The organism is Hydrogenophaga taeniospiralis CCUG 15921 (genome assembly GCF_001592305.1).
Taxonomy (GTDB): Bacteria; Pseudomonadota; Gammaproteobacteria; order Burkholderiales; family Burkholderiaceae_C; genus Hydrogenophaga; species Hydrogenophaga taeniospiralis.
Genome location: NZ_BCWR01000005.1, coordinates 57,535 through 113,548, shown reverse-complemented (window position 1 = coordinate 113,548; position 56,014 = coordinate 57,535). Strand labels below are relative to the sequence as shown.

The window sequence follows — 56,014 nt, the reverse complement described above, 5'->3', positions numbered from 1 at the left end:
CATCATCGACCTGCTCAAGACCCGCGCCATTGCGCTGGGCACGTCGGTGAAGAAGAGTGAGCTGCTGCGCGCCGGCCTCACGATGCTCAAGGGCCTGAACGACGGCGCCTTCAAGTCCGCCCTGGCCGCCGTTCCCACGCTCAAGACCGGCCGCCCCAGTGCCCAGGGCAAGAGCGCCACCAAGGCATCCACCAAAGCCGCGCCGCCCACCCCGACCGCTGCGATCCCTGCGGCGCCCACCGCGGCCAAACCCGTGCCCCCCAAGGCATCACCGACCGCGACAAAGACCACCGCGAAAGCCGCAGCCCCCAAGGCCGCCGTGAAGACCGCGGCAAAACCTGCCGCCAAAGCCGCTCCCCGCAAGCCAGCCCTGCCCGCGGTGAAGACTCCGGCGAAAAAGGCGGCCAGTAAGAGTAAGGTCGCTGCCTAACCTGCGCTTCCCCTCGTTCGGCGAGGCTGGTCGGCTCCAACACCGATGCCGTGGAATTTCGCCTGACGAGCGCCTGGCCCTACGGCAAGGTCCATGTACTGCGGATGGCCCTCCGCCAACGAGGCTTACTTCCAGCAGCCTGAGGTGGCTGCTGCTCCCTTGGTTCCCACTTGGTTCAACGTGAGCTTTCCACACTTGGTGTCACTCGCCTGGGGGCCACCCTCTACGGGCGCGGCGCTCAACAGATAGGTTGAGCCACTGATGGCAGGCGTGCCTTCAATCGCAAAACTGTAGATCCCGGTCAAGTCGGTCTTGCATGAAAACGACGGGAGGGCCGCCGTATTCACTGTGGTCGTACACCCCGCCCCCGTCTTGTCGTAGGCCAGACAGGTGGTGTAGTTGCGCTCCATCCATTGCGCATGTTCAATCAAACATCCTGCGGCCAAGCTGCGACGCGTCTTGATGACGTGGCTGAGGTAGGAGGGATAGGCGATGGCGCTAAGGATGGCAACGATGACCACGGTGACCATCAACTCGATCAAGGTGAAGCCACGGTTGCGCCGCATGGGTGTCAAGCGACTGTTTGGAGGGGAGTACATATCTTCTACTGCTGCTTCAGTTGTCGACGATCTCACGCCATGCGATTCGCCCCTTGAATGAGGATGCGCCCAAATTGACCCGTACGTCTTTTGGCTCTGGTGTCGAGCCACCCACGACGAGGCGGTCTCCAATCAGGATGGCCTCTCCTGGCTTGCCGACGCCCACATCGATCGAGCTGACATAGTCGCCATTCAATGCGTCGCCCTTGTCGAACTTGCCGTCGTTGTTGACATCGAACAGTGGCTTGGTCAGCCGTGCGCCCGTGAACGGGTTGATGGCGTTGAGATAGCCCCTGCCACCAGGAAGGCACACATCGTCGAGCGGGATCACTGAGCTGGCGAGGAGAACAGGCTCCGCAAGCTTGTAGTAGTTGGAAGCGGTAACGATTCTTTCTCCCGCAGCTGGCAGGTCAAGGTAGAAGCCCTTCTTCCCGACCATGTCCCCATTGGTTGCCACCTCAATGGTCCTGACCGGCTTGCCAGAAACAGTCCCGGTCTTCTGTTTAAAAGAGCGCTCCTTGAGATCGGCACGACCGCTGATGGGGCTGCCTTCGTCAATCAGGCCGTACCACGTTTGCTGGCTGGTGTCGGAAGGGTCAGACAACTGGAAATCACTGCCCGTACCAAAATGGACGAACCATTTGTCGAAGTGGGTATCACCGGACACGGTGTTCTTGGTCGCGGTAATGCGCGCTGTAATGGGCTGGGCTTTTCCGCTACCGTCCTTGGCGGTGAACAATGGGCTGCCCGACAAGGCAATCTTCCAGTTTTTTGGGTCGGCGTCGGACAGATCAAACTTCCAGACATTGCCTTTCAGGTCACCCGCATACGCGGTGGTCACCTTGCCCGCCGTGTCAAAGACCAGCCCAGGTGTTGCCAGGCCGTTGTCACCAGCAACCGCGGTATCGAGTTTGCTCAGCAATTTGCCTGTTTTCAGATTGAAAACATAGAGCACGGCTCGCTGGCGGGTACTGTTGTAGCCGTTTCCAACGATGACCGCCCAGTCGCCGTTTTGCATTTTTGCAACCATGGGGCGGCCGAGCATATAGCCCAGATCCGTGTCCGCGTCCGTATCGGACAGATGCTCCCATAGGACATCCTCGCCTTTGAAGCTGCCTGGCGTAGTGACATTGAGGGCAAACAATCCCTTGCCACCGCGTCCCAGCGCCGCCACCAACAAATTTTCGCCAGGTGTCTGAGATTGGGACGTGACAGAGATGTCGCCATCCACGAAATACTGATGATTCGTGTCGTAGCTTGGCGATGTCAGGGCTTTCAGCCGCGGCAATCCTGTGCTGGGAATGTAGGCGAACAGCTCCGTGCCCGTTTTTGCGTCAAAGGCGTGCAGCATGCCATCGTTGGCGCCAATGAACACCGTTCCAGAGTCCTTGCTATAAGCCGGCGACGAATGCGCAATGTCGCCCAAGACGGTGGTTGCGGACCGATTCCTCAGCGTGCCGCCTTTTTGCAATTCTCGGGTGCGAACGCCACGAATGTAGTCCAGCAGGTGTTCGTCGTTGTCGAACATGGCTTCTTCGCTGTCGGACAAGTTCGCCCACGTGAACTGCTTGCCCTTCAGGCTCTCGCCCTTTGTCGAACCGAAATATATCTTCCTGCCGTTGCTGCCATTGGGCTCCGGAATTTCCGCCGCAGCGTTCCAGGCGGGTGTGGATGAAACGCCCTTGGTAGTGACGGGGTAAGCAACCAGATCGCCCGACCACTTGGCGCTGTTGTAAATACCTTGATAGACCAAGGCGCTCGTGCTCAGGGATGTGCTGTTGGCAATCACGTTGCCGCCACTGGCATTGCGTTCGATGATGTTGCTGAACGCCTTTTTCAGGGACTCTTTCAGTTTCATCGGGTTCTGCACCAGGAAATAGGTGTCGGGAACGCCGTCGCCATCGGCATCCCACTCTTGTTCAAGATTGGGGGTGTTGCTGCCGTTTCGGTCCACAAAGCCGCCGTGCTTCGCGGCGTACCACAGGGGGCTTTTCAACAAGGTGGCCGCATTTGCCGTGCCTGGCGAGAATGCGTACGTTGTCACAGGCTGCCCAACGCTGGGTATGCTCTTGCACTTGGTGGTTTCCTCTGCTGTCAGCGTGGTCTTGTCGCAGTAGCCGGCCGACTCCCCGGCCGGCACGTTCAGGAAATACGCAGGGCTCTCCGGTTCATCGCGGGCCACCAGATAAACGCCATCGCGGTTCGTGCCCGAAATGATGTAGCCCATGTTCTGCTTGCTGTTCCCTTGCTGGTAGGTGGGCGTCACGGTGACTTCCAGCTTGTTGTCCGCCGTGGCCCTGATCACATAGCGAGCGATGGCGTCCATGTCGTGGTCGGCCCCTTGCTCCACGTCCTCGAAGTTGATCTGAAACTCCGCGTAGTAGCGCCCCCCATTGACCTTTTCGTTGCGGTCTTTGGGGCCTGAGTTGGCGATCTTTTCGACATAAAAGTCAACAATCTGGTTGGTTGGCTGGAACTTGCCTTTGACCGCAGAAGCGTCGCTGTCCACCGTCTTGGAAAACGGGATCAGGGCGATGACTTTGCCGCTGGGCAATGTGGCCTCGATGCTGGGCAAGGGAGAGCTCAGCGCCACCACAAAGTTGTCCACCGTCTGCTCTCCGGCGATGGAAGGACGCAGGTCGGTGGTTTTGGCGTACCGGGACACCGAAGCGCTGTAGTAACTGCCTTCTTTGGTGGGTTCCTCGGGGGCCAGACCCCGGATGTTCCCCAGCGACTCGACCTCCTTGGCCGTGGGCGCGCTGTCATAGGTGGAACCGGACTGGCCAATGAAGCGTTGCCCGGTGATGTTGGATTCAACGCCTGTGATCACGCGACCTTCAGCTGTGACGTCTAGCCCCGCCAGGTCGCCGAGGAAGAAGCCCATGTCCCCAGCGTAATAACCCCACTGGTTCTTGACCGGAATCTTGAAGGAAGAACCGGGGACCGAGTCGGAGTCGTACGAGGGATTCACATCCGATATCGTCAGGAAGTTCGCACGGGCACAGACCGCCGCCTTGGCCTCGCTGGCGCTGTCATAGGGGTCGTCCCATTTGACCGAGTTCAGGCCCATTTCAGCGTCCACGGTGGATGTGCCGTTGAAAGCCGCTGTGGGAGTCTTCTTGCCTGCGTAGTAGCGCGTGGCTTCGTACAGCATCTCGCCAATGGGGTTGCCCCAGTCCACGAACTCGCCCTCGGACATGGGGCGGTCCAGAAGCCACGTATTGCGATAGAGATTGTCGCTTCTGCCGTTGTTGAAATCGCGGATGCGCAATGCGTCAAATGTCTTCACGATGCGGGCATCGCCGGTAAAGATGCCCGTGTCCGGATCGACCTCGGTCGAGAAAGATGACATGACCTTGCGCAGTCGGCCACCGCTCATTGCCTGGTCGTAGCTGCCGGTGAGCAGGCCGAACAGCATGCTGTCTTTTTCGCCAAACTCGTGAAGCAGACCGACCGGTTTGTAGATGGGCTTGTCGCTGTCGCCGTACTGCTTGCAGTCAGTGTTGTAGGTCGCGGTGCAGACTTGAACCCGCACCTGAAAGTCCTGGTTGCCCGTTCCGCTGGGAAAGTCGGCCTCCCAATAGTAGGTATCCAGGACGCCAAGTTTGTCCGACAGCACCGGGCGCTCTTTGCTGGCCCACTGCCAGATGCGAACTTCTTTATCCGGGTTTTTGACTCCGTTGCTCCACCCACCGTCGAGGCCCCCGACGTTGGTCTTGATACGCAACAGGGGATGCAGCTTGTCGCTGCAGTCGCTGAGTGTCTTGCAGTCCGTCCCCGCATTGGGCGTCATGCTGCCAAAGAAGTGCCGTGTGCCCTTTTTGGGTTGATCAAGCGCGGTGTAGTCGCTAATCCGGTAGCCATCCGTTGCGCTGCTGTGATATTCCTTGCCCCAGCTGTGAGCGTCTTGAGGAATGTAGGCGCGCCGAATCACGGTCTCGGACTTGGTGTCCACTTCACGGTAGCCGCCATAGAGCACCTTGCGCAATGCATCGATGCGGCTTGTGGTCATGTAGTTGAGCCAGCGCCCGGACCAGGCGCCATGGCTTTCATTCTTGCAGGCACCCTCTTCATTGCTTTCACCCTTGGGCTCGAAGCGGTTGTTAGCCGAGCTGTAGTCGTAGCAAAGGTCCGTGTCAAACAGTCCGAAATACTTGATCGAGGGCTTGAAGCGCAGATCCAGCGTGCCGTCGCCATCGATGTCGCTCGCATCGTTGTAGGCCTCATAGAAGAGCTTGTGGTCTTTGCCTGCAACCAGCATCGTCATGGGGATGGCACCCGTTGTCGAGCCCAGCGGGACGTTGGGCCACGTGACGGCATTCACAGCCAGGTTGCAGCCAATCAGGGCGGCGCACAGCCCCCATTGGGCCCAGCTTCTCAGGTTCTTGTGGATGTTCATGATGGTTTCTCTGCGAGCCTCTTCTTATTCAGTGGCGTAGATCGATTGCAGCGTGACGGCTGCCCGATCCGCACCAGCGTTGCTTCGCGCCGTGACCCGGTACCGTTTGCAAGTGACGCCCGAGCTCGGGTCTGTCGGTTGACAAGGGAAGGTGTCCCCCAGGTATTCCACAAAGTACTGCGGCGTGATCGAGATGCCGCCACTGGTGACCTTGGTGCCGCTCTTCCACCCGGCGAATTCGCTGTCCTTCCAACGAGGCTTTTGCGTGGGTGACGGCGCCCCACAATAGCCCTCGCTGCATCCGGTTCCTGCTGCGGGTGTGGGGCGGGACTCTTCGACCAGTGCCTCCGCTTCACGCAAGGCCGCTTCGGTTGCCTGAAACGACAGGCTTCGATCAAAGCTGTGGGCGGCCATGCGCTCTTCCAGGGCGCTGGATTTCAAGGCAGTGAGCCCAAGGATCGTCATGACAAGAAGCATGATCAGCGCCACGATCAGGACCACGCCCTTTTCCTTGGCCGGTTGTCGCAGGCGCGGCTGTCGTTGCTGGCGAATGTGGTGGTTCATGGGGTGCGACTCCTGAGGTTCGCAACGAATGTCAGCTGACGCTGAATGGGGTTGTTGTTGGTTCCGATGTTGCCGCTGCTCACCAGCGTGAGCGTGACCTGGACCGCCACCACTTGCTTGGCTGCGGCCGTGGTCCAATCCGTGATCGCGGAGGCGTCGACCCAGTTTGAGTCCAGCTCCCTTGATGCAACGTCCTGGAGCAGGTACTGAATCTGCAGGTCACTCACGCCCTCGGCGATTTCTTCACTGGCAGTGGCACCGGCTCTGAAAAGAGACTTCCCGCCTCGGCTGTTGTTGCCCACGTACCAAGTGGCTGCGGTCAATTCGGCCAGCACGGCATTGGTGTCAAACGCCTTGGTGGTTCCCGCATCGCAATTGGTGGGGTAGCCCAGTGCGGTCGAGCAGTTTCCGGGTGCCACCGTTGGTGCCGCCTCATCATCCGTTGCTGCCGCCTTATAAGAGGCTTGGGTGCCATCGACGCCCGTGAGCTGTAGCAACGTGGCCGAATGACCATCGCAGACCACCACGAGCTTGCCGCCCTTGAAGGCATGGCCGGTCGGCAGCTCAAATTCGGCGGCGGCGGTGTCGTGGGAAACGATGAACGAGCTGTTGCCCAGGTCTCCGCTGAGCATGCTGATCGCGTCGGTTCCGGCAAGACGCTGCCCAGCTTCAGAGCCAAATGCAACGGCAGGGGCTTCGGCGCCGTCGTACCCGACAAGGGTACCGCCCGCCCAGTTCGATGACCATTGGCTGGCACTGCCGTTGAGCACATTGGCGATCTGTGTGGAGCCACACATCGTTCCTCCGGCCTGCCGAAGCTCCTTGGCCATGACCTCAAAAGAGGTGCGCAAGTTCTCCTGGATGCGACTCAATCCCTCGTTGGTCCGAAAAGCCTGCACGTTGGCGAGATAAATGCCGATGGTTCCGCCAATGATGAACAGTCCCAGAGTGACTGCGATCATCAATTCGATGAGGTTAAAGCCCCGTTGTCGCGCAGGGCTGCAGACACCGGCGTGCCGGCATGGTCGAAGCCGATGAGGAGCCTTCACAGTCGACTCCTTGTCGTAACCGTTTGTGCGCCAAGGCCACCAGCCAGCGTGTCGTCCCATTTGATTTGAATCGTGCATTCGCCGTCCGCATGGCAAAAGACAGCACCACAGGTCGAATCGCGGTCTCCCATGGTGCTTCTGAGGCGCCCAACCCAGCTTTTTTTGGTGTTGTCGGCCAAGGTGGTAGCGGTGATACCAGCGGCACTGCACACAGCCTTCAATGGCAAAGTATTCGATGTGGCGGTGTTGTAAGCGCCGCCCAGTGCGCCAGCCCTGTCCGCTCGCATGGCGTCCAGGATGGCGTAGCTGAGCATCACGGCCTGGCTGCGGAATTCGCTGCTGCGCGTGGTCTTGATGGTGTTCAGCTGCAAGCCTGCCATGCCCAGCAGACCGACGGCGAGCACGAGCACGGCGACCAGTGTTTCGAGCATCGCAAAACCTCGCTGACTGGAGCGGGGTGGCCCATTCTTTGGGGGCGGCACATGCCGGCCTCGGCAGAGGTCTTTTACAGAATCGCTCATGTTGCGGCGGGGCATGTGACGGTCGAGGAGATGACGGATGACTCGATACGGCCGACTGGATTGACCGTGACGTTGCGGGCGCGCCGGGCGTCTCCAAGGGCAGAGGATTTGCTGCATACCCGCAGCGTCCCCGACTGCGTGCTTCCGTTTATCAATTTGGCGCGACCATCCGGCGTGAAGGACACATAGGAGGAGACGTTGGTCGTGCCTTTCACCATGGTGAGGTTCTCGCCAGTCTGATGAACCAGGAGCACGGTTTCTTTTTCGTCGACGACAGCGTCCGAGTCTTTGTCCTCAAACGCAATCCATCCCGTGGACCAGTCCCCTTCGGTCGCACAACTGGACCCGTCACCGCTCTTGCATACGGTCACCCGGCGTCCGCGACGGATGGATTCAGATCGGGCTGCGTTCAGCGAAGTGATGAGATCGCTCGTCTGGGCGCTCAGTCGGTTGGACGCGATGGTGGCGCTGAAGCTGGGTGCGGCAAGGGCCATCAGAATCGCTGCCAACGCGATGGTCACCATCAACTCGATCAAGGTGAAACCTGAAGATGTGCTCATGCTGAAAATGCCTTCAAGAAAGGTAAACCGAATAAAGAAGAGTTGAAGGACCTGGACCTGGCCCCGGAAGCCGCGAAAAATTGGCGGACTCCATCTGCTGACGGATCTGGTCGATTTGCCCAGTCCGCAACCGACGGGAATGGTCGGAAAGTCCTGTCACCAGCCGGATCAGAACGGTGGCGACAAGCCGCTGTGCTTTTTGCGTGAGCGAGCCCAAGAGGGACAACTTGCCTGTACCCGCAACGCCGAGTTCGACCCTGTCAACATCCACGGCCATGGCGATACACGCTTTGAGTTGGGCGATCCGAGCCGTTTCGGCCACTTCCGTGTCGACAGTAGCGATGTCGAACACAGACGAGACGGCCTGTGGTTTTCCGGCGCCCTCAGGCCCAGTGAACAGCACGGTCCACTCCATGTCAGCGCCAGATGTTGTCGTTTGGGCGTTTCCACAGCCGGTCAATCAGATGGAGACTGCACGTTGGCGAACGGCGCTCAGCGTCAGACCCGGTCAGCGATTTGGAATGTCCGCTTATCTGGATGAGGTTTCCCCCCATCGGGCGCACGGCCGGTGGCGCGCGTACGCAGTCCACATCTGACACAAGATCGGGTTGTGGCTGGGTCAACGGGAGCCATGACTGCAGGCGCAAGACCCTGCATCTCGCTCCGGCCTGATCGACCAACACATTCATGCGCACAGCCGTTGCACTTTCGCGGCTCGCGCATGCTGACACCAGGATCCGATCGAGCTACCCGCTCGGGAGAGGGCTCCCCTGGACCACGGCTGCAATTGGGCAGGAAGAGTTGCCCCAACAGGGGAATCAGCGGCGTCCACCCTCGACCTGTGACGACAAGGCGTATGCGGAATGCGCGTGTTGAAAGTCATGAGTGATCGCTATGAGGGCGGTGGATGAGGAGCGCGATTCTGGAAGATCACATTTCGTACGAGTGTCAAACTTTTTACAGTGTGTTGATTTGTAACAACTATGCTTTCATTAATTATTGCAATCGTTTGTTTTTTATGAATTTTTTATGAAAAACGTCACACTTCGTCGCGCGCTCAGTTCAGACCGGTGGTATCGCTCCTGTCACAGCGAGCTGCAAACGGCCCTGGTGACCTTGGCCCGCCCCGTGCGCTTGGCCCACGGGGAGGAGCTGTTCCTCCTGGGTGAACACAGCCAGGGTCTGTTCTGCGTGCTGGAAGGTGCGCTGCTGCTCAGCAATGTGAACAAGGATGGCCAAGTGGCCGTGTTGTCGCAGGTGGAACCCGTTCAATGGTTTGGGGAAATATCCACCATTGACCGCGGGCCGCGGCACTTCTCCGCCTACGCCAACGGGGACACCCAGGTTCTGTGTGTCGATGGAGCCCGCCTGGAACCCTGGCTCAATGCGCACCCGCTGTACTGGCGGGACGTCAGCGTGCTGGCCTGCTGCAAGCTCCGTGTGGCCTTGGACGTGATTCAGGAGCCGGCCTTTTTCACGCTGGAGCAACGCATCCTCAAGCGGCTCGAACGCATCGCGTCCGGCTACGGCAGTCGGGTCACGCCCGGGAAGCATGTTCAAGTCCCTCAAGAGGTGATCGCCCAGATGATGGGCGTGAGCCGCCAGAGCGCCAACCGCGCACTGAAAAACCTGGAAGAGGAAGGTCTGATCTCGCGAAGCTACGGCATCGTCGAACTGCACACCGACGCTGACACCTATGACAGATCGTGTGGCGGGCCGACCGCGTCAAGTCCCCCGCAAGACACGGAGCACAGCGCCTGAAAGGTGCCCCCTCAGAGCAGCTCGGGCGTCTGCACCGTCAGCAGCAGGGTCTGCAGGGTTCCGTTGCGTTCGCGCTGGCGCAACCACCAGAGCGCGCCCTTTTTCATCGGGCAGTCTTCTTCGGCCAGACCGAGCAGGCGCGCGATCACGCGGCCGAGCGTGGGTTGGTGGCCGACCACCACCACGGTGGACTTGCCGTGGGGCCACTGCACCAGCTCCAGCAGGGTCAGCGGGTCGCCCTCGGGCCCGAGCTCGTCGCGCAGCTTGAACTTGCGCCCCAGCGCCAGCGCCGTCTGTTCGCAGCGGTGCGCCGGGCTGGCGTAGATGCGCGCGCCGTTGGGCAACTGCCGGTCGAGCCAGGCGGCCATGCGGGCGGCCTGCTTTTCGCCGCGCGGCGTGAGCCGGCGGGCCATGTCCTGCGCATCGCCCTGCGCCCCCCCAAGCGGATCGGGGTGGTCCTGGGCTTCGGCGTGGCGCCACAGAATCAGGTCCATGCCTCGGCTCCTAGCCTTTGCTGCCGTAGCGCGCCATCAGGCTCGCCTGGGCCGAATGCAGCACCGTGCGCGTCTTGCCGGTGCCGGTGATGGCCGCGGGCACGTACCGGCCATCGGGCTGGAGCAGCCAGGCATCCTTGGTGTCGTGCAGATAGGCAGATAAACACTCGTCCATGATGCGGCTGCGCAAGGCTGCATCGGTCACGGGCCAGGCCAGCTCCACCCGGCGCAGCATGTTGCGGTTCATCCAGTCGGCGCTGGCGAGCCAGAGCTCTTCGGCGCCATCGACGCGGAAATAGAACACCCGGGAGTGCTCCAGCAGGCGCCCGATCACCGAGCGCACACTCACGTTGTCTGTCACCCCGGGCACCTGGGCCGGCAGGATGCAGGCGCCGCGCACGATGAGGTCGATCTTCACGCCCTGCTGCGAGGCCAGCGCCAGCGCGCGCGCCAGCGGCTCGTCGGTCAGTGCGTTCATCTTGAGGATGATGCGCGCCTCTTTGCCGGCCTTGGCGGCAGCGCCTGCGGCCTCGACCTTCTCCAGCATCGCCTTGTGCAGATGAAACGGTGCGATCAGCGCCTTGTTCAGCCGGGGCAGGCGGTTCTGGCTCGCCAGGTGCAGAAAGATCTGCTCCAGGTCGGCGGTGAGCGCGTCATCGGCCGTGAGGTAACTCAGGTCGGTGTAGAGGCGCGCGGTGCCGGGGTTGTAGTTGCCGGTGGACAGGTGACCGTAGCGGCGCAACTGACCGTTTTCACGGCGGGTGATCAGCATCATCTTGGCGTGGGTCTTGAGGCCCACCACGCCATAGACCACCTGGGCGCCCACCGACTCCAGCCGCTCGGCGTAGTTGATGTTGGCCTCTTCGTCGAAACGCGCCTTGAGCTCCACCACGGCGGTGACTTCCTTGCCCCGGCGCACGCCCTCGCGCAACAGGTCCATCAGCTCGGACTTGGCACCGGTGCGGTAGATCGTCTGCTTGATGGCCAGCACGTTCGGGTCTTCCACCGCCTCGCGCAAGAAGGCCAGCACGGCGTCGAAACTCTCGTAGGGCTGGTGGATCAGCACGTCGCCCTGCTGCAGTCGCTCGAAATACGACTGTCCCGGGGTGAGCTGCAGCGGCCAGCCGGCGTTGTAGCGCTCGAAGCGCAGCGCGGGTGCGTCCACCTGATCGATCAGCTGGTTCAGCCGCACCAGGTTGACCGGGCCGGGCACGCGGTAGAGCGACTGCACGGGCAGCGCGAACTGCGCCAGCAGAAACGAAGACAGGTACTCCGAGCAGCCGGCCGACACTTCCAGCCGCAGGGCCTCGCCATAGTTGCGCTGCTGCAGCCCCTTGCGCAGCGCGGTGCGCAGGTTCTTCACCTCTTCCTCGTCCACCGCCAGATCGGAGTGGCGGGTGACGCGGAACTGGGAAAACTCGGTCACCTGGCGGCCCGGAAACAGGTCGGACAGGTGCGAGCGGATCAGGCTGGAGATGGAGACGAAGTGGGTCTGTTTGGAGCCCTTGACCGGGGGCATGCGGAAAAAGCGCGGCAGGATGCGCGGCACCTTGACGATGGCGATTTCGTTTTCGCGGCCAAAGGCGTCCTTGCCGGTGAGCCGCACGATGAAGTTGAGCGACTTGTTGGCCACCTGGGGAAAGGGGTGCGCCGGGTCCAGCCCCACAGGCAGCAACAGCGGCTGCACCTCGCGCGCGAAGAAGTCTTTCACCCAGCGGCGCTGGCGCGGGTTGCGCTCGCCGTGGGCCACCAGCTTGATGCCCTTTTTCTCCAGCAGGGGCAACAGCTCGTCGTTGTAGATCGCGTACTGCTGGGCCACCAGCTCGTGCACCTTGGCCGACACCTGATCGTGCGTGGCGGCGGTGTACAGACCGCGCTGCTCGTTGGCCTTGAACGCGCTCAGGTGCGGCGCCATGCGCACTTCGAAGAACTCGTCGAGGTTGCTCGACACGATGCTCAGGTAGCGCAGCCGCTCCAGCAGCGGCACGTCGGGGCGGCGGGCCCAGTCCATGACCCGCTCATTGAAGGCCAGGATGCTATGGTCCCGGTCGAGGAATTGCAGGCGGTTGTTGTTGATGTTGGCGCTCATGGGTTCCGTCAATGGGTACGGCCATGCCCGCCTCGCTTCCCCCAACGATCGGCAAGGGCACGCCTGTTTGACGATTATTCAACGGCGGGATGACGTTTGTGTGACAGTTTGACACGCTTGAGCATCGACCCCTGCGGCGCCGGCGCGCCCGGGCGGGTGCTGCGCGGCGTCGTGGTCCGCTCGGGCGCCACCGCCAGAAACGACACGAACAGCTCGGCCGCCCGGCCCCAGCCGAACAGCAGCGCCCGGTCGCGGGCCTCGTGGCGCTTGACCTTGAGCGCATCCACCCAGGCCTCGTGCAGGTCTTCACGCAGCGCGCCGGCGGCGCTGTCGGCCACCACCTGCAGCGGTCCGTCCACCGGGTAGGCCGCCACCGGCAGGCCGCAGGCCATGGCTTCGAGCATCACCAGGCCAAAGGTCTCGCTGCGGCTGGGAAACACGAACACGTCGGCGGCCGCGTACACCTGCGCCAGCTCGTGGCGCGGCAACACGCCGAGCCAGTGCACGTTGGGGTAGCGCTCGCGCAGGGCCGCCTCCAGCGGGCCGACCCCACACACCACCTTGCTGCCGGGCACGTCCAGATCGAGAAAGTCCCCGATGTTCTTTTCATAGGACAAGCGCCCCACGAACAGGCTCACCGGCCGGGCCAGTTGACCCAGCGGCGGATACACCTGCGCCTCGTCGGCCAGGGCAAACAAGCGCGTGTCCACCCCGTGCGTCCATTCGCGCAGCTGGCCGAACCCACGCTGGCGCAGCATCTGCAGCACGCCCGCGGTGGGCACCATCACACCGCTGCTGGGGCGGTGGAAGTGGCGAAACAGCGCGTAGCCCCAGGACAGCGGAACCCCCAAGGCGGCGTGCAGGATCTCCGGGAACTTGGTGTGGAACGCGGTGGTGAACGCGAGGCGGCGGCGCAGGCAATGGCGCCGGGCGGCCCAGCCCAGCGGGCCTTCGGTGGCGATGTGGATGGCGTCGGCCTGGGCCGCGTCGATCAGCCGCGACAGCCGGCGTCCGGGAAACAGGGCCAGGTCAATGCCCGCGTACCCCGGGCAGGGCCGGGTGCGGAACTGGCCGGGCTGGATCACCACCACCTCGTGGCCGCGGGCCTGCAGCTCGCGCACCAGCTCCACCAGCGTGGTCACCACGCCATTGACCTGGGGTTGCCAGGCGTCCGTTACCAGCACGATCTTCATTCATGTCTCCCCTGTTCCCAATATCCGGTGGCGCGCCCAGCCTGTGCGCCTTTCAGGCGTTGCTGGGTTCGCGCCATGGTTCGTCCGTGGCCTGGACCAGCGCAGGCACCGGCTGCGCCGTGGACGCGCCCCCCGCCGCATGGACGCTCGGGCGCCAATGCACCAGCTCCAGCCGGCCATTCATGTGCTCCACCAGGGCCGAAAGGCTCTCGACCCAGTCGCCGTCGTTGCAGTAGAGCGTGCCGTCGATGCTGCGCATTTCGGGCCGGTGGATGTGGCCACAGACCACGCCCTGGTAGCCCCGCTGCCGCGCCTCGGCCGCCACGGCGCGCTCGAAATCGGTCACGTAGTTCAGCGCGCTCTTGACCTTGTGTTTCAGGTACTGAGAGAGCGACCAGTACGGCAGGCCCAGGCGCGCGCGCAGCGAGTTCAGGTGGCGGTTCAGGCGCAGCGTGAACTCGTAGAGGTTGTCGCCCACGTAGGCCAGCCACTTGGCGCACTGGATCACGCCATCGAAATGGTCACCGTGCACCACCCACAGGCGCTGCCCGTCGGCCGTGGTGTGGACGGCCTCGTTGCTGACCTCGATGCCACCGAAGCTGTGGCCGTGGAACTGGCGCGCGAACTCATCGTGGTTGCCCGGCACAAACACCACGCGGCAGCCCTTGCGGGCGCGGCGCAGCAGTTTCTGCACCACGTCGTTGTGCGCCTGCGGCCAGAACCATTTGCGTCGCAACTGCCAGCCATCGATGATGTCGCCCACCAGATACAGCGTCTGGCTCGGGTGGTGCTTCAGGAACTCCAGCAAGGCGCTGGCCTGGCAGCCCGCCGTGCCCAGGTGCAGATCGGAAATGAAAACGGCCCGGTAGCGGGACCGTTCTCCGCCATCGGCCGGATGCTCGTCGTCGGCATCGGCGCCGATGGGCAGAACCCCAGCCAGCCCCCAACCGCCCAATGCTTCAAAGGTCGTTCTCATCGTGGTTCCTTTGGGATCAGCAAGCCCAGCAGAGCAGAAGTGACTCATCCCAGGGCACCGCCGGGCCGGCTTTGCCGGACGGCCAGTGCCGCCCCCTGGGGGGGTCGCGCGCAGCGCGGCGGGGGGGGTCAACTCCCCAAGAAGTGTTTGCGATAGCGCGCCGGCAGGTCGGCGATGCGCATCAGCATCGGCAGGTCGGCGGCGTTGAAATCCGGGTCCCAGGCGGGTGGGCCCAGCACCTTGGCGCCCAGACGCAAGTAGCCCTTGATCAGCGCGGGCGGCTCCACGTCCAGCGTGTCGTCCAGTTGCTCGATGGGCAGCGGCAGACGCGGGCGCACATGGCAGTCGATCGGGGCCAGGTGTTTCTCTTTCACCTGGCGCCAAATGCTGGCCGCCGCATGACCGCCGCCCACCACACCGTGCGGGCCTTCGTATTGCATGGGGATGCTGGCGCAGCCGATCATGGTGTCGAGCTGGTTGCGCACCATGAACTCGGCCAGCGCGCCCCACAGGGCCATGATCACGCCGCCGTGGCGGTGGTCCTTGTGCACGCAGCTGCGGCCCAGCTCCACCATGCGCTCGCGCACGCTGCGCAGGCGGGTCAGGTCGAACTCGGTGTCGCTGTAGGTGCTGCCCACGCGGCGGGCCTGGGCCGGCGTGAGGACGCGGTAGGTGCCGATCACCTGGCCGCTGGTGGCATCGCGCACCAGCAGGTGTTCGCAGAAGTCGTCGAACAGGTCCACATCGTGGCCGGGCACGGCGTTGGACAGGATGGCCCCCATCTCGCCGGCGAACACGGCGTGCCTCAGCCGTTGGGCTTCACGAACCTCGTCCAGATGCCGGGCCCACGAGACATCGATGCCGCTCCCTGCGGCAGGCGCCCCCAACGCAGGCGCCACCAGGGCTTGTGGCTGGAAATCGGTGCGGGGATGAAGTGACCTCCGTGGCCGGGTGACCGGCGAGAAGTCCAGCGTCGGGGTGGGCAGTTCTTTCATGTTCGGCTCCAGGTTCGGTGCGCCTGCCAGAGGCGCGGTGTTGATTGGGCTGTTGTTCATGAACCTGCATTCTGGGAACCGGGCGTGACCTGTTTGTGGCACTTGCGTGAAGCTTTCATGACATGGCCGACGCACCACAAAAACCCGGAACCAACAGCCCCAGGTCATGGCACGATTCGATATTTCAAGTATTATTGAAACATGGAAATCACCACCCCCCAGGAATCCCAGGCCCTGAGCGCCCTGGCCGCGCTGGCCCAGGTGCAGCGCCTGCGCGCCTTCCGTGCGCTGGTCGTGGCCGGCCCCGACGGCCTCACACCCGGCGTGTTGGCCGAACAGCTGGGCGTGTCGCCCAGCGCGCTCTCGTTCCACCTCAAGGAACTGGCCCACGCCGATCTGGTGAGCGCCGAGCCGCAGGGCCGCCACCTGATCTACCGCGCCAGCTTCGACCGCATGAACGCCCTGCTCGGCTACCTCACCGAACACTGCTGCGCCGGCCAGGCCTGCGAGGTACTGTCGGATGCCGGCTGCACCGACTGCGGGACGACGCCATGAACCTGGCCGACGCCATCAACTTGGGCTGCGCCTGCCAGACCCTGCAGCCCTCACGCCTGCGCGAGCAGCTGGAAACCAGCCCGGCGCTCGGTGGCCTCACCGCGCGCCTGGCCGAGAGCCACCCGCACCTGTTCTCCGCCAGCGCCGTGTTCCTGGACCCCAGGGTGCAGCAGCAGATCGTGCAGGCCGTGCAAACGCTGGAGCGCGTGATTGCCCTGCCCGCCTGGCGCGAACAGGCATTGGCGCGCGCCAACCCCATCGCGGCGCTGGACTGGGGCCCGGCCGGCGTTTTCATGGGCTACGACTTCCACCTCGCGGCCGACGGCCCCAAGCTGATCGAGATCAACAGCAACGCCGGCGGCGCTTTCCTCAACGCCGCGCTGGCCCGGGCGCACCGCGCCTGCTGCACCGGCTTCGAGCCATTGTTCGACCCGACCGATGCGCTGATGCGGCTCGACGAAGTGTTCGTCGCCATGTTCCGCGCCGAGTGGCAAGCGCAGCGTGGCGACGCGCCGCTGCGCAACGTGCTGATCGTGGACGACGTGCCCGGCGAGCAGTACCTGGCCCCCGAGTTCGAGATGGCGCGCGCCCTGTTCGCCGCGCAGGGCCTGATCGCCGTGGTGGCCGATGCGCGCGAACTGCAATGGCGCGATGGCGCGCTCTGGCACCCAGCCCTGCCAGGCGACATGCCGGTGGACCTGGTCTACAACCGCCTGACCGACTTCTACCTGCAAGACAGCGGCCACGATCCGCTGCAGCAGGCCTACCGCGCGGGCGCGGCCGTGGTCACGCCACACCCGCGCACCCACGCGCTGTACGCCGACAAACGGAACCTGATCGCGCTGTCCGACGCCGCGCTGCTCGAAGCCTGGGGCATGGGTAAAACCGACCGCGCCGTGCTGCGCCAGGTGGTGCCCGCCACGCAGCGCGTCACAGCCGACAACGCCGACGCGCTCTGGGCCCAGCGGCGCACCCTGTTCTTCAAGCCCGCCGCCAGCTTCGGCGCCCGCGCCGCCTACCGCGGCGACAAGCTCACGCGGCGCGTGTGGGGCGACATCCTCGCGGGGGACTACGTCGCCCAGACCACGGTGCCGCCCAGCGAACGGCTGGTGTCCGTGGACGGCCAGACCATGCTGCTCAAGCTGGACCTGCGCGCCTACACCTACCGCGGCCAGGTGCAACTGCTGGCCGCGCGCACCTGGTCGGGCCAGACCACCAATTTCCGCACCGAAGGCGGCGGCTTCTCACCGGTGGTGGTGCTGCCGGCCGCCGCCACGCTCCCCGACCCCTTTCCTTTTCAAGCCTGACCGGAGATTCCGATGAAACGTTTTCACGTCCACCTGCACGTCAACGACCTCGACCAGAACATCGCCTTCTACTCGGCCCTGTTCAACCAGCCGCCCACCCGCACCGAAGGCGATTACGCCAAGTGGATGCTGGAAGACCCGCCGGTGAACTTCGCCATCTCCACGCGCGGCGCCAGCACCGGGCTGGACCACCTGGGTTTCCAGGTCTCGTCCGCCGACGAACTCGCCGGCCTGAAGGCCCAGGCGCAGAGCGCCGACATGGCCCTGCTCGACGAAGGAGAAACCACCTGCTGCTACGCACGCAGCGACAAATACTGGATCACCGACCCGCAAGGTGTGGCCTGGGAACAGTTCCACACGCTGGACAACATCCCCGTGTTCAGCGAGGCCCGCGCACCCGAGGCGACCGCCTCGGCCTGCTGCGCCCCCCAGGCCCCGGCGGCGGCCCGGCCCGTGTCCATCCCGGTCGCGGCCGCGCCGTGCTGCGGCCCTTCGTCGTCCGCCCAAGCGTCCGGCTGCTGCTGAGCGCCCCCATCAACGAACCCACCTTCGCCATGTCCACACCGAACCCGACCCTGAACGTCCTCTTTCTCTGCACCCACAACTCGGCCCGCAGCATCCTGGCCGAGGCCGCCCTGAACCACCTGGGCAAGGTCAAGGGCGTGCAACGATTCCGCGGCTTTTCCGCCGGCAGCAGCCCGCGCGAGAACCAGCAACCCAACCCGCTCGCGCTGCGCGCCCTGCAGGACGCGGGCATCTCCACCGAGGGCCTGAGCAGCAAGAGCTGGGACGTGTTCGCGCTGCCCGATGCGCCACACATGGACCTGGTGATCACGGTCTGCGACAACGCCGCCGGCGAGGTCTGCCCGTACTGGCCCGGCCAGCCGGCCACGGCGCACTGGGGCTATGCCGACCCATCGAACGCGCCCGGCAGTGAAGCCGACAAGCTCGCCGCCTTCAAACAGACGCTGCTCGCCATCCACCGCCGGCTGGAGCTGCTGATCAACCTGCCCCTGGCGAGCGTGGACCGTCTGCTGCTGCAACAACAGGCCCGCGATCTGGCACAGAAAGACTGAACACCATGGGACTCTTCGAACGCTACCTCACCGTCTGGGTCGGCCTGGGCATCCTGGCGGGTGTCGGCCTGGGCCTGCTCACGCCCGCCAGCTTCGCGGCGATCGCGGCGATTGAAGTCGCGCACGTCAACCTGATCGTTGCCGTGCTGATCTGGATCATGATCTACCCGATGATGATCCAGATCGACTTCGCGGCCGTGCGCGACGTCGGCAAGAAGCCGCAGGGCCTGATGCTCACGGTGGTGATCAACTGGCTCATCAAGCCCTTCACCATGGCCGCGCTGGGCGTGCTGTTCTTCAAGTACCTGTTCGCCCCCTTCGTGGACCCGCAGTCGGCCAACGAGTACATCGCCGGCATGATCCTGCTCGGCGTGGCGCCCTGCACCGCCATGGTCTTCGTCTGGAGCCAGCTCACCAAGGGCGACCCCAACTACACGCTGGTGCAGGTCTCGGTGAACGACCTGATCATGGTCTTCGCCTTCGCACCCATCGCTGCTTTCCTGCTCGGCGTGACCGACCTGGCCGTGCCTTGGCAGACGCTGCTGCTGTCCACCGTGCTCTACGTGGTGCTGCCGCTGGTGGCTGGCGTGCTCACGCGACAAGGGCTGCGTTCGCGCGGCGGCGAGGCGGCGGTGAGCGCGTTCGTGAAGGTGCTCAAGCCCTGGTCGGTGGTGGGCCTGATCGCCACCGTGGTGCTGCTGTTCGGCTTCCAGGCCGAGACCATCGTGGCCCAGCCGCTGGTGATCGGGCTGATCGCGGTGCCGCTGCTGATCCAGACCTACGGCATCTTTGCCATCGGCTACGTGGGTGCGCGCTGGCTCAAGCTGCCGCACGACATTGCGGCACCGGCCTGCCTGATCGGCACCTCGAACTTCTTCGAGCTGGCCGTGGCGGTGGCCATTTCGTTGTTCGGCCTGCACTCGGGCGCGGCGCTGGCCACGGTGGTGGGCGTGCTGGTGGAGGTGCCGGTAATGCTGTCGCTGGTGGCGCTGATCAACCGCACGCGGCACTGGTTCGTGCCCCAGCCGGCTTGAGCCCCCGCCCCTGCCAGAATACGGGCTGTGACGCCCGACGCCCCCACCCCCGCGCCCTCCCGCCTGCAACTGCCCGCCGCGGCGCAGCCCCTGTTGTGCCATCCGGCTACCCCTTGCGCTCTGAATCTGCGGGTGAGCGTGGCGCTGGCGGTGGCCGGCTCCGAACAAGGCCCCGGCTGGCTGCTGAGCTACCACCTGCGCGGTGAGGTGGGCGGCCTGCGCCTCCCGGAGCCAACGTTGCCAGGCCCGGCCGACGGCCTGTGGCAACACACCTGCTTCGAGGCCTTCGTGGCCCGCGCCGGTGAGTCGGCCTACCGCGAATTCAATTTCTCCCCCTCGGGCCAGTGGGCGGCCTACCGCTTCAGCGCCGAGCGCGTGCGGGACCTGCCGGCCGAAGCCGGACAGGCGCCCGTCGTGCCTGATCTGCAACTGGAAACCACCGAGCACGCCCTGACCCTGCTGGCCTGGCTGCCCCACCACGCCCTGCCCGCGCCAGCGGCGGGGCAGCCGCTGCAGCTCGGACTGACCGCCGTGCTGGAAGACCGCCTGGGCCGGCTCAGCTACTGGGCCCTGCGGCACCCGGGCGCGCGCCCCGACTTTCACCACCGCGACAGTTTCGCCCTGGACCTGTTGCCGCCCCTCTTCGACCCACCCACCGCCTCCCGAGACACCGCATGAAATTCGGCATCGAACGCTTCATCGAAGACCCCGCCCTGCGCGCGCCCCTGGCCGGCCGGCGGATCGCCCTGCTGGCCCACCCGGCCTCGGTCACGCGCGGGCTCACGCATTCGCTCGACGCCCTCGCCGCCCTGCCCGACCTGAAACTCACGGCCGCCTTCGGCCCGCAGCACGGTCTGCGCGGCGACAAGCAGGACAACATGGTCGAGTCACCCGACTACCTCGACCCTCGTCTGGGCATCCCCGTGTTCAGCCTCTACGGCGAGGTGCGCCGCCCCACCGACGCGATGATGGCCAGTTTCGATGTGTTGCTGGTCGATCTGCAGGACCTGGGCTGCCGCATCTACACCTTCATCACCACGCTGCGCTACGTGCTCGAAGCCGCGGCACAACACGGCAAGGCGGTCTGGGTGCTGGACCGCCCCAACCCCGCCGGCCGCCCGGTCGAGGGCCTGACGCTGCGAGAAGGCTGGGAAAGTTTCGTCGGCGCCGGCCCCATGCCCATGCGCCACGGCATGACCATGGGCGAGCTCGGCCACTGGTTCATCGCCACGCTGGGCCTGACGGTCGACTACCGCGTGATCACCATGGAGGGCTGGGCGCCCGACGCGGCTCCCGGTTTTGGCTGGCCCGCCGAGCGCACCTGGGTCAACCCCAGCCCGAACGCTGCCAACCTCTGGATGGCGCGTGCCTACGCCGGCACCGTGATGCTCGAAGGCACGACGCTCAGCGAAGGCCGCGGCACCACGCGCCCCCTGGAGCTATTCGGTGCTCCCGACCTCGACGCCCGCCGACTGATCGCCGACATGCGCCGCATCGCCCCGCCATGGCTGCGCGGCTGCGTGCTGCGCGAATGCTTCTTCGAGCCCACCTTCCACAAACACGCGGGCCAGCTCTGCGCCGGCGTGCAGATCCACGTGGAAGACCCGACCCACTATGACCACACCGCCTTTCAGCCCTGGCGCCTGCAGGCACTGGCGTTCAAGGCCCTGCGGCTGCAGGCGCCCGACTACCCGCTGTGGCGCGATTTCGCCTACGAATACGAACACGACCGCCTGGCGATCGACCTCATCAACGGCGGGCCGGCACTGCGTGAGTGGGTGGACGATCCGGAGTCAAAGCCCGAAGACCTCGAAGCGATCACCAAGCCGGACGAGGCGGCCTGGGAAAAGGAGCGCGAGCCCCACTTGCTCTACTGAGCAACGAGGATCAAAGTTGCAGGATGCGGCGGAACCGGCTTCGCCGGGCCGCTTGCATCGCCCCCTGGGGGGTGACGGGCTCATTCAGAGCCCGGCGCGGGGGGTAACAGTTTCTGAAAAAACTGCGCCGTGCCCATCGCAGGATCGAGCTGGTAACCGGCGTAGCCGATGCGCTGGTAGAGCTTGATCGCGGGCGCGTTGCCCGAGAGCACCTCCAGCGTCATCTTCACCGCGCCGCGCTCGCGGGCGATGATTTCGGCCAACGCCAGCATCTGCTCGGCAATGGCATGCCCACGGTGGCTGGCCAGCACGGCCACGTCGTGCACGTTCACCAACGGACGGCAGGCGAAGGTGGAAAACCCCTCGATGCAGTTGACCAGCCCCACCGGCGCCTCGCCGTCGAACGCCAGCACGCTGTAGGCCTGCGGACGGGCGGCGAGCTCGGGCACCAGGTGCGCCCGGGCAAAGGCGGACAGCGGCTCACCACCGCCGGCCGGGTCGCTGGCATAGGCGTCGAGCAGCATCACCAGCGCGGCCTGGTGCAGCGGGTCGGTGTAGTCTGCCCGCCGCACCGTGATGGCCGACGCGGGTTGCCGGTTCAAGGAGGTTCCTTCGCCCAGCGGGCTTGCAGGGAAGAGGCCCGGCGCGGCGCTCATTGGACGCCCCTCCGTGCTGCGCACTGCGGGGCTGAGCGCCTTCGGAGCGGCCGGGCGGCGCTCACGCCGGCACCTGCGACTTCACGGCCTCGACCAGCCGCTCGGCACACGACTGCGCCTGCTGCGCATCGCGCGCCTCGACCATGACGCGCAGCAGCGGCTCGGTTCCGCTGGGCCGAATCAGCACCCGGCCGGTCTCGCCCAGCTCGGCTTGCACCGCGCGAATCTCCTCGTCCAGGCGGGTGTTGGTCTTCCAATCCTGGCCGGGTTGCAGGCGCACGTTGATGAGCGTCTGCGGAAACAGCGTCACGTCGGACAACAGCTGCGCCATGGTCTGGCCGCTGTCCATGCAGGCGGCCAGCACCTGCAGGGCCGACACCAGGCCGTCGCCGGTGGTGTGGCGGTCGAGCACCAGCAAGTGCCCCGAACCCTCGCCGCCCAGGCTCCAGCCGTGCCGCTCCAGCTCTTCGAGCACGTAGCGGTCGCCCACACGAGCGCGCACGAACTTCACGCCCTTGCGCTTGAAGGCCAGCTCCACCGCCATGTTGGTCATGAGCGTGCCCACCACGCCGGGCACGTCGATGTCGCGGGCGATGCGGTCGGCCGCGATCAGGTACAGCAGCTCGTCGCCATTGAACAGGCGCCCGGTGGTGTCCACCATCTGCAGCCGATCAGCGTCACCATCGAGCGCGATCCCGTAGTCGGCGCCGTGCGCCTTCACCGCGTCCACCAGCGCCTGGGGGTGTGTGGCGCCCACGCCCTGGTTGATGTTCAGCCCGTCGGGCGCGCAGCCGATCCGGACCACCTCGGCGCCGAGTTCGTGGAACACATCGGGAGCGATGTGGTACGCCGCACCGTTCGCGCCGTCCACCACGATCTTCAGGCCCTTGAGCGTGAACAGATGGGAGCAAGTGCTCTTGCAGAACTCGATGTAGCGACCCGCCGCGTCGTCGAGCCGGCGGGACTTGCCCAGGCTGGCCGAATCGGCCCAGGCCGGCGGCTGCGCCAGCATGGCCTCGACCGCCAGTTCCCAGTCGTCGGGCAGCTTGGTGCCCTGGGCGCTGAAGAACTTGATGCCGTTGTCGTCGAACGGGTTGTGGCTGGCGGAGATCACCACGCCCAGGCTGGCGCGCTGGGCGCGCGTGAGGTAGGCCACGGCGGGCGTTGGCACCGGGCCGAGCAGCACCACGTCGACACCCGCCGAGTTGAAGCCCGATTCCAGCGCGCTTTCCAGCATGTAGCCGGAGATGCGCGTGTCCTTGCCGATCAGCACCGTGGGTCGGCTTTCGTGCTGCTTGAGCACCCGCCCCACAGCATGGGCCAGGCGCAGCACGAAGTCGGGCGTGATGGGCGGCTGGCCAACCGTGCCACGTATGCCGTCGGTGCCAAAGTATTGTCGTGTCATAGGGGGAAGAAAGATGGGCGGGCTCGACCGCAAGGGGCAAGGGCCACCCCAGGTGGCCTGGTAGGCATTTTAGGACTTGCCTGCATCGCCCTCCAAGAACCCGGGACGGTTCGGCCCGCCCTACCGCTCCAGCTGGTGCAGCAAGCCATCCACCTCGTGTTGAATCCCCGCCAGCCCGGTGTATTCGCTGGGGGTCGCGGGCATGCGCTGGCGATGCGCCTCGTACTGCTGCGCCAATGAGGACTCCACGCTCTCCTGCACCACTGGCGGTGGGGTCTGCGGCATCGGATCGCGGGTCAACACGGGGTCGGCCCGGGTGTGGGGAACCGGGGGCTCGCTGCCCGGCAGGGTCAGCAGCGGCACCGGCACCTTGGGCAACAGCCGCTCCTTGAAGGCCGGGTCCTGGTAATACCGGATCTTGTCCGCCATCACCGGGTGGGCCATGCCCTCGACGAGCAGAATCTCCTTGTCGTCACCCATGGCCTTGAGCTCCTGCGGCAGCATCAGCGCGCGGCGCTCGTCGCTCTCGCTGCGCGTGTAGCTGCTTTCGCGCGACCTGCTGCGGCTCACGCTGTCCTTGCGCATGCTGGTGTAGCCCAGCATGTCGCTGTATTCGTTGGCATCGTGCTGTTCGCGCGGCGCAAAGATGATCTGCAGCGCGTGGTTGGTCATGATGGTGCGCGCATGCTCCTTGCCGTAGGTCGACTCCAGCTGCGACAGGCTCTGGACGATGGGCATCAGGCGCAGGTTGTAGCCAGCCATGAAACTGACCGCACTGGCGATGATGTCCACCCGGCCAATGCTGGTGAACTCGTCCATCAGCAGCAGGCACTGGTGCCGCAACGCCGGGTTGGCCTGGGGCAGCTCCTTGGTGTTCTGGTTGATCAGTTGGCTGAAGAAGAGGTTAAGCATCAAGCGGCTTTCGGCGAGCTTGTTGGGCTGGATCGCCACGTAGATGCTCATCTTCTTCTTGCGCACGTCGCGGATGTCGAAGTCGTTGGCGCTGGTGGCGGCGTCCACCACGGGGTTGAGCCAGGGGTTCAGCGGCTCCTTTAACGTCCCCATGATGCTGGCGAAGGTCTCGTTGGCCTGCCCCAGCAAGGTGGCGAACGCCGCTTTGGCGCTCGGACTCAGGTGGGGCCAACTGGCGAGATCGGCCAAATAGGCCTTGATGTCCTGGCCCGCGCGGCCGGACGCCAGGCGGTAGAGCGCCCCCATGGTGGGCGCTGGAGGGCGCTCCCCCTCCGAGCCGAAGAAGCGGGCCAGGTAAGCGGCCTGCTCGAACGCGTAAAGGGCGAACGCGACAAAAGCGTTCTGCGCCTGGTTGGCCCAGAACGGGTCCTTGTGCAGGTCCGTGGCGGGGTACAGCATGGCCGCGATGCTCTGCACATCGCTGACCCGGAAGTTCGGGTCATCGGACACATAGCCCAGCGGGTTCCAGCGGTGGGTGCGCAGGTCTTCCGCGAAGGGGTTGAACAGGTAGACCTCCTGTCCGTAGCGGGCGCGAAAACCACTGGTCAGATCGAAGTTTTCCTGCTTGATGTCCAGCACCACCACCGAGCCCTGGTAGCTCAGCAGGTTCGGAATGACCAGGCCCACGCCCTTGCCCGAGCGGGTCGGTGCGGCCAGTATGGCGAACTGCTGCCCGTTGAAATACAGGTACTTGCCGTCCTTCTTGCCCACCACCAGCGCGGTGTCCGAGGGCGCCAGCATCTTGCGCTGGCGCAGGTCGGCCATCTGGGCAAAACGGGCCTCACCGTACAGGTTCGGGCGCTGTTTCCTCAACACCAGCACCAGTGCTCCCAGGAGCGCCAGCAACGGCAGGGCAAAGCCCATCAGGCCGCTGGACTGCACGGTTTTCCCGAACTGGGGGTGCGCCGAATGGGCCCACCAGTACGCCGGGTAGCTGGTCAGGCCCAGCTCCTCCAATGGCAAACCGAGGCGCCAGAACAGAATCAGGCCACTGAGGTAAGCGCCACCAAGGCAGAGCGCCAACAGCACGGCCGCCAGGAACATCAGCCGGGTCTGGCGCATGATCCGCTCACTCCTTCTGGCTGGACAGCCGCGCCAATTGCACCTTGTACTGCTGGATCTGCGAGCGCGACAGGTCGTAACGACAGGCCTCGATCGCCGAGTTGAACAAGGGCGCAGGCAGGGCCTGCTCGCGCACGAACAAGGCGCAGCGTGCGTTGCGGTAGCGCAGCCAGGTCGCGTGCGAGATGGCCAGGTTGCGCGAGAAGGCCTGCACGTAGTCGCGGCTCTGGTTCTGCTGCAGCAGCTGGCGCTGGGCGCTGCGGTATTCGCGCACCACGTCCTGCATCTCCTTGTCCGCTTCCAGCCTCGACTTGCGGCAGCCCAGCAACTCGGGGGTGGGCCCCTGGCAAGCCTGATCGGCCGGGGCCTGTGCCCACCCGGTGCCCTGCCCCAGCTGGCGAACCCATCGGGCCGCCTGGGCGGAATAACAATGGGTTTCCTGGGCGGTGTGCCCGGCCTCGACGGCGAAGCGTAACCGCAGGCAACCCCGGCCGGCCGGCATCAGTTCGCCCAGATGCGACAGTGGTTCGACCGCCACGAAGGTGCGGGTCTGCGGTTCGTACTGGTACAGCACCGACACGGGCATCTGGCTCTCGGGGGCCAGCAAGCGCACCACCGCGAAGTCCTGCCAGCCATCGCCGTTGGCGTCCCAGAACTTCAACCACTGCCGACCATCGAGGTGGTCGCGCGGCAGCTCGAACGCATGCGGTATGGCCTGCAGCTCCTTGTCGCCCTGACTCACCACCACAAAGCCCGCGCCATAAAACTGATCGTCACCGTCGGCGCTGTCGTCAAACACGAAGTCGAACCGGTGGGCCTCGCTGTCTGGCGCCAGCTGAACCAGCATGGGCTCCAGACCCCGATCCACCATCTTTTCCAGCCCGGCGCAGGCGGTCAGCCAACCGCCCACCAGGCCCACGCCGACCCAGCGGCACACCATCCACCAGCCATTCTTTTTCATCACTCCAACTCCCTCATTTCACGTTCACACGAAACAGTCCCGCCCCGACGGCCACCATCCCTAGACGCAGCGGACGTACACCGAGGTTTCAACCCGCTCCGTCACCACGTCAACGACTCTTCTGGACCAGCGCAGCTCGTCCTTGCGGAGCTCGAAAACATAGGTTTCCAACACCTTGGGCGCCTCGTACGGATACACGTCCAGAAGCCCCTGCAGGCGCCAGGTCCAACGCCGCTTCGGCCGGACTTTAACCACAAAGACCACTTTGTGCCGACCCTCAGGTCCCCATTCCATGAGGTTCTGGTCGCCGATCTGCAATGCGCCGGGGTCCAGCTCCACCGGGCGCCGCCGAACATACCGTGCGCACTGCTGTGCACCGGCTTCGGTCTTCGGGTACCAGATGCCACGCATTCCGACCGGCGTCAAATCGTGGCGCGCCCGGGGCGACGCGGCCTGGGCACCACCCGACAGCGCCATGGCCATGCACGGCACCAGCACGCACGAAACAAAAAACTTGTTCAACAACATGAGGTCAGTCCATGGCCAATCGGCGTTGCGGGTCGAAGTCAATGCCCGTGATGTAGCGCCGCCCCGCGTGGGCCTTGATGTGCACCACCACATCGATGGTCAACATCAGGAGTCGCTTGATCTCGGCGAACGCCAGGCCCGAACCTTCGGGCGAGGCCTTGATCATCAAGGCCATCTGGTCCCAGGTCTGGCTGGTGCTGCCGGCGTGGCAACTGGTGATGGAACCCGGATGGCCCGAGGCGCAGTTGCGGATGTAGTAGAACGACTCGTCCCCGCGGATTTCCGCCAGGATGATGCGGTCAGGCTTCATGCGCAGGCAGGCCTCCATGCAACCCTTGGCCGACACGTTGGCCGTGCCCTGCCCACCCCGCGAATAGATCAGGTGCACCGCGTTGGGCTGTTCGATGAACAGCTCGCGGGCGTCTTCGATCGTGATCAGGCGTTCGTCGTCGGGGATGTGTGTCACCAGCGATTTCATGAACGTGGTCTTGCCACTGCCGGTGGCGCCCGACACCACGATGTTCTTCTTGTAGTGCACGGCCTGGCTGAAGAAGCCGTGGTAGTCGCGGGCTCTCTTGAGCTCCAGCAACTCCTGATCCATCGCGCTGATGCTTCCATCCTCTTCAAGGATCTGATCGAAGAAGCCATCGTTCTGGTACTGGTTCAGCGTCTTGGTGTAGCGCGAAGGCAGGCGGATGGTGATGGAGACCTGGTCGGCCGGCACCGCGGGCGGCAGCACGAACTGGGCACGCTGCCCGGTCGGAAACGTCAGCGAGACCACGGGGTCCACGTTGGTGATGCGCTGCCCCGTCTTGCTCTCGTTGACCACCGTGGTGCAGAACTGGCGCGCCCGGTCAAACGTGAGGCCGGGCACATCCATCCGTTGCCAGCCCGCCGCCGTTTCCAGGAACACCTCGCCTGGCCGGTTGATGCAGATCTCGGTGACGTTGGGGTCGCTCAGGTAGCCGGAGATCCCCAACACGTGGTATTGGTACTCCAGAAACTCCGTGGAAATGTTCGCGATCGGTTCGTCGTTCGGCTGTTCCGTCATGTTGTGCAAACGCCCGCGATCACCGCATCACGCTGGAGAAGTCGACGTCGCGGGCGGCGAAGATGTTGATCACCGTGCCGTTGAGCACGGTCACCGTGGCCTTGCGGTTGGCCGATCGGGCCAGCATGTCTGAAGCCGCTTTCTTCACCGTGGTGGCGGTCTGAGATTCCCAGGGGTCCACCCGCGTGCTGGCCAGACGGCCATCGCTGTCGTACTGCGAGGTTTCACGCCCGCGAATGTCGTTGCGATCCGCGAACTTCTGCGCACCGGCGTCGATGCCGTCCGCGAGCAGACTCACCAGCAAGGCCGAGCCAATGCGCTCCCCCCAGTGACCGTCGTAGTGGCCCGGCACCCCGGTTCCGCCCAATGCGTCCGTGCCAGCGCTGTCGATCCGAACATCCAGACCGGTCGTGGTCAACACGCGGGTCCAGACGATACCGACACGGTCGTAGTGCTCATCGGCGTATTTGTATTCACCCGTGACCTTGGAACCCTTGTCGATCAGCAGGCGCCGACCGTTCACCGAATAGATCGGCTCGGTGACGATGCATGAAGTCATGCCGGGCAAAGTGGACACCACCTTCGTTTCCAGCGAGCAGCGAATGAACGTGCCGCGCGTCAGGGTGAAGTCGGCGTTGGCCAGAACCTCCACGGCGCCCCGCTTCACGGCGGAGAACTCGTCTTCGAAGAAGGGGTTCTTCTTACCCTTGTCGGTCGCCGCGATCAGGTTGTCCCGGCTGGCCATGCGCCGCTCCAGAAGGTCGTCCCGGGTTGCGGGCGCGTCGGCCATCGCAGCTGGCTCCGGCAACGGGGGTGCCTCGGTCGACGCAGCCAGCACCACAGGCGGGGGCGGCAGCTTCAACACCGGTTTTTCGGGCACCGTCACTTCTTCAAAGGTGACCCGCTTCTTGTCGTCGCCATCGGCCGAGAACGCATTGCTGGCCACCCACAGCGTCATGCCGATGGTGGCCATCGACACCAGGACGATGTAGGCCACCGCCGTCTTGTTCACGCCGCGCGTGAGACCCGCCGACAGCTTGGGCATGTTGTCCGACAAAGCCGGACCTGGATTGCCCCCATTGGGAAATTGCATGCTCATTTGTTCCTCCTCAATCCAACCACATCGTTGCCCAGGCGCATCACCAGATACGGGTAAACGCCCAGGACCACCATCACGTTCTTTTCGCTTTTGGTGTTCACCAGAAACTCTTCGCCGGCACGTTCGTGGCGACCAAACACCGCCGGGAAGTTCGCCATGGGCGGCAGATGGATGTAGGTGAACTGCTGGTTGTCGTAGACCCGCGTCGGCACGATGGTGGAGTCCTCGCGAACCGTCGAATAGTCGTAGTTCAGGTGGTAGTTGTTCTGCGAGTTCAGTCCGCTCGGCGACGGCGACAGCACCGCATTCACCGCCGCCATGCTGCTCGCCTTGTCAGGCTCATCGCTGCCGTAGACAAAACGCACCTTGTAAAAGACCCCCGCGCTCTTCGCCTCTTCCAGCGTGCGCCACTTGGTGGCCGACACCCGCAAATCCAACAGGTACGAACGCATGTTCGTGCGGATGTACATGTTGGTGTCGACGTCCACATTCTTCGGCCGGATGTAGAAGATGTTGTCGCGCCGCACCAGCTCCCAGCCGTCGCTGAAACCTGTGCCAAAGTCCTTGATCTGCTCCTGGGCGCTGATCTCGATCTGCGTGGCAATGCCCAGACCCGTGTTGACACGGACCACCTGGTCGGGTCGATAGACCACATCGCGCACCTCTTGCGCCAAGGCGGCACCTGACCCGGTCACGCTGAAAGCGGCCAGTGCGGCCAAAAGCCATCGAAAGCGAGTGTTTTTGATCATCTTCTGGCGGTCCCTGTCTGTTCGAGATTGCTTGCTGGGTTTGGTCAACATCATTGCCCCTGGGTTGGCGTGGCAGGCGCGCCTGGCAGGCTGGTTGCTGCATCCACTGGTGACGTCGGTTGCGAGGTCTGCGCGGCCTCAGCACCGCGGTGCAACACGCCCTCCTCCTCCGTGAGCAAGGGCATGCCCACATCCTGTTCTCCCGCCTTGAAAACCGGCGCATTGAACTCGTCGTCCACCTTGAAGGCCGTGACCTGGAAGCCCAACGGGTTGCGCAAGCGCAGGTTGTCCTCCATGCGCAGATTGGCCTTGTACTCATAGCGCAACGTGCCTACGTGGCTGCTGAGGTATTCGCTCTTGCCCGTGCTCTTGTCGAATTTCCACTTCTCGAACCGCACAGTCGCACCCGTCGGGCGCGCACCGCGTTCCTCGTCCAGACCATTGAACACAATGCTGTTGACCTTGATACGGATCGCAAAATTGCGACCCCACTTCTTCTCCGGGCTGTTGTCGGTGCCGTCAAACTGCTTCACGAACAAGCCCTTGACCTGATCGTTCGACATCGCCGCCACGTACTCCCAGTCGTGTTCGTTGATCGTGTCGTAGTCGTAGCCCTCGCGCGCCTGCACAAAGCGCGCCACGTGGCTTCGGTTCAGCGCTTCGCTGGCGTAGATGCCGGTCGCCGCCACGTTGTCCCGCAGGTGCGACACCGTGCTCGTGCTTCGCTTCAAATCCACCGTCACCAGATAAGGCACCTTCTCCTTGAGTGGCAGCATGTACGCGATGCTGACCACCAGACACACCGTGACGGCCATCGAGCAAAACGCCACGATCCAGGCCCGGCGTTCGCTGCGCTTGACCATGGTGATCACGTTCGATTCGAAATCCATCGACTTCTTGAGGATCTCCTGCGAAGCCTGCGACAACTCGCGTTTAAAAAATGCCATATCCGCCCTGAAAACCTTGTTGATTCGTCACCGTCATGTGGATAGATGCCGTGCTCAAGGCATCTTGGTCACCAGCATTGACTTGTTGGCCGTCACCTGAACCCGCAGCTTCTGCGCGGCATAACTGCGGCGAACCGTATTGAGCGCTCGCTGCAGGTTGTTGTCCTTGACAGATTCCAGACCGCTCACCAGCGTCAGATCGCTGGGGTACTGCCAATCCAGCGAACCGCCGTACTCCTTTGCCCAGCGCTCCAGCATGTGACGCAGGGTCGGATCCGTTGGCAGCATCTGGAACTTGGGTAACTCAGCCTCCTCCTTGAGCGGGATCTCCTGAGGAACCTCGCTGAGCGAGTTCACCGGCGTCCAGTTGTCCGCAATGTCCACAGCCTGAGGCGTGGTACAGGCCTGGAGCACAACCAGAAAGGCCAGCAAAGACAAGCGGGGTGTGACAGACAGGGTTTTTTTTGAAATCATCATTTTTGGGGATAGCTCGTTAGAAAAATGGGGCTTCCTGAACGCAGATGAGCATGCTCAGAAGTCATCTCCATGTTCGCAAGTGCTCATGCCATCCTGGCTTTTGGGGTCGCCCTTGGTGTTCAACGGTTGATGGCTGCTGGTCGCCTTCCAGGCACCCATGGTCTTTCCATGAACGCACACTTCCTCGAACTTTGGAATCCATTTTTTGTTGAGGTAATAGCAGGTCTGGGTCCAGGTTCCAGGTCCGGTGGGCGCCCAACAATGCGCCGGAACACCGATAGCGCAAAACGAAAAAACGTCTTCCTCGTAAGGGACGCCTTGACTGAAATAGGCACCACCGGTGCTGCCGCCCTGCGCCACACCTCCGCATTTGGACGCCCATGCTGCTTGACTCCCAAAGGCGAAAAGAATCGTCAGAAACGCAATCAAAGAATCCCGAGATGCAATATTCACGTTATGTTCTCCCCGTGCAGAGTGGTTATATCAATTAATCTCTTCCAACGAAGTTGGCGCATGACGCAAGAACTCGTTGCTGTTGGCCATCACGGCTTTGCGTTGGGTGCGAAGACCTTTGCGTCGCGCGTGGAATTCCGACAACCATGTATCAGGTTGCTCAGGTGCCGGATGCTCCCGAAGCAGTTCGCTGAGGATTTCGACGTTGTCGCTGGAGCCTGACAGCACCGCCAGTTCGTCGTCCATGCCGTTGAGATTGAGTTGGCACAACACGGCGTTGTGCCCCTGCTTGACCAGAAAACAGCGGCTGCGCTCGTCCAGCCCGACCACCAGTTCAAACTCGGCCTGGGTAAGCTTGAGGCCATCGAGATAGTCCTTGGCATCCGCGTTCGGATTGGGCAGCAGGATCAGCGTCGCGGTCTGCTCGATGAGCGCAGCCGAGATATCGCTGTTGAGCGCATCCTGCGGGCTCTGGGTAGCAAAGATTCCAAGACCATTTTGTTTCCGGATGGTTTTTTGCTTGTTCTTGGCGAAATCCTTGAGACCACCTTTGCCTTCAAGGACTTTCCAAAATTCGTCCATGACGTAGATGAATGGCCTGCCGTCGATCAGGCTCTCCATGCGGTGCAGCAGGTACTGGATGATGGGCTCTCGGGTTTTGCCATCTTCGATGACTTCCGTGTAGTCAAAACCAATGATATTGGAACCAGAAAAGTCGATCCTGTCTTTGGCGTTATCAAATACCCAGGCTGCAGGCCCTCCCTTGCACCAAACCGAGATGCATTCGAAAAGACTGTCTTCACCCATATTGGGCAGGCTCTTCTGAAGATTGGTCATTGTCCGCAAATGCATCGGTGTGTCGAGAATGGCCCGCACTGCACGAATGAGGTCTTCCTGCTCGGACGCGCTGTATTTGTCCTTTCCACAAAGAGTCTGCATCAACTCCACCAGAAACTGCTCGTTCTCTGGCGTGTTATCACATTGCAGAGGATTAAACCCGGTTGGACGCCCCTTTTCCAGCGTGAAGTACCTTCCACCACAGGCTCGGATGAAGATTTCGGCACCTCGATCCTTGTCGAAAAAGAAAATCGTGGGATTGGGCTGGATTTTCTGCACCTGAGCCAGAAGGAAGTTGATCAGCGCAGTTTTACCGGTGCCCGACTTGCCAATCACCATGGTATTGGCAATGGCCTTTTCACCCAGAGAATACTCGTGCGACTTGGTCGCATGGAAATTAAAATGGTACGCTTGATTGTTCAAGGTCTGCAGAATGCTCACCGACGGACCCCATGGATTGAAGTTGGGTTTTCCAGTGGCAAAATTATGCAAAGGACTCAAACCAAGAAAATTGAGCGAACTCAGATTCGCGATACGAGGACGAAAGCGCCAGTTGCAGGGCAGCTGCGCATAAAAAGCCGCAGGGATGGCCACATCTTCCTTGACTGTGACAAAGCTGGCACCCGACAACTGCGCACGAGCTTGAGACACGTTGTTGTATAACTCCTCCTGATCGGAGGCAAAGACGGCCATGTTGAAATGGTATTGACCCAAGACAAAGTTGCCCGAGGCCAACTGATCCATTGCAAAATCCAGCTCCACGATTTGACTGACCGCCTTATCCTCGGAGGAAAGCATGGCCCCTTTGGTTCGCTCCAGCGCCTTCATGGAGTCATAGCGGCTCATGGGCGTAAACGAATGCGTGACAACATACTCGAATTCCAGATATTTCAGGCCATTCAGAATACCTGGCCAAGAACTGTCTGAGTATTCCTTGATGTTAAGAATCGCGCCATAGAAATTGTCACCATTGGCCGTTCGAATCGCGAAATCACCGCTCCCCGTTGAAAACATGTGTTTGCTGGTCGGCAGGTAATCGTAAATCGGTGCAGGCAACACCGGAACGGGCTCGTCCACATGATTCACCAAGTAGCCAAAAAATTCCAGGTTTTCAGAGAACACCTGTTTGTGGATGCTCTCGTAAAGACCGAGACGGTACGGGGCGTAGTCTTGAAGCAGGGCCTCAACGTTTCCGACCAGTTCGTAGATTTTTTCGAGATACGCCTTCTCCTCACGCCGCAAGACATCGGTATCCCGCGAAACAGCGGCGAACTTCTTCCCACTGACCATGGGTCGATAAATCATGGTGAGATACAGCTCGTTCTGCATCAAGTGCTTGCCGGAAAGCCGCTCGATGTAGGTGTCATGCAGCGCTTGGCAAAAACGGTGTTGAAATCGGGCCTCGGCCTTGATCGGACGGCGCCGGCGCACATCGTGCGCCCAAAAGGCCACGTTTTCAAAATCTGGTGCTCGAAGGCTTTGAAGCAGGCTATTGAATGTCCTGTGCCGATGCTCGAGCTCCCAGTCCTCCCGCCCCACGAATGGAAATCCGCTGAGCAACCACGTAATCGTGTAGTCACCTTCCCGAGACTTCACCACGTGGGTATCCACATGGGTACTGAAAGGAATGAAATTGCTACAATTCGCATCAGGCGATAACATAAGAGCACCAAAATTTCAAAATTAGCTGACGCAAAGCACGCACAACTCAGACTTCATATCCAGTCGGCTTGATTGCTTTTTTTCTATACCTGGATGGACCAAACACCCAAGCGCCTCCATATTGCTGTCGATTTCTGGGCAAAAAGCGAAACACCAGATTTAACCCAATCAGACGAAAAATCATCTCATCCTTTTTGGCCATTGTCCTCATAACGAAGATAGAGATCGGGATCAAAAGCAGAAAGTACAATGAAAAATACATGGCCATCATGAGTGGGATACCGGTCCCGATCACAAAGGGCAGGTAAGGCACACCCAAAATCATCGGCGGACGGGTACAACCACGAAACAGCACATCTTTTTTCACGAGCGAACTTTCAAAAATACCACACCAGCTCCAAGGCCGAAGCCGGTGCGAGATTCTATTTCAATCGATACGACCCAGCATCAAAGCAGTCTGCTTAACACCCTGCAGCCGCCGTATTTCCAACAAACCATTTCGCGATTTCGGCCGCACCGCCAATCAATAGCCCACCGATCAGCACTGGAGCAATATCCGTGAATCTTTTATGCGCAAATGCAATCTGATACCCAGCAAAAATGATAGCTATGGTCACCACGCCAACAGATATGACGCGCAACAAGGTGAGCAAGGTGGTGACAAAGGTATTGACGTTTTCGCAGGCTTCTGTGAAAGTTGACTCAGCAAGCAAATCGGGAGACGCTGAAAGAAGAGCAAACGCAACAAACCCAATTGCTAAAACTTTCAAATCGATCATCGAAAAATTAAAACCAGATTTACGCACGATGAAGTCCCTTTTCTATAGGTAGTTAAAAAACAAATGATTTATCCGCGGCTCCAGACCCACCACGCTCAAGCACGGATTCACCTTGAGCCTGTCCACCTTCGGCGGTGTTTTCAGATTTCGCAGGCGATTCGTTGGTGTGCAGCAGGCTCCCGCCCTTTCGCGCTGTGATGGCGCGGTCCGCGCTGCTCTTCGGTGGTTTGCGTGGATTTATCTCGGCTGATGCATTCGGCGCGTTCGGGTCCGGCAACGGCAAGCGATCACCCGGCAGCCCCACCGTCTGGGGGGGCAAGACACGCGTCTGGTAAGGATCACCGTTGACACCCACGACTTGGGTCGGGATGTGGCTCAGGTCGTTCGAAGCGGGTGTTTTTGAAACAGGCGTCACGGCGCCTGGCCCGGGAACAGGCATCGCGGGTCGGCCTTCAGCCGTTTCCGCTGCGACTTCAGCCTCCCCGAGCTGCCTCGCCGGAGCATGTGTGCTGTTGGCGATTGCCGCGGCGGTCACCGACAAGGGTGTTGATGGTTGGTACTTGCGGATGGCGTACGGCTCGGGATAGGCAGAAGGAGCGGCATGCACTGCAGCAGGCCCATCCGTTGCGGAGCCGGCCCGCCCCAACGGCAGGCTGTCTTCACGTGATTGCTTCCGGGGACCGCGGTCGTACGGGATGATTCTGATCGGCTCGGCTTGACCAGTCACGCCGTATTGAGCCCTGCGCATGGAAGCAAATATCTTCTGCACGTAGCCGTGGTGGAACCCGGTGACGAAATTGCCGGAGTAGTAACAACTGAAAGCTTTGCCCCAGTCCTGGGCGCGGTCGTAGCACTCACGCAGAATGCGGGAGCCTGCCTTGAGATTGGCGCAGACGTCGAACGCCTCTGCGTAGGTCGCCAGGCCATATTTCGCGAGGTTGTACCGGTTGACCTGCGCAATGCCAACGGAGAAGTTGTAGCCCTCCCGTTTGAGTTGCTGCACTGCAGCGAGCGCTTCTTCCAGGCTGCGTGGCTGCCGGGCCAGATAGCCGCCGACCACACCGATGGCAAAGGGATTGCGCGAGGACTCCACGTGCACGACGTGCTGAATCACCTCTTTGGGAACGGCGAGATCCTGGCAGTCCTGCATGTCCATGAAAGTCAGCAGGTCGTGCCGAAGCGATACAGACGCGGCGAGCGCGCGCACTGAACGTACTGGTCAGGCACTGACATGCTGGCTATCCCTCCTTGAATGTTTTTTGATAGCGCGCCTTATTGTAACTTAGGCACTACAACCGATGCAACATCATTCAGGAGTGAAGTGTTTGGACCCACTTTTTTCTGCCCGGCTCTTCTGCCCGCATGAGCAGGAAAGAGGCCGGATTCGTTTCTGGACCTGCGGTCCTTCGGTCCTCAAGCGCAGCAGGAAGCAGCTATCCCAGGGCCGCCAGAACGGCCAGCGCATCCACCGTTTCGCGCACGTCGTGTACCCGCACCACGTGTGCACCACGTTCAACGGCCAGCAGTGCCGCAGCCACGCTGGCAGAAACACGTTTTTCGGGCACGTCCTGGTTGCTCACGCTGCCGAGCGACGACTTGCGGGACCAGCCAACCAGCAGCGGGACTCCCATGGCGAGCAGTTCGGTCTGGCGCGCGAGCAAGCTGAAGTTCTGCGCCACCGTCTTGCCAAACCCTATGCCAGGATCCAGCACGATGCGTGAACGGGCCACACCCACGGCGTGCATTGCATCGATCCGCTGCTCAAGGAAACGGATCACCTGTGGCAACACGTCACCGTCCATGGGTGCAGTCTGCATGGTCTGTGGATCGCGATGCATGTGCATCAGGCACACACCGCAGCGAGGGTATGAGGCCACGACCTGCAATGCCCCGTCCCGGCGCAAGGCCCAGACATCGTTCACGATATCGGCACCTTCGTCGAGCACCGCCCACATGACCTCGGGTTTGTAGGTATCAACCGACACCGGTACCCCCAACTTGACCGCCTCGCGCACCACCGGCAACACACGCGCCAGTTCCGCGTCCAATGGAACAGCCGGGCTGCCGGGACGGGTGGACTCACCGCCTATGTCCAGGATATGGGCGCCATCCTTGATGAGTTGCTCGCAGTGCGCGAGAGCTGCCGATGCGGCTGCAAAGTGCCCACCGTCCGAAAACGAGTCGGGCGTGACATTGACAATGCCCATCACTTTGGGCTGGGTCAGGTCAATATCAAAACGGGTAGTTTGCCAATGCATGGGGAAAGGCCCGAAAAGAACAACGGGGCCAAAGGCCCCGTATGGTCACAGCAGGCACACCCGCCTGCAGAACAATCAAGCCGCGTTGGGTGCGGGATCGGTATTGACAGCCGGAGTACCCCCACTGCCACCGCCCCCCACCGAGGGATTGCGCGGCGTCCAGTCCTTGGGGGGACGAGGTGGCTTGCCGGCCATGATGTCATCGATCTGGTCGGCGTCGATCGTTTCCCATTCCAGCAAGGCGGTGGCCATTGCATGCATCTTGTCACTGTGCTCTTCGATCAGTTCGCGCGCCAGTTTGTACTGCTGGTCAATGATGCGGCGCACCTCGGAATCCACCTTTTGCATGGTGGACTCGCTCATGTTGGTGGTCTTGGTGACCGAACGGCCGAGGAACACCTCACCTTCGTTTTCGGCATACACCATCGGGCCCAGCGCATCGGTCATGCCATAACGCATCACCATGTCGCGGGCGATGGTTGTCGCACGTTCGAAATCGTTGGATGCCCCGGTGGTCATCTGGTGCATGAAGACTTCTTCGGCGATGCGGCCACCAAACAGCATGCTGATCTGGTTCAGCATGTAGTCCTTGTCGTAACTGTAGCGATCCTGTGCCGGCAGGCTCATGGTCACGCCCAGGGCGCGGCCACGGGGAATGATGGTGACTTTGTGCACCGGATCGCACTTGGGCAGCAGTTTGCCAATCAGCGCGTGGCCCGACTCGTGGTAAGCCGTGTTGCGACGCTCTTCTTCGGGCATCACCATGCTCTTGCGCTCGGGGCCCATGAATATCTTGTCTTTGGCCTTCTCGAAATCCTGCATCTCCACCACGCGGGCATTGCGGCGTGCGGCCATCAATGCGGCCTCGTTGCACAGATTGGCCAAGTCGGCGCCGCTCATACCGGGGGTGCCGCGGGCGATCACGCTCGGGTTCACATCCGTGCCCAGGGGCACCTTGCGCATGTGCACGTTCAGGATCTGCTCGCGGCCACGGATGTCGGGCAGCGTCACATAGACCTGACGGTCGAAACGGCCGGGGCGCAGCAAGGCGGCATCCAGAATGTCCGGCCGGTTCGTGGCAGCGACCACGATCACCCCCAGATTGGTTTCAAAGCCGTCCATCTCGACCAGCATCTGGTTCAGGGTCTGCTCGCGCTCGTCGTTGCCGCCGCCCAAGCCGGCGCCACGCTGACGGCCCACCGCGTCGATTTCATCGATGAAGATGATGCAGGGGGCATTTTTCTTGGCGTTCTCGAACATGTCGCGCACGCGGGCAGCGCCCACACCGACAAACATCTCCACGAAGTCGGAACCCGAAATGCTGAAAAACGGCACCTTGGCTTCACCGGCAATGCCCTTGGCCAGCAAGGTTTTGCCGGTGCCCGGAGGGCCGACCAGCAACAGGCCACGCGGAATACGGCCACCCAGCTTCTGGAATTTGGCGGGATCTTTCAGAAAGTCCACGACTTCCTTGACCTCTTCCTTGGCCTCATCGCACCCTGCCACGTCGGCAAAGGTCACGGTGTTGTTGTTCTCGTCCAGCATGCGCGCTTTGCTCTTGCCAAAACTGAACGCACCACCCTTGCCACCGCCCTGCATCTGTCGCATGAAATATATCCATACACCGATGAGCAGCAGCATCGGGCCCCAGCTGACCAGCAGGGTCATGAGCAAGGAGCTTTCCTCGCGGGGGCGCACATCAAACTTGACGTTGTTGTTGATCAGGTCGCCCACTAGGCCACGGTCGAGGTAGGTGGCCGTGGTGCGGATGCGACGGTCGTCCTGGGTCACGGCCACGATCTCCGTGCCACCCTGGCCCTCTTGAATGGTGGCGCTCTTGATGCGTTGTGCCTTGACCTCGTCGAGGAATTCGGAGTACCCCATGTAGCCAGCGCCCGCGGAAGCGCGGCCGTCGAACTGCTTGAAGACGGTGAAAAGCACCATGGCGATGACCATCCACACGGCGATTTTCGAGAACCACTGGTTGTTCAAATGCAGCTCCTGGCTAGAACAATGACTGAATTGGACATGTTGAGTCCATTTTAGGACTTTCAAGCACCTCCGCCTTGATTAATGACTTGGCAATGTCAATCAAGGGGGTAGGCAAAATTTTGTAACCCGACGGTGGCTCACGCGCGCTCTCTGTTTTTCAGACCCATGCCCACCAGAAAGGTTTCAGAAGACTTGTCCCGTGAGGCTTTGGGCTTGAACGGTTTGACCACCCGGAACGTCTGGCGAAACAGCGCAACCATCGGGTCGTACGCCCCTCCATGAAAGAGTTTGACCACCAGCGCACCATCGGGCTTGAGGTGGTTGACCGCAAAATCCACCGCCAGCTCCACCAGATCGATGATGCGGGCCGCATCGGCGGAGCCAATACCGGAAAGATTGGGCGCCATATCGGACACCACCACGTCCACGGCCTGGATGCCGCGGTCGATCAGTGCCTGCTCCAGCTCGGCCAGCACCGCCGGCTCGCGAAAATCGCCCTGGATGAAGTGGACACCCTCGACCGGCTCCATGGGCAACAGGTCCAGTGCGATGATGGTGCCCTGCAACGCCCCGACGGCTGCGCCCTGAGGACTCAGGCGGCGGCGCGTGTACTGGCTCCAGGCCCCCGGCGACGAGCCCAGGTCCACCACGCAGTCGCCCGGGTGGATCAGCCCCAGCGTTTCGTCGATTTCCTTGAGCTTGTAGGCGGCACGCGCGCGATACCCCTCGCGTGTCGCGAGCTTCACATAAGGGTCGTTGACATGGTCGTTCAACCACGCCTTGTTGACCTTCTTGCTCTTGGTTTTGACTTTCATGCCCATGAGGGACGCCCGCCGTCTGTGTAAACGATAATTGTCCCATGCCCCAGATCACACTCACTCCCGCCCAGCGCAAAGTCCACCGCGCTGACGCCCACCACCTTGATCCCGTCGTCCTCGTCGGCGGCGACGGCCTGAGTGCCTCCGTCAAGAAAGAGATTGACGCCGCGCTCAAGGCCCATGGCCTGATCAAGGTGCGCGTCTTCAGCGATGACCGCGCCGCACGCGAGGCCATGCTGCAGACCCTGGCCGACGAACTGGATGCCGCACCGATCCAACACATTGGCAAGCTGCTCGTGCTGTGGCGCCCGATGCCAGAGAAGGTCAAAGCCGCTGACGAAGACCGCATGCCCGGACCTCGCGACGTGAAGGTGCTCAAATTCAGCAAACGGGGCGGTCAGCGCCCCGAGGTCAAGGTCGTGCGTGTGCTGGGCAACCAGCGACTGACCACCGGCGGTCAGGTCAAGCGCGCCAAAGTCATGAAAAAGAGCATCAAGAAAAGCGCCCGTTGAGTCCTCCCGGGCACGGATACACGGCGTGCCCACTGGATCTGTCCCAGCTTGAACTTGGCGAACCGCGCCGCATCTGAGAACGCATGAACGACCGCACCGACACCACCGCACGCAACCCATTGCTGGACTTCGCTGACCTGCCACTTTTTGACGCGATCCAGCCTGCGCTGGTGGCGCCCGCCATTGACAGCCTGCTGCAGGACGCCAGCGCCGCACTGGAACGGGTCACTGCGAACGACTTCCCCGCCCACTGGACCCAGATTTCGCTGGCGCTGGATGTGCCCACCGAACGGCTGTCGCGTGCCTGGGGGGCGGTGAGTCACCTCAACAGCGTGGCCGACACCCCCGAACTGCGCGCCGCCTACAACGAGGCCCTGCCCAAGGTCACCGAGTTCTGGACCCGCCTGGGAGCCGACGAGCGGCTGTACGCAAAATACAAGGCAATGGACGCAGCCAGCCTGACCCCCGAGCAGGCGCAGGCTCACAAAAACGCCATGCGGAGTTTTGTGCTGGGCGGCGCGGAGCTGCAAGGCGAAGCCAAAACCCGGTTTGCCTGGCTACAGGAACGCCAAGCCGAACTGGGCCAGAAGTTCAGTGAAAACGCACTCGATGCCACGGACGCGTTTGCCCTTTTCGTTCCCACGGAAGAACTGGCCGGCGTCCCAGAGGACGTGCAGCAGGCCACGGCGGCGGCCGCCCAGGTCGACAACAAGCCTGGCCACAAGCTCACGCTGAAGATGCCCTGCTATCTGCCGGTGATGCAGTTTGCCCACAGCAGTGCCTTGCGCGAAAAGCTGTACCGGGCCTACGTTACCCGCGCCAGCGACCAAGCCGACGGCGACGCCGTGAAGTTCGACAACGCGGCCATCATGGGCGAGTTGCTGGCCTTGCGCCACGAGGAAGCGCAGTTGCTGGGCCACCGCCATTACGCCGACGTTTCGCTGGTACCGAAGATGGCCGAGTCACCCGAACAGGTGATCACCTTTCTGCGCGACCTCGCCAGCAAGGCACGGCCCTACGCGGAAAAGGATCTGGCCGACCTGCGTGCCTTTGCCGCGAGCGAGCTTGGTTTGAGCGAGCCGCAGGCCTGGGACTGGCCCTACATCGGCGAGAAGCTCAAAGAGGCGCGTTATGCGTTCAGCGAGCAGGAAGTCAAACCCTACTTCACCGCCCCCAAAGTGCTCGCCGGCCTGTTCCAGATTGTTGAAACCCTGTTTGAGGTGGCGATTCGCCGCGACGCCGCACCGGTGTGGCACCCGAACGTTGAGTTCTATCGCATCGAACGCCGCACACCTGAGGGGCCCCAACTGGTGGGCCAGTTCTACCTCGACCCCGCAGCGCGCACCGGCAAGCGGGGTGGCGCCTGGATGGACGATGCGCGGGCCCGCTGGTTGCGCCCGGACAGCGGCGCCCTGCAGACGCCGGTGGCGCACCTGGTGTGCAACTTCGCCGAAGGCGTGGAAGTGGGCGGCGTGAAAAAGCCCCCTCTGCTCACGCACGACGACGTCATCACCCTGTTCCACGAGTTTGGTCACGGCCTGCACCACATGCTCACCCAGGTGAACGAGCGTGATGTCTCGGGCATCAGCGGCGTGGAGTGGGATGCGGTGGAACTGCCCAGCCAGTTCATGGAGAACTTCTGCTGGGAATGGGAGGTGCTCCAGCACATGACGGCCCATGTGGACACCGGCGAGCCATTGCCGCGCGCCCTGTTCGACAAAATGCTGGCGGCGAAGAACTACCAGAGTGGACTGCAGACGCTGCGCCAGGTGGAGTTTTCGCTGTTTGACATGCTGCTGCACAGCCAGCCCGACCCCGTCACCAGCGGCGAATCCATCCTGACCCTGCAGCAACAGGTGCGCGACGAAGTGGCCGTGCTTCAGCCGCCGGCCTACAGCCGCACACCCCACACCTTCAGCCACATCTTCGCTGGCGGTTATTCGGCCGGCTACTACAGCTACAAGTGGGCCGAGGTGCTCTCGGCCGATGCGTATGCCGCCTTCGAAGAAGCCGCGCAGCGCCATGGCCACAGCACGCTGGATGTGGACACCGGGCGGCGCTACCGCCAGGCCATCCTCGAGGCCGGCGGCAGCCGCCCGGCCATGGAATCGTTCAAGGCCTTCCGGGGCCGGGAACCCAGTATCGACGCCCTGCTGCGCCACCAGGGCATGGCCTGAGTTCTGTTCCTGTATTTGTCGATAGGAGTTGTCATGACCGCCACCTTCCCCCGCGCCGCCAGTCGGTCCCCCATCCCCCTCATGCTCGGCCTGCTGTGCGCACTGGCAGCCTCTTCCGCGCTGGCCCAGGGCGTCTACCGCATCGTGGGGCCGGATGGTCGTGTGACCTACTCGGACCAGCCGCCACCCGCAAACGTCGAAGCCAAACCGGTGAGCAGCGCCAGTTCGACCGCCAGCGCGAACGCCCAGTTGCCGTTTGAGCTGCGCCAGGTGGCGGGCCGCTACCCGGTCACGTTCTACACCGGCAAAGACTGCGCGCCCTGCAACAGCGGACGCAACCTGCTCAATGCCCGCGGCATTCCGTACAGCGAAAAAACCGTGGACACCAATGAAGATGTGGAAGCGCTCAAACGCCTGAGCGGTGAGACCTCGCTGCCCTTCATCACCATCGGCGGCCAGCAGATCAAGGGCTATTCCGACGCGCAATGGACCCAGTACCTGGACGCGGCCGGCTATCCCAAACAATCGGCCCTGCCCCCGAACTACCGCCGCCCGGCCGCCAGCCCGCTGGTGGCGGTGAAACCCGCTCCAGCCGCCCGACCGGCCACGCCGGGCGACGCCAGCCGCGAGCCAGCGGCCCCGGCGGAACCCTCCGTCACGCCGCCAGCGGGTATCCGCTTCTGATACCCAGACCCGGAGCGCCAAGCTCCGGGCTGCAACGGCGCCGGACGCTCAGAACGTCAGGGTCTTGACGCCACCCGATGTGCCCAGCAGGCACACGCTGGCTTTCTGGTGGGCAAACACCCCCACCGTCACCACCCCCGGCCATTGGTTGACACGGCTTTCAAACGCCAGTGGGTCCCCGATCTGCAGACCGGTCACATCCAGAATGTGCTGTCCGTTGTCCGTCACCAGTGGCGCGCCGTCCTTCTGCCGCACCTGGGCCCGACCACCCAGTGCCTCGAACTGCCTCACCAGCCGGGCCGTGGCCATGGGGATGATTTCGACCGGCAACGGAAAGGCCCCCAGCGTCTTGACCAGCTTGGATTCGTCGGCGATGCAGACAAAGCGGCGCGACTGAGCTGCCACGATTTTTTCACGCGTGAGCGCCGCACCACCGCCCTTGACCATGTACCCCTGCGCATCGATTTCGTCGGCGCCGTCGATGTAGACCGACAACTCGGCCACGTCGTTGGCCTCAAACACCGGAATGCCCAGCGCCTTCAGGCGCGCGGTGGAGGCTTCCGAGCTCGACACGGCGCCCGGAATCTGGTCTTTCATCGAAGCCAGTGCATCGATGAATTTGTTGACGGTCGATCCTGTGCCCACACCCACAATTTCGCCGGGGGTCACATACTGCAGGGCGGCCTGCCCCACCAGGGCTTTGAGTTCGTCTTGGGTCATTTGAGACAATCACGGGTTACAAGAATCCGCAGATTATCCAATGTCCCTCCTGCCCTACGCGCTCGCCCGCCCCTTCCTGTTTGGCCTCGACCCCGAAGCCGCACACGAACTCACCCTGCACAGCATCGCGAAACTGCAGCACTCGCCATTGACCTGCCTCTACAGCGAGCCACGGGTCAACGACCCCTTCACGCTCGCCGGCCTGCAGTTCCCCAACCGCGTCGGCCTGGCCGCCGGTCTGGACAAGAACGCCAGCTGCATCGATGGCCTGGCCGCCATGGGATTCGGTTTCGTGGAAGTGGGCACCGTGACGCCCAGGGCGCAACCCGGCAACCCCAAGCCGCGCATGTTCCGGCTGCCCCAGGCCAACGCCCTGATCAACCGGCTGGGCTTCAACAATGAGGGGCTGGACGCCTTCATCTCCAACGTGCAGCGTGCCCAGTTCCGCCGCAAGGCCGGTGCCAGCCCCATGCTGCTGGGCCTGAACATCGGCAAGAACGCGAGCACACCGATCGAGCGCGCCACCGACGACTATCTGACCTGCCTGGAAGGCGTGTACCCGCACGCCGACTACGTCACCGTCAACATCTCCAGCCCCAACACCCAGAACCTGCGCAGCCTGCAAAGCGATACGGCGCTGGACGCGCTGCTGGGGGCGGTGGCCGAGCGGCGTGAACAACTGGCGCAACAGACGGGCCGGCGCATCCCCATCTTCGTGAAAATTGCGCCCGATCTGGACGACACCCAGATCGAGGTCATCGCGACCACGCTCATGCGCTACGGCACCGACAGCCAGGGCCAGGCCAACAACGCTTTTGGCGTGATCGCCACCAACACCACCCTGAGCCGCGAAGCCGTGGCCGGCATGGAACACGCCACCGAGGCCGGTGGCCTGTCGGGGGCGCCGGTACTCGCCGCCAGCAACCGGGTCATCCGCCGCCTGCGGGCCTGCCTGGGCAAGGGTTTCCCCATCATCGGTGTGGGCGGCATCCTCAGCGGCGAAGATGCGGTGAGCAAGATCCAGTCGGGCGCCAACGTGGTCCAGATCTACACCGGACTGATCTACAAAGGCCCGGCACTCGTCCGGGAAGCGGCCGAGGCGATCAAGGCCGCCGCGCCGGCGTCCCACTGAGCGACAGCGGCGCTCACAGCAGCGTCGCGACGTGCTCGCCAATGGCCAGGCAACTGGTCAGGCCCGGGGATTCGATGCCCAGCAGGTTGACCAGCCCCGGCACGCCATGCGCCGCTGGGCCATCGATGCGGAAGTCGGCCGCCGGCTCATGGGGCCCGCTGATCTTGGGCCGCATGCCCGCGTAACCGGGGACCAGGGCCGCATCGGGCAAGCCCGGCCAGTACTGGCGCACGGCGGCGTAGAAACCATCGGCGCTGCCCGGGTTCACGCTCAGGTCATCGGGATCGTCGGTCCATTGCACATCGGGCCCGAACTTGGCCTGCCCGCCCAGATCGATGGTCAGGTGCACACCCAGCCCGGCCAGATGCGACGCAGGATCGGGCACCGGGTAGATGAGCCGACCGAACGGCGAACGCCCGCTCAAGGTGAAATAGCTGCCTTTGGCGTACCACGCCCGGGGCACGTGGGCGGGGTTCAGGCCCTGGGCGTTCCGAGCGAGCTCGCAGGCGTGCAAACCGGCGGCGTTGACCACACCACGCGCCAGCAAGGCGGTGCCATCCTGCATCAGGACCTCGACCCCGGCCCCCGTGGCCCGCAAGCTTGCCACCCCGCTGCGGCAGGCCACCAGACCGGCCGCATGTTCCAGGTCGCCCTGCAGACTCAGCATCAGGCCATGGCTGTCCACGATGCCGGTTGAAGGCGAATGCAGCGCGGCCAGACACTCCAGTTGGGGTTCGAGTGCCCGGGCTTCGGCTCGCGTGAGCGGCATCAGATCGGGCACGCCATTGGCTTCGGCCCGGGCCAGAATGCCGGGCAGCCCCTGCACCTGCGAGGCGGTATTGGCCACCATCAGTTTGCCGCAGCGCCGATGTGCGATCCCGCGTTCGGTGCAGTAGGCGTACAGCAGCTCCCGACCCCGCACGCACAAGCGGGCCTTGAGGGAGCCCTGCGGATAGTAGATGCCGGCGTGGATGACTTCGCTGTTGCGCGAGCTGGTGCCCGTGCCGATGGCCGCCTCGCGCTCCAGCACCATCACCTCACGCCCGGCCAGCGCCAGCGAACGGGCCACCGCCAGCCCCACCACGCCCGCACCGATCACCACCACATCCACGGATTCCATGCAGCCATCTCCAGTCAAAGACGCGGCCCGATAGCGCTGGGCCAATGAAAAAGCCCCAAGCGAAACGCTTGGGGCTTTGTCTGGTGGGCGGTGCAGGGTTCGAACCTGCGACCCCTGCCGTGTGAAGGCAGTGCTCTACCACTGAGCTAACCGCCCGATTGATCTAACCGATCACTCGGAAGCCTCAAATTATAGCCTGCTTTTTTCACTCTTTTCGCCAGCACCCGGAATTTTGCAGATTCAGGCCAACTGCAGTTGACGCCACACCGCCTGGCCCCGGCAGGCCTTGTCGATTTCGGCCAGCACGGTGTCGTGGGCCAACGCCTCCTGTTCGTTGGCGCGCAGCACCGGCAGCTCGATGCCGCTCAGGTCCACCAGCACCACCTCGCCCCCCTCCCCGGTCGGGGTTTCCAGATCCATGATCAAGGCGTCCTGGCCGCGTGTCATGTTGATGTACACGTCGGCCAGCAGCTCGGCATCGAGCAAGGCGCCATGCAGCGTGCGCCCCGAGTTGTCCACGCCCAGCCGGTCGCACAAAGCGTCCAGGCCATTGCGCTTGCCCGGGAACATTTCCTTGGCCATCACCAGGCTGTCGATCACCGAACCGATCACCGTCTTGAGCGGCGGGCGCCCCAGGCGGTCCAGCTCCTTGTTGAGGAAGCTGATGTCGAAGGGCGCGTTGTGGATGATCAGCTCGGCGTCGCGCAGGTAGTCCAGCAACTCGTTGACGATCTGCCCGAACTTGGGCTTGTCGCGCAGAAATTCGTTGCTGATGCCGTGCACCTTGAGCGCGTCTTCGTGGCTGTCGCGCTCGGGGTTGACGTAGAAGTGCAGGTTGTTGCCGGTGAGCTTGCGGTTGAGCAGCTCCACGCAGCCGATTTCAATGATCCGGTCGCCACTCTCGGCGGACAGGCCGGTGGTTTCCGTGTCGAGGACGATCTGACGCATGGGGGCTCCTGGGTTTGGCCTGACGCGGTTTTCGCAGGATCAATGATTCTCTTTGGCGTGGTTGATCGAGTACTTGGGTATCTCCACCGTCACATCCTGCTGCGCCAGGATGGCCTGACACGACAACCGCGAGTTGGGCTCCAGACCCCAGGCGCGATCCAGCAGGTCTTCTTCGTTTTCGTCGAGTTCGTTGAGGCTGTTGAAGCCCTCGCGCACGATCACATGGCAGGTGGTGCAGGCGCAACTCATGTCGCAGGCATGCTCGATGGGGATGTGATTGTCCAGCAGCGCCTCACAGATCGAGGTGCCAGCGGGCGCCGAGATGGTGGCCCCTTGTGGACAGTATTCGGGATGGGGCAGGATTTTGATCGTGGGCATGGCGTGTTTTGCATCGGGGTTGGAATGCTCCCCGAACGGTGTGGGCGGTTTCAGACTTCTTCGAGTTTTTTGCCGGCCAGGGCTTGCTGGATGCCCCGGTTCATGCGCAATGCGGCAAAGGCTTCGGTTCCCTTGGCCAGCGCCTGGGTGGAGGCCTCGATCGCAGCGGCGTCGGTGCTCGACAGGGTCTGGGCCAGATCGGCGATCAGGGCTTCGATGGACGCGAGCTCGGCGGGCTCCAGCAGGTAGGCGTCGGCACTAAGTGCGCTGCGGGTGGCGGCGATCATGCGCTCGGCGTCCACCCGGGCTTCGACCAGCGCGCGCGCCTGCATGTCCTGCTGAGCGGTGGCAAAACTGTCCTTGAGCATGGCGGCGATCTGCTCGTCCGACAGCCCGTAGGCGGGCTTGACGTCAATCTTCGCCTCGACACCGCTGCCCTGCTCTTTGGCACTGACCGACAGCAGGCCGTCGGCATCCACCGTGAAGCTCACGCGGATGCGCGCGGCACCCGCGGCCATGGGCGGAATGCCACGCAGCGTGAACCGGGCCAGGCTGCGGCAGTCGGCCACCAGGTCGCGCTCGCCCTGCACCACGTGCAGCGCCAGCGCGGTCTGGCCGTCCTGGTAAGTGGTGAAATCCTGCGCCAGCGCGGTAGGGATGGGGCTGTTGCGCGGCACGATGCGCTCGACCAGCCCGCCCATGGTTTCGATGCCGAGCGAGAGCGGGATCACGTCGAGCAGCAGCAGATCGCCATCGCGGCTGTTGCCCGCGAGCGCATTGGCCTGGATGGCCGCGCCCAGCGCCACCACCTCGTCCGGATTCAGATTGGTCAGCGGCGCTTGGCCGAAGAACTCGCCCACCGTGCGGCGGATCACCGGCATGCGGGTGGAACCGCCCACCATCACCACGCCCTTGACGTCTTCTTTGGTGATGCGGGCGTCGCGCAGGACCTTGCGCACCGCCGTCATGGTGCGCACGGTGAGCGCGGTGGTGCAGGTTTCAAACTGGGCCAGGGTGATGGACTGTGTCAACGTGCGTCCGCCGATCTGCATGCTGAACTGCACCTCATCCTGGCTGGAGAGCGCCTCCTTGCAGTGGCGCGCTTGCGCGTGCAGCGCGGCGCGTTCGGACGGCGTGAGGTCCTCCGCGGTCACCCCCTGCTGCGCCAGCACCCAGGCAGCCAGCGCCTGGTCGTAGTCGTCGCCGCCCAGCGCCGAGTCGCCGCCGGTGGCCATCACCTCGAACACGCCGCGCGTCAGGCGCAGGATGGAGATGTCGAAGGTGCCACCGCCCAGATCGTAGATGGCGTAGATGCCTTCGGAGCCGTTGTCCAGGCCGTACGCGATCGCCGCGGCGGTGGGCTCGTTGATGAGGCGCAGCACGTTGATGCCGGCGAGCTGAGCCGCGTCCTTGGTGGCCTGGCGCTGTGCGTCATCGAAGTAGGCCGGCACGGTGATGACCGCGCCAAAGAGCTCGTCGTCAAAACTGTCTTCGGCCCGGAAACGCAGGGTGGCCAGGATCTCGGCACTCACCTCCATCGGCGTCTTGCGGCCCGCCACGGTCTCGATCACCGCCATGCCGTTGTCTTCGACCACGGCATAGGACAGCTTGTCCACATCGGCCACCTGGGCAAGAGAGCGGCCCATCAGGCGCTTGACCGAACTGACGGTGTTGGCAGGGTCCTGCACCTGGGCCGCGAGCGCCTCGAAGCCGATCTGACGGCCCGCCCCGCCCTGCTTCGGATCGAGGTAACGCACCACGCTGGGCAGGATCACGCGGCCGTCCGCCGCGGGCAGGCATTCGGAGACGCCATGGCGCACCGCGGCCACCAGCGAGTGCGTGGTGCCCAGGTCAATGCCGACCGCCACCCGTCGCTGGTGCGGGTCGAGGGACTGGCCGGGTTCGGAGATCTGCAGGAGCGCCATGGAAACGTGTGATGGGTAAGTAGGGACAGCGCCCGCCGTCGGACGGGCCTGGAGCAAGGGCTATTGTCCCAGCTGATCGAGACGGTTCTCGACGTCGCGGGCAAAGCGCTCAACAAACATAAGGGCTCTGACCTGCTGGGCCAGCGCAGCGTAGTCACGCAGCTCGTCGGCCGTGTGCTGCAGGGCCTGCAACTTTTCCCGGTGCGCGGCAGCCACGTCGTCGGCCATGCGTTCGAGCGCTTCGCTGTCGTGGGCCTCTTCCAGTTCTTCACGCCACTGCATCTGCTGCATCAGGAACGCCGTGGGCATGGCGGTGTTGTTCTCGGCACCAATCGGCACGCCATGGAGCTCGCACAGATAGGCCGCGCGCCGCAGCGGGTCTTTGAGGCGTTGATACGCCTCGTTGATGCGCACCGACCATTGCATGGCCAGGCGCTGGGCCTGTGCGTCCGATGCGGCAAAACGGTCTGGGTGTGCCTCGCGCTGCAGGTCTTTCCAGCGCGCGTCGAGCGCATCGCGGTCCAGGGTAAAGGCCGGCGTGAGGCCGAAAATTTCAAAGTCGGTGGATTGCAGGTTCATCACCGGATCATAGGAACAACGGGGCCAGGAGGAAAAAGTCCGGTCAAGGCCGGCGCGGAACCGGCTTCGCCGGACCGCTGCTGACACCCCATTGAGGAGGAGCGACGCCGAAGCCGGCGCAGGGGGGACAACCTATATCCTGAAGCTCTCGCCACAGCCGCAACGATCGCGCTCGTTCGGGTTGTTGAAGCGGAAACCTTCGTTCAGGCCCTCGCGCACGAAGTCGAGTTGCGTGCCGTCGATGTAGGCCAGGCTTTTCGGGTCCACCAGCACCTTCACACCGTTGTCTTCGAACACCACGTCTTCGGGCGCGATTTCGTCGGCGTATTCCAGCTTGTAGGCCAGACCGGAGCAACCCGTGGTTTTCACGCCCAGGCGCACGCCCACGCCCTTGCCCCGTTTGGCGATGTAGCGGATGACGTGCCGTGCGGCGGCTTCGGAAATCGAGATGGCCATGTCGTTCAATGCAAAGCGCCGCAAAAAGCGAAGTCTCTTCCAGAACACGCCACAGAACCGGCTTCGCCGGGCTGCGGGCGTGGTCCCCTTTGGGGGAAGACGCGAAGCGGCGCAGGGGGTTAGTTCACATGCTTTTTGCGATAGTCGTCCACCGCGGCCTTGATGGCGTCTTCGGCCAGGATGGAGCAGTGGATTTTCACCGGCGGCAACGCCAGTTCTTCGGCGATCTCGCTGTTCTTGAGCGCAGCGGCCTGGTCCAGCGTCTTGCCCTTGACCCATTCGGTCACGAGAGACGACGAGGCAATGGCCGAGCCGCAGCCGTAGGTTTTGAAGCGCGCGTCTTCGATCACGCCGGTGGTCGGGTTCACCTTGATCTGCAGCTTCATCACGTCGCCGCAGGCCGGTGCGCCCACCATGCCGGTGCCCACCGATTCGTCGCCCTTGTCGAACGAGCCGACGTTGCGGGGGTTTTCGTAGTGGTCAACCACTTTTTCAGAATAAGCCATGGTGTTTCTCCTTCAGTGTGCGGCCCATTGAATCGTCGAGATATCAATGCCGTCCTTGAACATTTCCCACAAGGGGGACAACTCGCGCAACTTGGCCACGTTTTCCTTGATCGTGGCGATCGCGTAATCGATCTCTTCTTCGGTCGTCCAGCGACCGATGGTCATGCGCAGGCTGCTGTGGGCCAGCTCGTCGCTGCGGCCGAGCGCGCGCAGCACGTAGCTGGGCTCCAGGCTGGCCGAGGTACAGGCCGAGCCCGACGACACCGCCAGCCCCTTGATGCCCATGATCAGCGACTCGCCCTCGACGTAATTGAAGCTCATGTTCAGGTTGTGCGGCACGCGCTGGGTTTCGTGACCGTTGATGAACACCTCTTCGATGCCCTTCAGGCCAGCGACCATGCGGTCGTGCAGCGCGCGGATGCGCTGGTTCTCGGCGTGCATCTCTTCCTTGGCGATGCGGTAGGCCTCGCCCATGCCCACGCACTGGTGGGTGGGCAGCGTGCCCGAGCGCATGCCGCGCTCATGGCCACCGCCGTGCATCTGCGCCTCGATGCGGATGCGTGGTTTGCGCCGCACGTACAGCGCGCCAATGCCTTTAGGGCCGTAAGTTTTGTGGCTGGTCAGGCTCATCAGGTCGACCGGCAGGGTCTGCAAATCCACGTCCACCCGACCGGTGGCCTGCGCCGCGTCCACGTGGAAGATCACACCCTTCTCGCGGCAGATCTTGCCAATCGCCGCGATGTCCTGGATCACGCCGATCTCGTTGTTCACGAACATGACCGAAGCCAGGATGGTGTCCGGGCGGATCGCGGCCTTGAAGGTCTCCAGATCGAGCAGGCCATCGGCTTGCACGTCGAGGTAGGTCACCTCGAAACCCTGGCGCTCCAGTTCGCGCATGGTATCGAGCACGGCCTTGTGCTCGGTCTTGACCGTGATCAGGTGCTTGCCCTTGGTCTTGTAGAAGTGAGCCGCGCCTTTGAGGGCCAGGTTGTTGGATTCGGTGGCACCGCTGGTCCAGACGATTTCACGCGGGTCGGCGTTGATCAACGCGGCCACCTGCTCGCGAGCGGTTTCCACCGCCTTTTCGGCTTCCCAGCCCCAGGCATGGCTGCGCGACGCCGGGTTGCCGAAATGCTCGCGCAGCCAGGGAATCATGGCATCCACCACCCGCGGATCGCAAGGGTTGGTGGCGCTGTAGTCCATGTAGATGGGGAAGTGCGGTGTGCTCATGGCTGGCGGTGCTTGGGCTGGCTGAATGGATGAGAGATCGAATACTGTGGGCAGCGGCTGACAGACGCCTGAAAGCGGCTCCATGGGCCGGCGCGACCGGCTGCGGAACCGAGCTCCAGGCAGGTCGCCGGCATCATTTCGAGAATGCGGTCGCCCCCAGGGCAAACACCGAGTTGGGCGCATTCACCCGGATCGGCTTGACCACCGGTGCGCTGGAAATGGCCCGCTTGATCATGGGGGCGTTTTCGACAACCACCCCTTTGGCGAGCTGATCGTCCACCAGCGACTGCAGGGACACCGAGTCGAGGAAATCGACCATCTTGGCGTTCAGGGCCGCCCACAGTTCGTGCGTCATGCAGCGGTGGCCTTCGCCCAGACAGTTTTCCTTGCCGCCGCACTGGGTGGCATCGATGGGTTCGTCCACCGAGACAATGATGTCGGCCACGGTGATTTCTGCGGCCTTGCGGCCCAGGGTGTAACCGCCGCCGGGCCCACGGGTGGACTCGACCAGTTCGTGGCGGCGCAACTTGCCGAAAAGCTGCTCCAGGTAGGACAGCGAAATCTGCTGGCGTTGGCTGATGGCCGCGAGCGTGACGGGGCCATTGTTCTGGCGCAGGGCCAGATCGATCATGGCGGTGACCGCGAAGCGGCCTTTGGTCGTGAGGCGCATATTCAAGCTCCTTGAAGTGTTGGCTTGACCGTCGTTGGATGATCTGCAGGCCCAAACAACGCCCACAGATCCCTGCTCCGCCCACTCCGATCGACCCATGGGTCGATGCGTTGAAGGCTTTCCCGACTATTTTTGTCGAGTATACCGCAAAGCCGAGCGATTTGATCGACATTGTACGGGCCCTACCGCAAGTTGTCCGGAGCGGAGCTACCCATCCCGACGCGCCCCAGACCACGTTCCGTGCGGGGCTTGCACACGGCGATCAGGCCGGGGCCCCGCCAGCCAAAGGATCCTCACAGGCGAAGCTGAAAGTCACCCGGGTGCCGGGGAGTGCGCCGGAGAACCATACTTCGGCACCGATTTCGGCCGCTCGCAGACGGATGTTGCTGATGCCGCGACCACCTTCGCGGTATCCCGACTCTGGTGCCTCGCCCAGTCCGACGCCGTTGTCGGTCACACTCAAACAGATGCGTTCGCCGTCTTGCCAGGTGCGCACCGCGACCCGGCTGGCGTGCGCGTGCTTGACCACATTGGCGAACACTTCCTGCAGGCAGCGGAACAGGTGCATCACGCCGCGCGCTTCCAGGCCAGGCACCACCGGTACTTCCTGCACCTGCCAGTCGAGCTCGATACCGGCGACCTTCAAGGCGGGTGCGATGCGTTGGCGCAAGGTGCCCAGAATGGTGGGCAGGTCGCCGCCCATGGGTTCGAGCGAATCCAGCGTCATGCGCAGTTCTTCGAGCGCATGGCTGAGCATGAAAGCGATGGTCGCGCTTTCGACGCGCTCACCACTGCTGTGCACCAGGTTGAGCGTCTGGACCAGTTGGCTGCCCAGGCCGTCGTGCATGTCTCGCGTGAGCCGGCGGCGTTCGGTCTCCAGCACGCGCTGGCTTTCCACCGCGCGCAACCGGCTGAACATCGCGTGCAGTTCGTCCTCGCGCTCGTTTACCTTGTGGGCCAGTTCGGCGTTGAGCCGTTCCACCTGCTCCATCGACTGTGAGGTGCGCTGCACCAGCACCCAGCCCATGGCGAACATCAGCACCAGGCTGCCCGCGGTCATCCAGCGGATGTCCACGTCACCGGGCAAGCCGACCTGGACGACCAGGAAGTCGCGCAGGCCCGTGACCATGGTGGCCAGCCCCACCACGACCATCAACCGCTGGTTGACGTCCATGCCCCATCGCGCCCGGTGGATCACCTTGAGCAGGGCCAACACACACACCAGCACGATCACCCCGGTCCACAGGCGGTAGAGGTTGTAGTTCTGCGTCCAGACCAGCACGCCCAGCCAGAACGGGCCGATCACCATCATGATTTTGACCAGCTTGCGCACCACGCTCTGGCGAAAGTCGAACAGCTCCGAAATGAACAGGTACAGGAAGCCGCAGTAGAGGGTGAACGTCAGCTTGTGCAGGTAATCCCAGGCCAGGAACGGCCCCGACAGGAACAGCGGCGTCGACAGGTACAGACGCAGGGTCAGCACCAGCAGGCCCGCGGCGAGCAGGCCCAGCAGGCGCTCCTCCGACATCATCCAGATCAGCAACGAGAGCAGCCCCATCATCAGCGCCGAGGCCGCCACCATCCAGGTCAGGTGAACCTGCCACCAGATGAGCCGCTGGTGCCGCTCCTGCAAGGCATCCCTGGAGCCGATCCACACCGGCGCGAGCCCGCTGATGCGCAAAGCCTGTGGCTGGAGCTGGATCTCGACGCGGTTGTGCTCCCATTGCGGCTTGCGCAAGCTGGGTGGCAGCGGCACGAGGTGCGCGTGGGTGCCGGCATCGAAATAACCGGGGCCACGCCGCCAAGCCTGCGATTCCACCTCCTGTCCATTGAAAAGCACCCGAAACCGCACGCCGATGCGGGGCAGCAGCAGTGCCAATTGCGCGTCGCCGGAGGTGGCTTCGGGTGGCGTCGGGGGCAGACGCAACCGGTAATGGACCTCATCCCCCCAGGTTTTCGTCCCGTCGTCCCAGAGGTGCGGCAGGGCCACGGGTTGAACCGTTTCAACCCCGTTCCTGAACGTGACGCGATCGGCCCGGGTCACCTGCGCCGCGCCCGGCGGAGCGCTCCCCTGGGTAACCGTCGCGAGCAACACGAGCAGGACCACCAACAGGAATGCAGCCCAGAGGTAGGCAGGAACCCTGCTGAGGGTTTGGCGCGCTCGGGCCTTCAGATTCACAGCAGGCCACGCTCCTGCGCTGCCCTCACCACCTGCACCCGGCTGTGTACCGCGAGCTTGCGGTAGAGGTTCTTGATGTGGGTGCCGACGGTGGTCGGGGAAATCGCCAGCTTGCTGGCGATTTCCTTGTTCACATACCCTTGGGCGACCAGCTTGAGCACATCGGTTTCCCGCTCGGACAGCAGCACCTCTTCGCGCAGCGCGACGACCGGAATGACCGGCAGCGCCTCCTGCACCAGGCGAAACTGCTTGAGCAGCATGCGGGCGAGCAGGGGCGAGATGGGCGCCCCACCCTCGCGAATCTGCTCGATCGCGGCCGTCAGGTCTTCGCCGGTGCAGCCTTTGAGCACATAACCCGTGGCGCCCGCTTCCAACGCGCCCACCAGCCGGGACTCTTCGCCAAACACGGTGAAGACCAGCAGCTCGGCGCCGGGCCGCTCACGCGCCAGCAGGTGCAGGAGATCTTCACCCCGGCCATCGGGCAAGCCCAGATCCACCAGAAAGACATTCGCGTTCGCACACAAGGCATGCGCGCGGGCGTGGGCCAGGCTGTCCGAATGACCGAGCAGGCGCCAGTGCGGCCGGGACAGCAGCGCCTGCCGCACGAACTGCA

55 protein-coding genes and 1 tRNA gene (2 of these 56 running past the window's edge) are annotated in these 56,014 nt (G+C 63.3%); 13 read left to right on the top strand and 43 right to left on the bottom strand.

Annotation, left to right across the window (positions count from 1 at the left end; translation table 11 throughout):
• Window positions 1-430, top strand: partial view of a hypothetical protein gene (locus HTA01S_RS26220; protein ID WP_174545179.1) — the 3' portion only. It extends 74 nt beyond the left edge of the window; only the last 430 of its 504 coding nucleotides appear in the window; the start codon falls outside the window, past its left edge; it ends in the stop codon at window positions 428-430.
• A gap of 125 nt (window positions 431-555) precedes the next feature.
• Here HTA01S_RS26220 and HTA01S_RS07030 read toward each other — a convergent pair whose 3' ends face one another.
• The 7 genes from HTA01S_RS07030 to HTA01S_RS07000 are packed head-to-tail and all read right to left on the bottom strand — an operon-like array spanning window position 556 to window position 8,537.
• Complete coding sequence (locus HTA01S_RS07030; RefSeq protein WP_068168467.1) at window positions 556-996, bottom strand: type IV pilin protein; 441 nt, start codon at window positions 994-996, stop codon at window positions 556-558.
• Window positions 997-1,045: 49 nt separating this feature from the next.
• Entirely contained in the window at window positions 1,046-5,428 is a 4,383-nt protein-coding gene (locus HTA01S_RS07025; RefSeq protein WP_068168464.1) for a pilus assembly protein, read from the bottom strand.
• Between the two features lie 24 nt (window positions 5,429-5,452).
• Window positions 5,453-5,992 (bottom strand): pilus assembly PilX family protein, encoded by a 540-nt coding sequence (locus tag HTA01S_RS07020; RefSeq protein WP_084235924.1) that lies wholly within the window; start codon window positions 5,990-5,992, stop codon window positions 5,453-5,455.
• Window positions 5,989-7,101, bottom strand: coding sequence for a PilW family protein (locus HTA01S_RS25740; RefSeq protein ID WP_279338441.1), 1,113 nt, complete (start codon window positions 7,099-7,101; stop codon window positions 5,989-5,991). Before HTA01S_RS25740 ends, HTA01S_RS07020 begins: the two co-directional genes overlap by 4 nt.
• On the bottom strand, window positions 7,038-7,562 hold the full coding sequence (gene pilV / locus HTA01S_RS07010) for a type IV pilus modification protein PilV (RefSeq protein ID WP_279338442.1): 525 nt from the start codon (window positions 7,560-7,562) through the stop codon (window positions 7,038-7,040). Before pilV ends, HTA01S_RS25740 begins: the two co-directional genes overlap by 64 nt.
• The gene (locus HTA01S_RS07005) at window positions 7,559-8,122 is read right to left on the bottom strand and encodes a GspH/FimT family pseudopilin (RefSeq protein WP_084235964.1); all 564 of its coding nucleotides are present in this window, start codon (window positions 8,120-8,122) and stop codon (window positions 7,559-7,561) included. The genes pilV and HTA01S_RS07005 overlap by 4 nt, the downstream gene beginning before the upstream one ends.
• A gap of 13 nt (window positions 8,123-8,135) precedes the next feature.
• Window positions 8,136-8,537, bottom strand: a complete 402-nt coding sequence (locus HTA01S_RS07000) for a hypothetical protein (RefSeq protein ID WP_068168450.1) — start codon at window positions 8,535-8,537, stop codon at window positions 8,136-8,138.
• Between the two features lie 614 nt (window positions 8,538-9,151).
• Between HTA01S_RS07000 and HTA01S_RS06995 the strand changes: the two genes are divergently transcribed.
• The gene (locus HTA01S_RS06995; RefSeq protein WP_068168447.1) at window positions 9,152-9,883 is read left to right on the top strand and encodes a Crp/Fnr family transcriptional regulator; all 732 of its coding nucleotides are present in this window, start codon (window positions 9,152-9,154) and stop codon (window positions 9,881-9,883) included.
• A gap of 11 nt (window positions 9,884-9,894) precedes the next feature.
• On the opposite strand, the gene HTA01S_RS06990 is transcribed toward HTA01S_RS06995, so the two are convergent.
• The 5 genes from HTA01S_RS06990 to HTA01S_RS06970 all read right to left on the bottom strand — a co-directional run bounded on the left by HTA01S_RS06990 (window position 9,895) and on the right by HTA01S_RS06970 (window position 15,630).
• Window positions 9,895-10,377 carry a SixA phosphatase family protein gene (locus HTA01S_RS06990; protein ID WP_068168445.1) on the bottom strand — a complete coding sequence of 161 codons (483 nt, stop codon included), beginning with the start codon at window positions 10,375-10,377 and terminating at the stop codon, window positions 9,895-9,897.
• A gap of 10 nt (window positions 10,378-10,387) precedes the next feature.
• Window positions 10,388-12,466 (bottom strand): polyphosphate kinase 1, encoded by a 2,079-nt coding sequence (ppk1, locus tag HTA01S_RS06985; RefSeq protein WP_068168442.1) that lies wholly within the window; start codon window positions 12,464-12,466, stop codon window positions 10,388-10,390.
• Between the two features lie 74 nt (window positions 12,467-12,540).
• Entirely contained in the window at window positions 12,541-13,659 is a 1,119-nt protein-coding gene (locus HTA01S_RS06980; protein ID WP_068168441.1) for a glycosyltransferase family 4 protein, read from the bottom strand.
• Between the two features lie 52 nt (window positions 13,660-13,711).
• The gene (locus HTA01S_RS06975; protein ID WP_068168438.1) at window positions 13,712-14,635 is read right to left on the bottom strand and encodes a UDP-2,3-diacylglucosamine diphosphatase; all 924 of its coding nucleotides are present in this window, start codon (window positions 14,633-14,635) and stop codon (window positions 13,712-13,714) included.
• A 128-nt stretch (window positions 14,636-14,763) separates the two neighbouring features.
• Window positions 14,764-15,630, bottom strand: a complete 867-nt coding sequence (locus tag HTA01S_RS06970; protein ID WP_068169568.1) for a GNAT family N-acetyltransferase — start codon at window positions 15,628-15,630, stop codon at window positions 14,764-14,766.
• Window positions 15,631-15,831: 201 nt separating this feature from the next.
• Between HTA01S_RS06970 and HTA01S_RS06965 the strand changes: the two genes are divergently transcribed.
• The 7 genes from HTA01S_RS06965 to HTA01S_RS06935 are packed head-to-tail and all read left to right on the top strand — an operon-like array spanning window position 15,832 to window position 21,479.
• Window positions 15,832-16,185, top strand: a complete 354-nt coding sequence (locus HTA01S_RS06965; RefSeq protein WP_068168435.1) for an ArsR/SmtB family transcription factor — start codon at window positions 15,832-15,834, stop codon at window positions 16,183-16,185.
• Entirely contained in the window at window positions 16,182-17,492 is a 1,311-nt protein-coding gene (locus tag HTA01S_RS06960; RefSeq protein WP_068168432.1) for a hypothetical protein, read from the top strand. Before HTA01S_RS06965 ends, HTA01S_RS06960 begins: the two co-directional genes overlap by 4 nt.
• A gap of 12 nt (window positions 17,493-17,504) precedes the next feature.
• Window positions 17,505-18,017: an ArsI/CadI family heavy metal resistance metalloenzyme gene (locus HTA01S_RS06955; protein ID WP_068168427.1), complete on the top strand. Its 513-nt coding sequence runs from the start codon at window positions 17,505-17,507 to the stop codon at window positions 18,015-18,017.
• Between the two features lie 29 nt (window positions 18,018-18,046).
• On the top strand, window positions 18,047-18,568 hold the full coding sequence (locus tag HTA01S_RS06950) for an arsenate reductase ArsC (RefSeq protein WP_068169565.1): 522 nt from the start codon (window positions 18,047-18,049) through the stop codon (window positions 18,566-18,568).
• Between the two features lie 5 nt (window positions 18,569-18,573).
• Window positions 18,574-19,602, top strand: coding sequence for an ACR3 family arsenite efflux transporter (arsB, locus tag HTA01S_RS06945; RefSeq protein ID WP_068168424.1), 1,029 nt, complete (start codon window positions 18,574-18,576; stop codon window positions 19,600-19,602).
• A 27-nt stretch (window positions 19,603-19,629) separates the two neighbouring features.
• Window positions 19,630-20,280, top strand: coding sequence for a DOMON-like domain-containing protein (locus HTA01S_RS06940; protein WP_157572006.1), 651 nt, complete (start codon window positions 19,630-19,632; stop codon window positions 20,278-20,280).
• On the top strand, window positions 20,277-21,479 hold the full coding sequence (locus HTA01S_RS06935; RefSeq protein WP_068168418.1) for an exo-beta-N-acetylmuramidase NamZ family protein: 1,203 nt from the start codon (window positions 20,277-20,279) through the stop codon (window positions 21,477-21,479). Before HTA01S_RS06940 ends, HTA01S_RS06935 begins: the two co-directional genes overlap by 4 nt.
• Window positions 21,480-21,559: 80 nt before the next feature.
• On the opposite strand, the gene HTA01S_RS06930 is transcribed toward HTA01S_RS06935, so the two are convergent.
• The 18 genes from HTA01S_RS06930 to HTA01S_RS06860 form a co-directional block, all read right to left on the bottom strand.
• Entirely contained in the window at window positions 21,560-22,003 is a 444-nt protein-coding gene (locus HTA01S_RS06930) for a GNAT family N-acetyltransferase (protein ID WP_407656099.1), read from the bottom strand.
• 193 nt (window positions 22,004-22,196) lie between these two features.
• Window positions 22,197-23,540, bottom strand: a complete 1,344-nt coding sequence (glmM, locus tag HTA01S_RS06925; protein WP_068168411.1) for a phosphoglucosamine mutase — start codon at window positions 23,538-23,540, stop codon at window positions 22,197-22,199.
• A gap of 120 nt (window positions 23,541-23,660) precedes the next feature.
• Entirely contained in the window at window positions 23,661-25,574 is a 1,914-nt protein-coding gene (locus HTA01S_RS06920) for a type IV secretory system conjugative DNA transfer family protein (RefSeq protein WP_084235920.1), read from the bottom strand.
• A gap of 7 nt (window positions 25,575-25,581) precedes the next feature.
• Complete coding sequence (locus HTA01S_RS06915) at window positions 25,582-26,535, bottom strand: lysozyme inhibitor LprI family protein (protein ID WP_068168408.1); 954 nt, start codon at window positions 26,533-26,535, stop codon at window positions 25,582-25,584.
• A 60-nt stretch (window positions 26,536-26,595) separates the two neighbouring features.
• On the bottom strand, window positions 26,596-27,063 hold the full coding sequence (locus HTA01S_RS06910; RefSeq protein WP_068168405.1) for a hypothetical protein: 468 nt from the start codon (window positions 27,061-27,063) through the stop codon (window positions 26,596-26,598).
• 4 nt (window positions 27,064-27,067) lie between these two features.
• Window positions 27,068-28,114 (bottom strand): P-type DNA transfer ATPase VirB11, encoded by a 1,047-nt coding sequence (gene virB11, locus HTA01S_RS06905; RefSeq protein WP_068168402.1) that lies wholly within the window; start codon window positions 28,112-28,114, stop codon window positions 27,068-27,070.
• A gap of 19 nt (window positions 28,115-28,133) precedes the next feature.
• Window positions 28,134-29,213: a TrbI/VirB10 family protein gene (locus HTA01S_RS06900; RefSeq protein ID WP_084235919.1), complete on the bottom strand. Its 1,080-nt coding sequence runs from the start codon at window positions 29,211-29,213 to the stop codon at window positions 28,134-28,136.
• Complete coding sequence (locus tag HTA01S_RS06895; protein ID WP_218017315.1) at window positions 29,210-30,013, bottom strand: TrbG/VirB9 family P-type conjugative transfer protein; 804 nt, start codon at window positions 30,011-30,013, stop codon at window positions 29,210-29,212. The genes HTA01S_RS06900 and HTA01S_RS06895 overlap by 4 nt, the downstream gene beginning before the upstream one ends.
• A complete protein-coding gene (locus tag HTA01S_RS06890) occupies window positions 30,013-30,909 on the bottom strand; it encodes a virB8 family protein (protein WP_068168397.1) in 897 nt (298 codons plus the stop codon). The genes HTA01S_RS06895 and HTA01S_RS06890 overlap by 1 nt, the downstream gene beginning before the upstream one ends.
• Window positions 30,910-30,963: 54 nt before the next feature.
• Window positions 30,964-31,347: a TcpQ domain-containing protein gene (locus HTA01S_RS06885; protein ID WP_068168395.1), complete on the bottom strand. Its 384-nt coding sequence runs from the start codon at window positions 31,345-31,347 to the stop codon at window positions 30,964-30,966.
• 93 nt (window positions 31,348-31,440) lie between these two features.
• Window positions 31,441-31,839 (bottom strand): hypothetical protein, encoded by a 399-nt coding sequence (locus HTA01S_RS25135; protein ID WP_157572004.1) that lies wholly within the window; start codon window positions 31,837-31,839, stop codon window positions 31,441-31,443.
• Between the two features lie 30 nt (window positions 31,840-31,869).
• Window positions 31,870-34,338 carry a VirB4 family type IV secretion/conjugal transfer ATPase gene (locus tag HTA01S_RS06880; RefSeq protein ID WP_068168392.1) on the bottom strand — a complete coding sequence of 823 codons (2,469 nt, stop codon included), beginning with the start codon at window positions 34,336-34,338 and terminating at the stop codon, window positions 31,870-31,872.
• 46 nt (window positions 34,339-34,384) lie between these two features.
• A complete protein-coding gene (locus HTA01S_RS24610) occupies window positions 34,385-34,705 on the bottom strand; it encodes a type IV secretion system protein VirB3 (RefSeq protein WP_084235917.1) in 321 nt (106 codons plus the stop codon).
• A gap of 94 nt (window positions 34,706-34,799) precedes the next feature.
• Window positions 34,800-35,117: a TrbC/VirB2 family protein gene (locus tag HTA01S_RS24605; RefSeq protein ID WP_084235916.1), complete on the bottom strand. Its 318-nt coding sequence runs from the start codon at window positions 35,115-35,117 to the stop codon at window positions 34,800-34,802.
• 52 nt (window positions 35,118-35,169) lie between these two features.
• A complete protein-coding gene (locus HTA01S_RS24600; protein ID WP_218017314.1) occupies window positions 35,170-36,273 on the bottom strand; it encodes a lytic transglycosylase domain-containing protein in 1,104 nt (367 codons plus the stop codon).
• A gap of 277 nt (window positions 36,274-36,550) precedes the next feature.
• On the bottom strand, window positions 36,551-37,375 hold the full coding sequence (gene folP, locus HTA01S_RS06870) for a dihydropteroate synthase (RefSeq protein ID WP_068168386.1): 825 nt from the start codon (window positions 37,373-37,375) through the stop codon (window positions 36,551-36,553).
• A 75-nt stretch (window positions 37,376-37,450) separates the two neighbouring features.
• Window positions 37,451-39,367 carry an ATP-dependent zinc metalloprotease FtsH gene (gene ftsH / locus HTA01S_RS06865; protein ID WP_068168385.1) on the bottom strand — a complete coding sequence of 639 codons (1,917 nt, stop codon included), beginning with the start codon at window positions 39,365-39,367 and terminating at the stop codon, window positions 37,451-37,453.
• Between the two features lie 137 nt (window positions 39,368-39,504).
• Complete coding sequence (locus HTA01S_RS06860; protein WP_068169562.1) at window positions 39,505-40,182, bottom strand: RlmE family RNA methyltransferase; 678 nt, start codon at window positions 40,180-40,182, stop codon at window positions 39,505-39,507.
• A gap of 44 nt (window positions 40,183-40,226) precedes the next feature.
• Between HTA01S_RS06860 and HTA01S_RS06855 the strand changes: the two genes are divergently transcribed.
• The 3 genes from HTA01S_RS06855 to HTA01S_RS06845 all read left to right on the top strand — a co-directional run bounded on the left by HTA01S_RS06855 (window position 40,227) and on the right by HTA01S_RS06845 (window position 43,558).
• Window positions 40,227-40,697, top strand: coding sequence for a YhbY family RNA-binding protein (locus HTA01S_RS06855; RefSeq protein WP_068168383.1), 471 nt, complete (start codon window positions 40,227-40,229; stop codon window positions 40,695-40,697).
• Between the two features lie 83 nt (window positions 40,698-40,780).
• Entirely contained in the window at window positions 40,781-42,874 is a 2,094-nt protein-coding gene (locus HTA01S_RS06850) for a M3 family metallopeptidase (protein ID WP_068168380.1), read from the top strand.
• A gap of 33 nt (window positions 42,875-42,907) precedes the next feature.
• Window positions 42,908-43,558 (top strand): DUF4124 domain-containing protein, encoded by a 651-nt coding sequence (locus HTA01S_RS06845; protein WP_084235915.1) that lies wholly within the window; start codon window positions 42,908-42,910, stop codon window positions 43,556-43,558.
• Between the two features lie 48 nt (window positions 43,559-43,606).
• Here HTA01S_RS06845 and rpiA read toward each other — a convergent pair whose 3' ends face one another.
• On the bottom strand, window positions 43,607-44,278 hold the full coding sequence (rpiA, locus tag HTA01S_RS06840) for a ribose-5-phosphate isomerase RpiA (protein ID WP_068168378.1): 672 nt from the start codon (window positions 44,276-44,278) through the stop codon (window positions 43,607-43,609).
• Window positions 44,279-44,318: 40 nt separating this feature from the next.
• On the opposite strand from rpiA, the gene HTA01S_RS06835 reads away from it, so the two are divergent.
• On the top strand, window positions 44,319-45,410 hold the full coding sequence (locus tag HTA01S_RS06835) for a quinone-dependent dihydroorotate dehydrogenase (protein WP_068168374.1): 1,092 nt from the start codon (window positions 44,319-44,321) through the stop codon (window positions 45,408-45,410).
• A 13-nt stretch (window positions 45,411-45,423) separates the two neighbouring features.
• On the opposite strand, the gene HTA01S_RS06830 is transcribed toward HTA01S_RS06835, so the two are convergent.
• The 12 genes from HTA01S_RS06830 to HTA01S_RS06775 form a co-directional block, all read right to left on the bottom strand.
• Window positions 45,424-46,530, bottom strand: a complete 1,107-nt coding sequence (locus HTA01S_RS06830; RefSeq protein WP_068168371.1) for an NAD(P)/FAD-dependent oxidoreductase — start codon at window positions 46,528-46,530, stop codon at window positions 45,424-45,426.
• A gap of 81 nt (window positions 46,531-46,611) precedes the next feature.
• Window positions 46,612-46,686 (bottom strand) — tRNA-Val (locus HTA01S_RS06825).
• A gap of 84 nt (window positions 46,687-46,770) precedes the next feature.
• The gene (gene dnaQ / locus HTA01S_RS06820) at window positions 46,771-47,478 is read right to left on the bottom strand and encodes a DNA polymerase III subunit epsilon (protein ID WP_068168369.1); all 708 of its coding nucleotides are present in this window, start codon (window positions 47,476-47,478) and stop codon (window positions 46,771-46,773) included.
• A 39-nt stretch (window positions 47,479-47,517) separates the two neighbouring features.
• Window positions 47,518-47,856: an ISC system 2Fe-2S type ferredoxin gene (fdx, locus tag HTA01S_RS06815; RefSeq protein WP_068168368.1), complete on the bottom strand. Its 339-nt coding sequence runs from the start codon at window positions 47,854-47,856 to the stop codon at window positions 47,518-47,520.
• 50 nt (window positions 47,857-47,906) lie between these two features.
• Window positions 47,907-49,781 (bottom strand): Fe-S protein assembly chaperone HscA, encoded by a 1,875-nt coding sequence (gene hscA, locus HTA01S_RS06810; protein WP_068168365.1) that lies wholly within the window; start codon window positions 49,779-49,781, stop codon window positions 47,907-47,909.
• 60 nt (window positions 49,782-49,841) lie between these two features.
• Window positions 49,842-50,360, bottom strand: coding sequence for a Fe-S protein assembly co-chaperone HscB (hscB, locus tag HTA01S_RS06805; protein WP_068168363.1), 519 nt, complete (start codon window positions 50,358-50,360; stop codon window positions 49,842-49,844).
• A 132-nt stretch (window positions 50,361-50,492) separates the two neighbouring features.
• On the bottom strand, window positions 50,493-50,816 hold the full coding sequence (gene iscA / locus HTA01S_RS06800) for an iron-sulfur cluster assembly protein IscA (protein ID WP_068168359.1): 324 nt from the start codon (window positions 50,814-50,816) through the stop codon (window positions 50,493-50,495).
• A 119-nt stretch (window positions 50,817-50,935) separates the two neighbouring features.
• Complete coding sequence (iscU, locus tag HTA01S_RS06795; protein WP_068168357.1) at window positions 50,936-51,322, bottom strand: Fe-S cluster assembly scaffold IscU; 387 nt, start codon at window positions 51,320-51,322, stop codon at window positions 50,936-50,938.
• 12 nt (window positions 51,323-51,334) lie between these two features.
• Complete coding sequence (locus HTA01S_RS06790; RefSeq protein WP_068168352.1) at window positions 51,335-52,552, bottom strand: IscS subfamily cysteine desulfurase; 1,218 nt, start codon at window positions 52,550-52,552, stop codon at window positions 51,335-51,337.
• 133 nt (window positions 52,553-52,685) lie between these two features.
• Entirely contained in the window at window positions 52,686-53,222 is a 537-nt protein-coding gene (iscR, locus tag HTA01S_RS06785; protein WP_068168349.1) for a Fe-S cluster assembly transcriptional regulator IscR, read from the bottom strand.
• A 262-nt stretch (window positions 53,223-53,484) separates the two neighbouring features.
• Complete coding sequence (locus tag HTA01S_RS06780) at window positions 53,485-55,149, bottom strand: sensor histidine kinase (protein WP_157572003.1); 1,665 nt, start codon at window positions 55,147-55,149, stop codon at window positions 53,485-53,487.
• Window positions 55,150-55,397: 248 nt separating this feature from the next.
• A protein-coding gene (locus HTA01S_RS06775) for a LuxR C-terminal-related transcriptional regulator (protein WP_068168344.1) crosses the window boundary here: on the bottom strand, window positions 55,398-56,014 show its 3' portion. Its footprint extends 85 nt past the window's final position; only the last 617 of its 702 coding nucleotides appear in the window; its start codon lies beyond the right edge, outside the window; its stop codon occupies window positions 55,398-55,400.

Excerpts from the sequence above, each read along its gene's own strand:
- HTA01S_RS06920 (WP_084235920.1), bottom strand. The coding sequence starts at position 25,574 with ATGCGCCAGACCCGGCTGATGTTCCTGGCGGCCGTGCTGTTGGCGCTC.
- HTA01S_RS06890 (WP_068168397.1), bottom strand. The coding sequence starts at position 30,909 with ATGGCATTTTTTAAACGCGAGTTGTCGCAGGCTTCGCAGGAGATCCTC.
- HTA01S_RS07025 (WP_068168464.1), bottom strand. The coding sequence starts at position 5,428 with ATGAACATCCACAAGAACCTGAGAAGCTGGGCCCAATGGGGGCTGTGC.
- hscB (WP_068168363.1), bottom strand. The coding sequence starts at position 50,360 with ATGAACCTGCAATCCACCGACTTTGAAATTTTCGGCCTCACGCCGGCC.
- HTA01S_RS06900 (WP_084235919.1), bottom strand. The coding sequence starts at position 29,213 with ATGAGCATGCAATTTCCCAATGGGGGCAATCCAGGTCCGGCTTTGTCG.
- HTA01S_RS06880 (WP_068168392.1), bottom strand. The coding sequence starts at position 34,338 with ATGTTATCGCCTGATGCGAATTGTAGCAATTTCATTCCTTTCAGTACC.
- HTA01S_RS06860 (WP_068169562.1), bottom strand. The coding sequence starts at position 40,182 with ATGAAAGTCAAAACCAAGAGCAAGAAGGTCAACAAGGCGTGGTTGAAC.
- dnaQ (WP_068168369.1), bottom strand. The coding sequence starts at position 47,478 with ATGCGTCAGATCGTCCTCGACACGGAAACCACCGGCCTGTCCGCCGAG.
- HTA01S_RS06830 (WP_068168371.1), bottom strand. The coding sequence starts at position 46,530 with ATGGAATCCGTGGATGTGGTGGTGATCGGTGCGGGCGTGGTGGGGCTG.
- ppk1 (WP_068168442.1), bottom strand. The coding sequence starts at position 12,466 with ATGAGCGCCAACATCAACAACAACCGCCTGCAATTCCTCGACCGGGAC.
- HTA01S_RS06935 (WP_068168418.1), top strand. The coding sequence starts at position 20,277 with ATGAAATTCGGCATCGAACGCTTCATCGAAGACCCCGCCCTGCGCGCG.
- HTA01S_RS06970 (WP_068169568.1), bottom strand. The coding sequence starts at position 15,630 with ATGAAAGAACTGCCCACCCCGACGCTGGACTTCTCGCCGGTCACCCGG.
- HTA01S_RS06980 (WP_068168441.1), bottom strand. The coding sequence starts at position 13,659 with ATGAAGATCGTGCTGGTAACGGACGCCTGGCAACCCCAGGTCAATGGC.
- HTA01S_RS06955 (WP_068168427.1), top strand. The coding sequence starts at position 17,505 with ATGAAACGTTTTCACGTCCACCTGCACGTCAACGACCTCGACCAGAAC.
- HTA01S_RS06995 (WP_068168447.1), top strand. The coding sequence starts at position 9,152 with ATGAAAAACGTCACACTTCGTCGCGCGCTCAGTTCAGACCGGTGGTAT.
- HTA01S_RS06855 (WP_068168383.1), top strand. The coding sequence starts at position 40,227 with ATGCCCCAGATCACACTCACTCCCGCCCAGCGCAAAGTCCACCGCGCT.
- HTA01S_RS06950 (WP_068169565.1), top strand. The coding sequence starts at position 18,047 with ATGTCCACACCGAACCCGACCCTGAACGTCCTCTTTCTCTGCACCCAC.
- iscA (WP_068168359.1), bottom strand. The coding sequence starts at position 50,816 with ATGGCCATCTCGATTTCCGAAGCCGCCGCACGGCACGTCATCCGCTAC.
- HTA01S_RS06990 (WP_068168445.1), bottom strand. The coding sequence starts at position 10,377 with ATGGACCTGATTCTGTGGCGCCACGCCGAAGCCCAGGACCACCCCGAT.
- rpiA (WP_068168378.1), bottom strand. The coding sequence starts at position 44,278 with ATGACCCAAGACGAACTCAAAGCCCTGGTGGGGCAGGCCGCCCTGCAG.
- pilV (WP_279338442.1), bottom strand. The coding sequence starts at position 7,562 with ATGAGCGATTCTGTAAAAGACCTCTGCCGAGGCCGGCATGTGCCGCCC.
- HTA01S_RS07005 (WP_084235964.1), bottom strand. The coding sequence starts at position 8,122 with ATGAGCACATCTTCAGGTTTCACCTTGATCGAGTTGATGGTGACCATC.
- HTA01S_RS06850 (WP_068168380.1), top strand. The coding sequence starts at position 40,781 with ATGAACGACCGCACCGACACCACCGCACGCAACCCATTGCTGGACTTC.
- HTA01S_RS06915 (WP_068168408.1), bottom strand. The coding sequence starts at position 26,535 with ATGAAAAAGAATGGCTGGTGGATGGTGTGCCGCTGGGTCGGCGTGGGC.
- folP (WP_068168386.1), bottom strand. The coding sequence starts at position 37,375 with ATGCATTGGCAAACTACCCGTTTTGATATTGACCTGACCCAGCCCAAA.
- HTA01S_RS06895 (WP_218017315.1), bottom strand. The coding sequence starts at position 30,013 with ATGTTGACCAAACCCAGCAAGCAATCTCGAACAGACAGGGACCGCCAG.
- HTA01S_RS06930 (WP_407656099.1), bottom strand. The coding sequence starts at position 22,003 with ATGCTGCTCGACGCCTATGCCAGCGACCCGGCCGGCGGTGGTGAGCCG.
- HTA01S_RS07030 (WP_068168467.1), bottom strand. The coding sequence starts at position 996 with ATGCGGCGCAACCGTGGCTTCACCTTGATCGAGTTGATGGTCACCGTG.
- HTA01S_RS06975 (WP_068168438.1), bottom strand. The coding sequence starts at position 14,635 with ATGAGAACGACCTTTGAAGCATTGGGCGGTTGGGGGCTGGCTGGGGTT.
- HTA01S_RS06910 (WP_068168405.1), bottom strand. The coding sequence starts at position 27,063 with ATGTTGTTGAACAAGTTTTTTGTTTCGTGCGTGCTGGTGCCGTGCATG.
- iscU (WP_068168357.1), bottom strand. The coding sequence starts at position 51,322 with ATGGCTTATTCTGAAAAAGTGGTTGACCACTACGAAAACCCCCGCAAC.
- iscR (WP_068168349.1), bottom strand. The coding sequence starts at position 53,222 with ATGCGCCTCACGACCAAAGGCCGCTTCGCGGTCACCGCCATGATCGAT.
- HTA01S_RS24600 (WP_218017314.1), bottom strand. The coding sequence starts at position 36,273 with ATGGACATGCAGGACTGCCAGGATCTCGCCGTTCCCAAAGAGGTGATT.
- HTA01S_RS25740 (WP_279338441.1), bottom strand. The coding sequence starts at position 7,101 with ATGGGACGACACGCTGGCTGGTGGCCTTGGCGCACAAACGGTTACGAC.
- HTA01S_RS07000 (WP_068168450.1), bottom strand. The coding sequence starts at position 8,537 with ATGGAGTGGACCGTGCTGTTCACTGGGCCTGAGGGCGCCGGAAAACCA.
- glmM (WP_068168411.1), bottom strand. The coding sequence starts at position 23,540 with ATGACACGACAATACTTTGGCACCGACGGCATACGTGGCACGGTTGGC.
- HTA01S_RS06965 (WP_068168435.1), top strand. The coding sequence starts at position 15,832 with ATGGAAATCACCACCCCCCAGGAATCCCAGGCCCTGAGCGCCCTGGCC.
- hscA (WP_068168365.1), bottom strand. The coding sequence starts at position 49,781 with ATGGCGCTCCTGCAGATCTCCGAACCCGGCCAGTCCCTCGACCCGCAC.
- HTA01S_RS06845 (WP_084235915.1), top strand. The coding sequence starts at position 42,908 with ATGACCGCCACCTTCCCCCGCGCCGCCAGTCGGTCCCCCATCCCCCTC.
- HTA01S_RS07020 (WP_084235924.1), bottom strand. The coding sequence starts at position 5,992 with ATGAACCACCACATTCGCCAGCAACGACAGCCGCGCCTGCGACAACCG.
- virB11 (WP_068168402.1), bottom strand. The coding sequence starts at position 28,114 with ATGACGGAACAGCCGAACGACGAACCGATCGCGAACATTTCCACGGAG.
- arsB (WP_068168424.1), top strand. The coding sequence starts at position 18,574 with ATGGGACTCTTCGAACGCTACCTCACCGTCTGGGTCGGCCTGGGCATC.
- HTA01S_RS24605 (WP_084235916.1), bottom strand. The coding sequence starts at position 35,117 with ATGATCGATTTGAAAGTTTTAGCAATTGGGTTTGTTGCGTTTGCTCTT.
- fdx (WP_068168368.1), bottom strand. The coding sequence starts at position 47,856 with ATGCCCACGATCAAAATCCTGCCCCATCCCGAATACTGTCCACAAGGG.
- HTA01S_RS06835 (WP_068168374.1), top strand. The coding sequence starts at position 44,319 with ATGTCCCTCCTGCCCTACGCGCTCGCCCGCCCCTTCCTGTTTGGCCTC.
- HTA01S_RS06960 (WP_068168432.1), top strand. The coding sequence starts at position 16,182 with ATGAACCTGGCCGACGCCATCAACTTGGGCTGCGCCTGCCAGACCCTG.
- HTA01S_RS06790 (WP_068168352.1), bottom strand. The coding sequence starts at position 52,552 with ATGAGCACACCGCACTTCCCCATCTACATGGACTACAGCGCCACCAAC.